This is a genomic window from Erwinia mallotivora (assembly GCF_000590885.1).
In the GTDB taxonomy this organism is placed as follows: domain Bacteria; phylum Pseudomonadota; class Gammaproteobacteria; order Enterobacterales; family Enterobacteriaceae; genus Erwinia; species Erwinia mallotivora.
The window spans coordinates 1-57671 of sequence record NZ_JFHN01000022.1; the positions used below are offsets into that span (position 1 = coordinate 1).

Below are 57671 nucleotides of genomic sequence, written 5' to 3' on the forward strand. Positions count from 1 at the left end.
GCGGCCGCTGCCAGCTGAAGCCCCCCGCCTGGCAGCGGATGATTTTCGTTAGCGGCTGGCAACCTCCGCTGCGCGACTGGGTCACACAGCTGAAATTTTATGGCACGACCGCACTCTCGGTGATGCTTGCGCGGCTGCTTCTGCTAACCTGGTTAGCTGCACGCCGTGATTTTATGCTGGAGAAGCCCGATCTGTTGCTCTGCGTACCGCTGCATCGCCAACGTGCCTGGCAGCGTGGCTACAATCAGATGGACGATATTACCCGGCATCTTTCGCGCTGGATCGGCTGCCGTTATGCCGCCGCCGGCTTAACCCGTCAGCGGCAGACCCGTATTCAGCACAGCCTGCCAGCCAGTGCGAGAAGAAGGAACCTGCGCGGCGCGTTCAGGGTTGAAACCGGGGTCAACGGACGGCATATCGCACTGACCGATGATGTGATTACCACCGGCAGTACCGTGGGAGAAATCAGCCGCATTTTGCTGGCCGCAGGCGCCGCCAGCGTGCAGGTATGGAGCCTTTGCCGAACCTTGTAGAGCGTCGGTGATGGGCGTATTATAACCAGGTAAATTAGTCAACTATTGAGCAATCGCCATGATCCGAATTACAGACTCTGCGCAAGAGCACTTCGCAAAACTGCTGTCGAAACAGGAAGAGGGCACCCAGATCCGCGTATTCGTTATCAATCCGGGTACGCCAACTGCCGAGTGCGGCGTCTCCTACTGCCCACCCGATGCGGTAGAAGCTACCGATACCGAACTGAAGTTCGATAAGCTGTCTGCCTTTGTTGACGAATTGAGCGCGCCTTATCTGGAAGAGGCTGAAATTGATTTCGTCACCGACAATCTCGGCTCTCAGCTGACGTTGAAAGCCCCTAACGCCAAGATGCGTAAGGTCAGTGATGACGCGCCGCTGATCGAGCGCGTTGAATACCAGTTACAGGCGCAGATCAACCCCCAGCTCGCCAGCCACGGCGGCAAAGTATCGCTGATGGAAATTACCGATGACGGTTTCGCCATTCTGCAATTTGGCGGCGGCTGTAACGGTTGTTCGATGGTCGATGTGACGCTGAAAGAAGGCATCGAAAAAGAGCTGCTGGCCGCTTTTCCGGAGCTGAAAGGCGTGCGCGATCTGACCGAGCATCAGCGCGGCGAGCACTCTTTCTACTGAATCCTGCCAGAAAGCGCCCGGCGGGATCATTTCCACCGGGTATCGCTGACTCCTCTGCCTGTCCCGCCGTTTATTTCCGCTGTGGTTTACGTCGTCGGTTAAGATCTTTAATCAACCGGTTGATGCGCCGATCGGCGAACATCTCCTCCAGAGTAGTACTCAGTTTTCGCCGCCAGTTGGGATACTCATTGGTGGTGCCAGGCACGTTAACCGGCTGTGCCATATCCAGCCAGTCCTCCGGTTGCAGGCCGAGCAGCGCGCTGTTGCTGTCGGCAATAAACCGCTGCATGGCGCGATTCAGTTCCGGCGTCATCTTCATCAGCCCGGCGTTTTTACCGCTGCTTTTTGGCAGACAGTGATACTGATGCAGCGCGTTGAGCAGCGCCTGCTTTTGCCTTGCCCTGTCCTGATACAGCGAGGCGAGGATCGCCCGGTCGGGATAAACGCCCAGCGTCTCTCCCAGCGATAAATCGCCCGCACTCCAGAAGCCGCGTAGCGTGGGCAGATCGTGGGTGGTGGCGCTGGCCATTGACTGGCGCGGCCAGGCAGAAGGGGAACGGTAACGATCCATATTTTCCTGTTCAAAATAGAGCACCTTCCATGAATAGATCCCGCTGTCACGCAGCTTCGCCACGATCTCTGTCGGCACGGTTCCCAGGTCCTCGCCAATCACCATGCAGTGGTTGCGCTGACTCTCCAGCGCGAGGATGGCCAGCAGATCGTCCACCGGATAGTAGACGTAGGCTCCGTAGTTGGCGGTTTCCCCTCTGGGTATCCACGACAGGCGCAGCATCGACATAACGTGGTCGATGCGCAGCGCGCCGCAACTGGCCATATTGGCCCGCAGCAGATCGATAAATGGCTGCCATCCCCGTGCCGCCATTACGTGCGGATCGGCAGGCGGCAGTCCCCAGTTCTGTCCCTGCGGCCCCAGAATATCCGGCGGCGCGCCGACCGATGCCTGCATACAATACAGCTCGCGGTCACACCAGGTTTCCGCGCCACCTTCCGCCACGCCGACGGCGAGATCGCGATAGAGGCCCAGCGGCATCGCCAGCTGTTGGCTGAGTTGCCAACACTGATCAAACTGCCGACTGGCGAGCCATTGCAGCCACAGCCAGAAATGCACTTCCTCTTCATGCTGCTGGCAGAACTGCTGCACCTGCTGACTGTGCACATCCTGCAACGCCTGCGGCCACACCGGCCAGCCCCAGCGATTCGCATCCTCGCTCAGCATCTTACCGTGCAGGGCATCAAAGGCTCCCTGCCAGAACAGACTGGCACCGCCCCGGCTGATAAAAGCATCAAAACTGGCACGATCCGCATCGTCACTCTCCCGCAGGCTGAACTGCTGCCAGGCAAAACGCAGCCCCTGCATCTTCAGTCCGGCAACCCGCGAGTAATCGATCCACTCGCTCTCTCGGGCCTGTTGCAGTCGCCGCTGCGTGTTTTTTTGCTGCCACCAGCGCTGGGCCGCTTTACTCAGCTGAAAATCCGCCACGGCCGCCACGTCGATATAAAGCACGTTCAGCCAGCGGCGCGAAGAGGGGCTGTAGGGGCTGGCATTCTCCGGGCTGGCCGGATAGAGCGAATGCAAAGGGTTCAGACCAATAAAGGATCCCCCGCGTGCGGCAACTTCTTTGACCAGTTGCCTGAGATCGCTGAAGTCGCCCATCCCCCAGTTCGTGTCGGAACGGACGGTATAGAGCTGTACGCAGCTGCCCCACAATTTTTCTCCCTGCAACAGCGGTGCTGGCTCATAGCAGCGCACCGGGGCCACAATAATCCGGCACGGCCAGCGTTTACTGGCCTGAGACAGATGCAGTTGATGGTAGCCCAGCGGTAGCCTGGCAGGCAGCGCGATAGCCTCACCTGCGCTGACCACGCCGCTGTATTCCCGCCCGTTTTCGGTCACCAGTTGCCACTGATAGTCGCCCTTGCCTGCCACCTTCAGCTGTAACGAGCGCTTCTGCAAAAAGACTTTACAGGGTGGTAGCGGTGCGGCCTTTCCTTTTGGCGCTGGCGACATCGCCGCCAGCAGACGCTGGCGGATTGCACTGTCGATCTCTTCGGTTTCTCCCCGCGCGTTGATGTACTTAGCGGCAATGCCCGCTGCGGCCGCGGCCTGTTCGAACTTTTTACTCTCCATATGCCCCCTCCTCAGCGCCGTGCCTGCCAGATCCGCTGCTGGTAGTCACGAATGGAGCGGTCAGAACTGAACATGCCGCTGCGGGCGGTATTGAGGATCGCCGCCCGTGTCCAGGCCTCTTTATCGCGCCAGAGCGCCTCAACGCGTTTTTGCGCTGCCAGATAGCTGGCAAAATCCGCCAGCACCAGCCAGGGATCGCCGCCTTTACCAAAGCTGTTCAGCATCATCTCAAAAGCCTGTTTATCGCCACCGCTGAAGAATCCTTTTTCCAGCTCTTTCAGAATGGCATCCAGATGCTTATCTTTTTTCCGCACTTTCAGCGGGTCATAGCCTTTGGCCTTCAGCGCTTTCACTTCATCCACGGTGTGACCAAAGATAAAAATATTCTCCTCACCCACCTGTTCAGCGATCTCGACGTTGGCGCCATCAAGGGTGCCGATGGTCAGCGCGCCGTTCAGCGCCAGCTTCATATTTCCGGTGCCAGAGGCTTCATAACCTGCCGTGGAAATCTGCTCGGACAAATCAGCCGCAGGGATCATCAGTTCCGCCGCCGTAATGCGGTAATCCGGAATAAACACCACCTTAAGTTTGCCGCCGATAGTGGCGTCGTTATTGATTTTCTCGGCCACCTTATTGATGGCGTAGATAATGTTTTTTGCCAGGTAATAGCCGGGGGCGGCTTTAGCGCCAAACAGGAAGACGCGCGGCACCATCTCCATCTGTGGGTTATCGCGCAGTTGTTTGTAGCAGGAGAGAATATGCAGCAGGCCAAGATGCTGACGCTTATATTCATGCAGGCGCTTAATCTGCACGTCAAAAATGGCATCCGGATTAACTTCGATACCGGTCAGATGGTCGATGTAGTCTGCCAGCCGTGCCTTGTTATCATGCTTAATCTGCCGGAAACGCTGACGAAACGCCGCATCCTCCGCATAAGGCTCCAGCCCTTTCAACGCATCCAGATGGTTTACCCACTCCACCTTCAGCGTGTCGTCAATCAGCCCGGAGAGCGCAGGATTGCACTGCCTGAGCCAGCGGCGCGGCGTGATGCCATTGGTCACGTTATGGAACTTGCCGGGCCACAGCTGGTGATATTCCGGGAACAGATCCTTCACCACCAGATCGGAATGCAGCGCAGCCACGCCGTTGACCGCAAAGCCGCTGACCACGCACAGGTTAGCCATGCGCAGCTGATGGTCATAAAGCACCGCCAGCTTTTCCCACTTCGCCTCATCGCCCGGCCAGTGTTTATCAACCACCTTTTTAAAGCGCTTGTTGATCTCTTTGACAATCATGTAGTGGCGCGGCAGCAGTGAACGCACCAGCTTCTGGTCCCAGCGCTCCAGCGCTTCCGGCATCAGGGTGTGGTTGGTGTAGGCGAAGGTTTTACTGGTGATGGCCCAGGCCGCATCCCAGCCCAACTGGTGCTCGTCCAGCAGAACGCGCAGCATCTCCGGGATAGCGATAGTCGGATGGGTGTCGTTAAGTTGGATCACCTCATAGTCCGGCAACTCACTGATTTTTCGTCCGGCAAGATGATGCCGTCGCAGAATATCGGCAACGGAACAGGCACACTGAAAGTATTGCTGCATCAGCCGCAGCTGCTTGCCCTGCTGATGGTTATCATTGGGATAAAGCACCTTAGTCAGTTTTGCCGCGTCAATTCCCTGCTGCTCAGACTGAAGGAATTTACCGTCATTAAACAGGGTCAGATTAAAAGGCTCGGTATGGGTGGCCTGCCACAGCCGCAAAGGCTGAGCGACACCATTCTGGTAACCGGTGACCGGCAAATCCCAGGCCTCACCTCGCAGGGTGAATGCGGGCTGCCAGACAAATCCCCCCGCATCGTTTTTGACCACCTTACCGCCGAACCCTACTGTCACATCCAGCGCGGCGTTGTGGCGAAACCACGGATAGCGCTCACGATGCCAGTCATCCGGTGCTTCGCGCTGCTGGCCGTGGTCGAATGACTGACGAAACAGGCCGTACTGGTAGTTCAGTCCATAGCCGATAGCGGACTGCCCTACCGTTGCCATCGAATCGAGGAAGCAGGCCGCCAGCCGTCCCAGACCTCCGTTACCCAACGCCGGATCCACCTCTTCTTCCAGCAGCTCACTCAGATCCACCTGATGCTCAGCCAGCGCGGCTTTGACGTCGTTGAACCAGCCCAGATTCATCAGGTTGTTGCCGGTCAGCCTGCCGATCAGAAACTCCATTGAGATATAATTTACGTGCCGCTGCTTCTTTGCCGGTTTTGCTACCGGCATGGCTGCCAGCAGTTCGGCCAGCGCACCGCTCAGCGACTGCCACCATTGATGGCGGGTCATTTCACTGGCGTCAGACAAACCAAGATGCTGCCACTGGCGCGTCAGCGCCGCCTCAAAACGTGCCAGATTAAATTTCTGCTGCGACATACCACTTCCTTCTGCAAGGGGAAAAGGGAATTGCAAACGGGCCGGAACTTACAGTTAAGACCCGAACAGAAAAAAATGCTCATATTGCAGGGAGATAAAATTCAGCCCACCCGGCCCGGGCTGAATTTACGTCGGAGAAAGTCGCGGGGAGAGGTTCTGCGGATAAACAATGGATAAGAAGGCGGAATCAGCCCCCTCAGCACAGCTCCAGGTGGACCTCATGTTGTTCGATGGTTTTCAGTACGCCCGGCGGCGGCATTCCGTCGGTGAACAGATAATCTATCAGGCTCATATTGCCCAGGTTGACCATCGCGTTGCGGCCAAACTTTGAGTGGTCGGCCACCAGCATCACACAGCGGGAATTCTCAATAATCGCCCGTTTGGTGCGAACTTCATGGTAATCAAAGTCCAGCAGCGAACCGTCCATATCGATACCGCTGATGCCAAGAATGCCGTAATCAAGGCGGAACTGAGAGATGTAGTCGAGCGTCGCCTCGCCCATAATGCCCCCGTCACGGGTACGCACCTCACCTCCGGCAACAATCAGGCTGAAATCGGGTTTGGACATCAGCAACATCGCCACGTTGAGATTGTTGGTGACGATCCGGAGGTTATTGTGATTAAGCAGCGCATGGGCGACGGCTTCCGGGGTGGTGCCGATATCTATAAACAGCGAGGCACCATCGGGGATCTGACTGGCAACACGCTGCGCTATGCGGGCCTTTTCCGCCGACCACATCATCTTGCGATCCTGCCAGGCCGTATTTTCTGAAGTGGATGGCAGCGCAGCACCGCCGTGATGCCGCTGTATTTTATTCTGATCGGCCAGATCGTTGAGGTCACGGCGAATAGTTTGCGGGCTGACGGTAAAATGGTCCACCAGCTCTTCGGTACTGACATATCCCTGACGACGCACTAAATCGATAATGGCGTCATGACGTTGCGTTTGCTTCACAAAACTCTCCTGTTTGCCCTGTCCCTGCCAGTTTTACGGTCAGGATTTTCTCTGCCGGGTATCAACAAAAGCCATCGCCAGCCCCACCAAAAGACCGGTGACATGCGCCGCGTTGGCAATGGACAAACCAAACCAGCCCATATAACCGATGATCAGCCAGATGATGGCAAAGGCCATTAACCCGCGCTCCAGGTAGACACCGCTGGCCGGATCGCGCTCGCCGCGCAGCCAGGCATAGCCCATCAGCGCATAGACCGCGCCAGACAGACCACCAAACATGACGCCGCTGAATTTTGCCTGCATCCAGCCGCTTAGCAGGGCAGAGATCAGCATGATCACAAACAGCTTACCGCTGCCGAGACGCTTTTCGATGGCGCCACCAAGATACCACCACCACAGCAAATTAAAGACCAGATGCAGCAGTGAAAAGTGCAGCAGCGCGTGGGAGAACCAGCGCCACAGCTGAAAATGCTGCGAGGCGTCCGGCCACGCCAGCCAGCTCATCACCGTCTGATAGCCGGTGAGTTGCATCAGGATAAAGACCACAATGCAGGCAACCATCACCGTCAGCGTCAACGGCCCTGCCCGCTCACGGATGTTGCTCATCAGCGAGGTGCGTTGATACTGAATACCGCTACGGGTAGTGCCAGAGTGCCAGCTCGCCGCCTGATAACGGGGATGGTTTGGTTCACGGATAAACTGATTAAGTTCGTTTTCGACCAGATTCACTTTCGAATCATCATCCAGCCATAACGTGTAAGGATTTTCACCTTCAATCCGTAGCTTAACGGCCTTAGTCAGCATGTAATCAACAAAGGCCTGCGCCATGCGGGGATTAGAAAACTCAGTAATGCGCATCATCGCTTTCGGAAGTCCCTGGAAATAAAAGCTGTCAGTATATACCGCAAATGAGTTATGCCGACGTAAAGTTAAACTGAGCCGTGACGGCCGCAAGCGCTTCGGCACAGGGCTAATACCCAAAATGATTCGCGTTGCAGCAAGGCGGCCAGCGCGTCACTCCCCGCAAGCTCACTCAGATAAGTGACCGGGGGCGCGCTCGTGCGGCCAGTGCGCCTGAAGCGTATAAATGGCGGCTTATGGCATCCCTGACTCAACCTGCTGCGGAAACTGCGCTCGCCAGGCCTCAAAACCGCCGTCAACGCTGTAAACCTGCTCAAAACCCTGCGTCAGCAAATACTGTGCGGCGCTTTTGCTGCTGTTGCCGTGATAACACATCACCAGCACGGGCGTGCCCGGGTCAGCCTCGCTGATAAACCGGCCCAGCGAGTCATTGCTCAGATGAAAAGCGCTGCTGGCATGCGCCATACTAAAGCTTTGCGCATCACGAATATCTACCAGCACCGCCTCGTCGTCTGCCAGCCTGGCCTGCGCCTGTTCCACGCTGATGCACTCAAATTGTTCCATGCTCAGTACTCTTTAAGAAAGGGAGACCATTGTATCGCGAACCTGGCTGACAATAACCAGACAAACCATAAGGTTAACAGCCTTTTCTGCCTGATGGCAGCGAAGTTACATGGCGTTAATCATGTCAGGTTTTTACAAAGGAAAGCTGACGACCCAGCTTTGATGGGTATGCTCTGAGCTGATGATGCTATCGCCGCCCGAAAATGGTTATGTAAAGTTGTAGACAACCTGCACAATGACGGTTTTTTCACCATGCAAAGTGCCAACATAAACAGATTCCCGGGGATCGGTTCTGCGCCAACATACAGATTCAAAGTCACATTCAGCACGCCGGTATCCGGTGGACGCCAGATAATCTTCTATTTTACGGATATCCTGCGTATCGTAGAATTTCACGGCGTACACATGCGCCGCAGGTCCTGTTATATTTGTAAAATCAAAGGAATAGCGAGTTGAAATTCGCGGCATTTTTCTCAGGATGTCGGGAGTATAAAAATCATACTCGCGTTTATCCTGCTCGGTATAGTGAGCGCTACCGGACAATACCATTTTAATCCACGGCCAGGCACAAGTGAGAGCAACAGCAATAACCGCGCCACCAAATACCGTCAGTGACTTACGCATAGGGTAATGCCCCTCCTTTAGCTTTGTCTGCGTATGAACCATCAGCGCTGGCAATACCAACTATTCCCGAATGGAAGTCATTCCAGGGTTTGACTGTCGTCATAAATTTCGGCAGGACACCTTTTCGAGGCCTGGCATCAGGAAATCTTTCAGGATCCGGGAATAAAAGCGGCAAAAAAGAATCGTTTTTCCAGGAACCGATCTTTTCGTAATAATCCCATCTTTTTAGCGCCTCTGTTTTGCTGACCGGACGCAGTAGTTCAAAAGGATTAGACATGCCGACAACACGGTAAAACCCCAGTAGATCTGAAACCAGATCCTCTCCGCTAAAGCCACTATCTGTCACACAATTGATGGGGAATGATCCCTGCAACCCTTCAAACTTCCGGGCCAGCGACATCATCATTCCAAGTGCAATTCTTCTGCGGTCAAAATACGAACGACCACGTTTGACACGCCAGGTGATAAATTTACCCATTTTCATGGTCCTGGTCGGATCAATCATAGATTGAGAATAAGTAACGTCGTAACGCTCCCTGCCTGAAGATTCTCCAGAATCAATATTCCTCAACAGCGTTCTTATATCATTACCCTGAGCATGACCGAGATCAATCCATCCGAGGACTTCAGTATAGATAAGGCCATATTTAAGATGACTCTGACGACCATCAACAATATCATTTCTTTTACTCATCCTTAATTTCCTCTCCTTTTTAATTTATTTAAAAAATAACTACCTTGCCCTCATAAGATTTCATATCCAGGTCGAAACATCCGTGCATACTTTATAACGTCAAAGATTGTACACAATGTTATTAATTTGATGTGATGCCTGACTTTTCTCTAGAATAATCTGTCATATAGCATTGAACTCACGGGTAACAACACTCACAGTCAGATCGAATAATCCGATTTGGTCAGCAAGACAGCGCACCATACCTGAAGATAGTTCGTTAATTTACTCAGAGTAATTTCCCCCCATCTGCCTGAATTTCTGTTGAATGACAAATCCGCAACGATCCCTCAGTCATCCCGGGTTGCGGGGAAAGCGCGTCGGCCAACCCATCCCACTCGTCGCGGTCACCAAGGCCCGATTTCCGAACTCCCCTGCATCATCAGCAGGTTACAGCCAGACTAACCCTTACACAGGCCAGGGTTTTTACCCCGATACAGGTCAAAAAAATCAGCTGTCGCATTGAGCAACTTCGTTGCTGGCGGGCCTGTTATGCCTGCGGATATGTTATCTGGATCACGCATAAATGTTTTTATTTGGTTAACGCTAGCATCGCTCCCGGTTTCCGATTATCATTATGCTCGAAAACGAACATTTAAGAACTATTCCGAACATCGGAGGAGATGACGTGGAAACCAAAGATCTGATCGTAATCGGCGGCGGTATCAACGGCGCAGGTATTGCGGCTGATGCCGCAGGACGCGGCCTGTCTGTGCTGATGCTGGAAGCGCAGGATTTGGCCTGCGCGACTTCTTCTGCCAGCTCTAAGCTTATCCACGGTGGCTTACGTTACCTGGAACATTACGAATTCCGGCTGGTCAGCGAGGCGCTGGCCGAACGCGAAGTGCTGTTGAAGATGGCACCCCATATTGCTTTCCCGATGCGCTTTCGCCTGCCACACCGCCCGCATCTGCGTCCGGCATGGATGATCCGCATTGGGCTGTTTATGTACGACCATCTGGGGAAACGCACCAGCCTGCCGGGGAGTAAAGGTTTGCGTTTTGGCGCAGATTCAGTGCTTAAACCTGAGATTGTGCGCGGATTCGAATATTCTGACTGCTGGGTGGATGATGCGCGTCTGGTGGTGCTTAATGCCCAGGAAGTGGAAAAGCGCGGCGGCGAAGTGCGCACCCGTACCAGAGTGACCCGCGCACGGCGTGAAAACGGTCTGTGGACGGTGGAAGCTGAAGATATTGACAGTGGCAAAACCTTCACCTGGCAGGCCAGAGGTCTGGTTAACGCAGCAGGTCCATGGGTTAAGCAGCTGTTTGACGACGGCCTGCAACTGAAGTCTCCTTACGGCATCCGCCTGATCAAAGGCAGCCACATTGTGGTGCCGCGTGTGCATCATCAGAAGCAGGCTTACATTCTGCAAAACGAAGACAACCGTATTGTGTTTGTTATCCCGTGGATGGATGAGTTTTCGATTATCGGCACCACCGATGTGGAGTACAAAGGCGATCCGAAAAACGTCCATATTGATGAGAAAGAAACGGCCTATCTGCTGAAGGTTTACAATAACCACTTTAAAAAGACGCTCAGCGAGCAGGACATCGTCTGGTCTTACTCCGGCGTGCGCCCGCTGTGTGATGATGAGTCAGATTCACCGCAGGCAATCACCCGCGATTACACGCTGGACGTTCGCGATGATAACGGTCAGGCTCCGCTGCTTTCCGTCTTCGGCGGCAAGCTGACCACCTACCGTAAGCTGGCTGAACATGCGCTGGAAAAGCTGGCGAAGTACTATCCCAAAGCCGGTCCGGCCTGGACGAAAACCTGCGTGTTGCCGGGCGGAGATATTGCCGGTAGCAGTGAAGACTATGCCGCCAGCCTGCGTCGTCGCCACCCTTTTATCACTGAAGCGATGGCGCGACACTATGCCCGCACTTACGGCAGCAACAGCGAGCTGATTCTTAAAGAGGCGAAAAGCCTGGAAGATCTGGGCGAACTCTTTGGTCATCATTTCTATGAGGCCGAGCTGCGCTATCTGGTGGAAAATGAGTGGGTACGCGAAACGGACGATGCGATATGGCGTCGCACCAAAGAAGGTATGTGGCTGAATGAGGCCCAGCGAGCACGCGTGGGTGAGTGGCTGGCTGAGCACGGTAAGAAACCGTCACTGTCACTGGCTTCGTAAGCCGTTGATCAGATTCATTATCTGACTGTAAGAAATGTTTAAAGTGATAAGAAAAAAGCGGGAACATTAACGTTCCCGCTTTTTATTGCCGACCGAAATCCGCCTGATTAACTCCTCTTCCTTAAAGGACAGGCGAAAACCTGTTACAAACGCACCGGTTTAATGGCCCAGATATCGTCGGCGTACTCCTGAATGGTGCGGTCAGAGGAGAAATACCCCATATTGGCAATATTCAGCAGCGCACGCCGCGTCCACTCTTCCGGCTGGCGATAGAGTTCATCCACTTTGTCCTGGGTATCCACGTAGCTACGGTAGTCAGCCAGCAGCTGATAGTGGTCACCCAGATTCACCAGGGAATCAAAGATATTACGGTAACGGCCTGGTTCCTGTGGACTGAAGGCACCCGTGGCGATCTGCGTCAACGCCTGATGCAGTTCCGCATCCTGTTCGTAGAACGTATGCGCGCTGTAACCGTCGCGGCGCAGCGCCTCGACCTCTGGCGTGGTGTTGCCGAAAATAAAGATATTCTCTTCTCCGACATGCTCACGCATCTCCACGTTCGCTCCATCCAGCGTGCCGATGGTCAGCGCACCGTTTAGGGCAAACTTCATGTTGCTGGTCCCGGAAGCTTCCGTGCCCGCCAGCGAGATCTGTTCAGAGAGATCCGCCGCCGGAATAATGATCTGTGCCAGGCTTACGCTGTAGTTCGGAATAAACACCACCTTCAGCTTATTCTTCACCTGCGGATCGCTGTTGATCACCGTAGCCACATCATTGATCAGATGAATAATATGTTTGGCCATGTAATAGGCCGAGGCCGCCTTACCGGCAAAAATATTCACCCTTGGCACCCAGTTCGCCTGCGGATCGGCTTTGATGCGGTTGTAACGGGTGATCACATGCAGCACGTTCAGCAACTGACGTTTGTATTCATGGATGCGTTTGATCTGCACGTCGAACAGCGCATGGGGGTCGATAACGATATCCATCTTCTGGCCGATATACTCCGCCAGCCGCTTCTTATTGCGTAACTTGGAATCACTGATTCTGGTCAGAAAACTGGGGTAGTCGATATGCTGTTTCAGTTCATCCAGCTGACTGAGCTCGGTACGCCAGGTACGACCAATAGTGTTGTCGAGCACCTCTGACAGCGACGGGTTGGCCAGCGCCAGCCAGCGGCGCGGGGTAACACCATTGGTCTTATTACTGAACCGCCCCGGAAACAGTGCGGCAAAATCGGCAAACAGCGACTGCACCATCAGATTGGAGTGCAGTTCAGAAACGCCGTTCACCTTGTGGCTGACCACCACCGCCAGCCACGCCATGCGCACCTGCCGCCCATTGTTCTCATCGATGATCGAAATCCGGGATAACAGTTCCCAGTCATCCGGGTGGTAATCCTGAATCGTTTTCAGGAAGTAGTCATTGATATCGAAAATAATTTGCAGGTGACGAGGCAGGATCTTGCCGATCATATCCACCGGCCAGGTTTCCAGCGCCTCCTGCATCAGCGTGTGGTTAGTGTAGGAGAAGACCTGGCAGGTGACTTCGAAAGCGTCATCCCAGGTGTATTTGTGCTCGTCAATCAGCAAGCGCATCAGCTCCGGAATGGCCAGCACCGGATGCGTATCGTTGAGATGGATCGCTATTTTTTCGGCCAGATTTTCGAAGGTGTGATGCATAATCCAGTGGCGGTTGAGGATATCCTGCACCGTCGCCGATACGAGAAAATACTCCTGGCGCAGACGCAACTCTCGCCCCGAATAGGTTGAGTCATCCGGATAAAGTACCCTTGAGACGTTTTCCGAATGGTTTTTATCCTCCACCGCCGCGAAATAATCCCCCTGGTTAAACTTGCCGAGGTTTATTTCATTACTGGCCTGTGCTCCCCACAGCCGCAGTGTATTGGTGGCGTCGGTATCGAAACCGGGGATAATCTGATCATAGGCCGTCGCCAGCACCTCCTCCGTTTCCAGCCAGCGCGAACGCACGCCCTCCTGCTGGATACGTCCACCGAAACGGACCTTGTAACGGGTGGTAAAGCGCTGGAATTCCCAGGGGTTACCGTATTCCAGCCAGTAATCCGGTGACTCCGCCTGTTGTCCGTCGATAATATTCTGTTTGAACATGCCGTAATCGTAGCGGATTCCGTAGCCGCGTCCCGGTAGCCCCAGTGTGGCAAGCGAGTCGAGAAAACAGGCCGCCAGACGCCCCAGGCCACCGTTACCCAGGCCAGGATCGCACTCTTCTTCAATCAGCTCTTCCAGATCGAAGCCCATTTCGTCCAGTGCGGCACTGGCATCCTCATAAAGGCCGATGGCCAGCAGGGCATTAGATAACGTCCGCCCGACCAGAAACTCCATCGACAGATAGTAAACCTGGCGCACATCCTGCGACAATTGCGCCCGATTAGAACGCAGCCAGCGCTCCACCACCCGGTCACGTACTGCCAGCAGGGTGGCGTTCAGCCATTCATGTTTGTTGGCAATGGAAGGATCTTTACCAAGGGTAAACATCAGTTTATAGGCAATCGAGTTCTTCAGCGCGTCCACACTCAACGTGGGCGCGTTATAGGAGAAAGGTGCGTTCATATCAAATTTCCCATTTCCTGATTACAACAGACGTTGATAGAGATCGCGGTAGGCCACAGCGGCCACCTGCCAGCTAAAATCCATCGCCATTGCCTGACGCTGAACGTAGCGCCACAATGACGGACGGGACCAGAGAACAAAGGTACGACGGATGGCGCGCAGCAACGACCAGGCATTGCTGTCCTCGAAGACAAAACCACTGGCAATGCCATCTGCCAGATTTTCCAGCGAGCTGTCGCTGACCGTATCGGCCAGACCACCGGTGCGGCGGACCAGCGGCAGGGTGCCGTATTTCAGGCCATAGAGCTGAGTCAGCCCACATGGCTCAAAGCGGCTGGGAACCATAATCACATCCGCGCCACCCATAATGCGGTGGGAGAATGCTTCGTGATAACCAATCTGCACCCCCACCTGGCCCGGATATTCGGCGGCAGCAGCCAGAAAACCCTGCTGCAATACCGCATCCCCGGCGCCAAGTAGTACCAGCTGCCCGCCCTGTTCCAGCAGGCCGGGCAGCGCTTCGAGGACCAGATCCAGGCCTTTCTGTCGGGTCAGACGACTGACCACCGCAAACACCGGCACCTTTTCATCAATTTTCAGGCCCATCGCGATTTGCAGCTGGCGCTTGTTGTCCTGTTTCGCTTCCAGTACGTCGCGGTTGTAGCGCGACGTCAGCAGCAGGTCATTCTCCGGATCCCAGATGGCCGGATCGACGCCGTTGAGCACCCCTGTCAGCCTGCCTTCCAGCTGGCGCTGCTTTAACAGGTCTTCCATGCCGTAGCCGTACTCCGGCAGGGTAATTTCACGCGCATAGGTCGGGCTGACTGCCGTGATGTGATCGGCATAAAACAACCCGGCCTTCAGGTAGGAGATCTGGTTATAGAACTCCAGGCCGTACATATTGAAAAACGACCACGGCAGCTGGATCTGCTCCATGTGATGGGCAGAGAACAGTCCCTGGTACGCCAGATTGTGCACGGTAAACACCGACTTTGCCGGACGTCCTCTGGCCGCCAGATAGGCACAGGTCAGGCCGGCATGCCAGTCATGCGCATGGACCACTTCCGGTCGCCAGAAGGTATCCAGTCCGCAGGCTATTTCACATCCCATCCATCCCAACAACGCAAAACGCAGGTAGTTATCGGTGTAGGCAAACTGTGATTCATCGTGGTACGGGCTGCCGGGTCGGTCATACAGCCCCGGCGCATCAATCAGGTAAATCCCCACGCCATCGTATTGCCCGTAGTGCAGCTCGACATAACCTGCAAACGTTTGCAGTCTCGCCACTACCTGTACATCAGGAATGCCTTTTTTCAGGTCGGGAAACGCCGGGATCAGCACCCGGGTATCCACACCTTCTGCAATCTGTGCAGCCGGTAATGCTCCAACAACATCAGCAAGCCCGCCCGTTTTAAGCAGCGGGAAAATTTCTGAACAGACATGTAACACCTGCATTATCGGCTCCTTCATTACGTTCTGACACGTTCCTCAGCATCAAACAGTTGTGTCTCTCTCTGACCGTGCTAACAGTTAAGCGATCAGCTGTGCCAGCCCAGCTTCGCCAGCATGGTGCGCGTGACCAACACAATCCCCTCCTCCGAACGGTAAAACCGGCGCGCATCGTCTTCGGGATTTTCTCCGATTACCGTCCCTTCAGGCAGCTCACAGGCACGGTCAATCACGCAGCGGCGCAGGCGACATGAGCGCCCCACCACCACATCCGGCGAGAGAACAGAGGATTCGATATTGCAAAAGGAGTTGATCCGTACTCGTGAAAACAGCACAGAGTTCACCACCACCGAGCCGGAAATAATGCAACCTCCCGACACCAGCGAGTTCATGGTCATACCGTGACTACCCGATCGATCCTGGACGAATTTTGCCGGTGGCAGTGGCTCCATGTAGGTCCGAATCGGCCAGTTACGATCGTACATATCCAGCTCTGGCGTGACCGACGCCAGGTCGAGATTCGTTTTCCAGTAGGCTTCCAGCGTACCCACATCGCGCCAGTAAGGTGGTGAGCTGTTATCGCCCTGCACACAGGAGAGGCTGAACGAATGGGCCAGCGCCTCGCCGGTCGCTACCACCTTTGGCAGAATGTCCTGGCCGAAATCGTGTTTCGACTGCGTAACGGAAAGATCCTCTTCCAACAGCTGATAGAGATAGTCAGCGTTGAAAACGTAAATTCCCATACTGGCGAGGGCCTGAGTTTCATCACCGGGCATGTGCGGCGGGCTGGCCGGTTTTTCGAGGAAATCCACCACCCGGTTCTGCTCATTCACCGCCATCACGCCAAAAGCGCTGGCTTCGGCAATGGGCACCGGCAGACAGGCAATCGTACAGCTCGCGCCGTTTTCCACGTGGTCCAGCAACATGCGCGAATAGTCCATTTTGTAGATATGGTCGCCCGCCAGGATGACGATGTATTTCGCCCGGTAGCGTCGGATGATATCCAGATTCTGCGTCACTGCATCCGCCGTACCGCGATACCAGTGCTCGCCGGACAGGCGCTGCTGAGCGGGCAACAAATCGACAAATTCGTTCATCTCTTCATTCAGAAAGGACCAGCCGCGCTGAATATGTTGTACCAGCGTATGCGACTGGTACTGAGTGATCACCGCTATCCTGCGGATGCCAGAGTTGAGGCAGTTCGACAGGGCAAAATCGATGATGCGAAACTTGCCGCCAAAATGAACCGCGGGCTTGGCACGTTTGGCGGTTAAGTCTTTCAGCCGGGTTCCGCGCCCACCGGCCAGAATCAGGGCCACGGTTTGCGTCGGCAATTGTCTTGCCAGCATCAGTGCATCGTTCTTATCTGCAACCATCTCTGACTCCCGTTATTATTGTTCGCGAAACACGCACACGCCGTGTGCGGGTCCATGCCAGACAGTGACTGAAATCGGGTTGTCGTCCCCGGCAAAGGGCGGAACGGCGTACCACTGGCCTGCGGGCAGGACCAGGTCGCTCACTTCTTCGGTGGCGTTGAGGGTGATAAGCCAGCGACCGGACAGCCGGATCTGTAAACGATGAGCACCCTGTTGCCACGCCGCCGGGTCGAGAGGCTGTCCGCTGGCGTCAAGCCATTCAACGTTACCATCACCTGGCTGCCACCAGCGGTCTGAGGTTAACGCCGGGATAGTCTGGCGCAGGTGGATCAGCGCAGCAGTAAAGGCAAACAGTCCGCTGTCATTGTGCTGCCAGTCCAGCCAGCTCAGTTCGTTATCCTGGCAGTAAGCATTGTTGTTGCCATGCTGGCTGTGCCCGTGCTCATCACCGGCCAGTAACATCGGCGTCCCCTGCGCCAGCAGCAGAGTGGTAAGCAGCGCATGAACGCTGCGGCGGCGGTGCTCTACGATCAGCAGCGAGGCCTGCAATCCTTCGACACCGTGGTTGTGACTGAAATTGCTGTTGTGACCATCGCGGTTGTCCTCGCCGTTGGCCTCGTTATGCTTGCGGTTAAAACTGACCAGATCGCGCAGTGTGAAGCCATCATGCGCGGTAATCAGGTTAATGCTGGCAGAAGGCAGGCGATCCTGCTGCCGGAACAGATCGCTGGAGGCGGCAAAACGTCTGGCAAATTCACCGTTGGTGATGTCACCATGCAGCCACCAGCGCCGCGTCACATCACGAAAGTGATCGTTCCATTCCGCAAACCCCGCCGGGAAGTTACCCACCTGATACCCATCCGGCCCGATATCCCACGGCTCGGCGATCATTTTGCATTGTGACAACAGCGGGTCGGCCTCAATGGCCCGAAAAAGCGCAGAATCACGCTGATACTCCGGCGTGCGGCCCATCACGGTTGCCAGGTCAAAGCGGAAGCCGTCAACGTGGCACTCCTCAACCCAGTAGCGCAGGCAGTCCAGCGTCCAGCGCATCGCCACCGGATGACTGAGATTCAGGGTGTTGCCGCAGCCGGTCCAGTTCTCGTTACTCCCGCTGCTATCCAGCCAGTAGTAACTTTTGTTGTCCACGCCACGGTTAGCCAGCGTCGGACCGGTTTCCTCCAGTTCCGCGGTGTGATTGAACACCACGTCGAGGATCACCTCGATTCCCGCCGCGTGCAGGGCTTTAACCGCCTGCTGGAACTCATTACGCGGATGGACGCCGTCAACGCCGGAGGCATAGCGGCTGTGCAGCGCAAAAGGCGCAAGCGGGTTGTAACCCCAGTAGTTGGTCAGCCCCAGCCGCAGCAGACGTGGCTCGTCAGCGAAGCAGGCCACCGGCAGCAGCTCCAGACTGGTAATGCCTAACCGTTTGAAGTAGTCGATCATCACCGGGTGACCCAGCGCCGCATAGGTTCCGCGGATTTCCGGCGGAATCGCGGGATGACGTCGGGTCAGGCCACGGACATGGGCTTCATAAATAACCGTTTTCCCCCAGGGTACGCGGGGCGGCTGGTCATCTTCCCAGTCAAAGTCATCGGCCAGCACCACACTTTTTGGTGCAACCGCCGCACTGTCGGTGGTATCCGGCTCCGTATCGCCACACTGAAAACGGGGATCGTCAGTGACCTCACCGTCCACCTCGCGGGCACAGGGGTCCACCAGCAATTTACAGGGATTGAAGCGGTGCCCGGCCTGCGGCTGCCACGGACCATGCACCCGATAACCGTAGCGCTGGCCTGGTTTTATCGCCGCCAGCCAGCCGTGCCAGACGCCCTCCGTGCAGGCGGGCAAATCGAGTCGGGTTTCCTGCCCCTGATGATCAAACAGGCACAGCTCCACCCGCTCCGCATGGGGCGAAAACAGGGTAAAGTTGACGCCTTTGCCATCATAAAGCGCACCTGCCGGGGTGGGTTTACCTGCCTGGACCGGGCTCATTTTGCCTCCCTGACCAGCCACACCGTTGCCAGCGGCGGCAGGGTAACGGTAAGAGAGTGCTCGCGGTTGTGACTGGGTTGCGCCTGGGTCTGGATTGCAGCGAGATTACCCGCGTTGCTGCCGTGATAATGACCGGAGTCAGTATTCAGCACTTCCTGCCAGCGGCCTGGCTGGCTGACGCCAAAGCGGTAATCCGGACGAGGAACCGGGGTAAAGTTACTGGCGACAATCACCTCATTGCCTTCACGGTCACGGCGCACAAAGACAAATACCGAATTATCAAAATCGTCCACCACCAGCCATTCAAAGCCAGACTGATCGAAATCGAGCTGCCAGAGCGGGGCGTGCTGACGATAAGTGTGGTTAAGGTCTCGCACCAGGCGTTGTACGCCGTGATGCCAGTTGTCTTCCCCTTCCAGCAAATGCCAGTCGAGACTGATGTCGTGGTTCCACTCTTTGCCCTGAGCAAATTCATTGCCCATAAACAGCAATTTTTTGCCGGGGAAGCCAAACATCCAGCCGTAGTAAGCGCGCAGGTTGGCAAACTTCTGCCAGGCATCACCGGGCATCCGATCAAGGATTGATCGCTTGCCATACACCACCTCATCGTGCGACAGCGGCAGGACAAAATTTTCTGTTGAGTTGTACAACATGCCGAAGGTCAGCTTGTTGTGATGGTGTTTGCGGTAGACCGGGTCCAGCTTCATGTAGTCCAGGGTGTCGTGCATCCAGCCCAGATTCCATTTGTACCAGAAGCCCAGCCCACCGGTTTCAGGTGGTCGCGACACGCCAGGAAAGTCCGTTGACTCTTCGGCAATGGTCACCGAACCCGGTGCCATGTGGCCCAGCGTACGATTGGTATAGCGCAGGAAAGCAATGGCTTCGAGATTCTCCCGTCCACCGAAGTGATTCGGGATCCACTCCCCCTGCTTGCGGCTGTAGTCGCGATAGATCATCGAGGCCACCGCGTCCACGCGCAGGCCATCAATACCGAAGCGCTCAATCCAGTAGAGCGCGTTGCCTGCCAGATAGTTGCTGACTTCACGGCGGCCAAAATTATAAATCAGCGTGTTCCAGTCCTGGTGATACCCTTCGCGCGGGTCGCCGTGCTCATAGAGTTCAGTGCCATCGAATTTCTCCAGACCAAAATCATCGGCCGGGAAATGACCAGGAACCCAGTCCAGCAGCACGTTCAGACCGGCCTGATGGGCAACGGCAATAAAATTGCGAAACTCATCGCGGGTGCCAAAACGCCGGGTTGGGGCATACATGCCGGTGGGCTGATAGCCCCAACTGCCATCAAAGGGATGTTCATTAATCGGCATCAGTTCCAGATGGGTGAAGCCCATCTCTTTGGCATAGGGCACCAGCTGTTCCGCCAGTTCCTTATAGCTGAGCCAGAAATTGTTATCGGTATGACGCCGCCATGAGCCCAGATGCACCTCATAAATGGAGATGGGCGCATCAAAATCATTGGCACGCTGGCGCTGTTCAGACATGGGCGTTTTTGGCGGCAGGCCACAAATCATCGAGGCACTTTCCGGTCGCATCTGCGCCTCAAAGGCGTAGGGATCGGATTTCAGCCGCAGCTGGCCGTGAGCATCAATAATTTCAAATTTGTACAGCTGGCCCTGAACCGCACCGGGAACAAACAGTTCCCACACGCCAATTTCCTGGCGAAAGCGCATCGGATGACGGCGGCCATCCCAGAAGTTGAAGTCCCCCACCACCGATACCCGGCGAGCATTGGGAGCCCATACGGCAAAACGGGTGCCGATAACGCCATCGATGACATCAGCATGGGCACCCATCGTCTCCCATGGGCGTTGGTGGGTGCCTTCAGCCAGCAGCCAGCTATCCATTTCTGCCAGTAGCGGACCGAAACGGTAAGCATCATCAATCAGATTCTGCTGGCCGTGCCAGGTGACGGCCAGCTGATAGCGAAACATTTTTTTACGGCGCGGCACCACACCCTGGAAAAAACCGCGAGAATCGAGGCATTCGAGCTGTGCGCATTTGCGCCCGGTGTTAGTTTCAATCACCCAGACTTCGGTGGCGTCGGGCAGCAGCGCCCGCACTTCCAGACCGTTTTCAGTCTGATGCATACCGAGGAGTGAAAATGGATCTGCAAAATAGCCGGAAATTAAAGTATCGATCAGCCGGCGATCAGTAAGCTCTGACATGTCTGTCTTCCCGTGATGGTTGGCAGGCGATTCGCTCAGGCCGGAGTGGCGAGGAATGAACTGCTCTTCATTGAGCCAAAAAAATTACGCTGTTTTAAGCATAGCCAGGGTGCAACTAAAGCCAGCAAAGAATGGTGAAAAATAGCGTTTAACAGCGAAATTTTTTTGTCTTCAGAGACAAATAGCGGGAAACAGGGCAAACGGGGCTTGTTATTGATATGTAAAATCAATGTAACTGAAAGGAAGGGTTAACAGATGGTTAATTTTAACGCAGAGAGTGTAGCCTGTGGTATTACCGGCGGGATAATGATTTGCAGTAACGATCGCTTCATCAGTTTTTTTGCCGGGTGATTCGCGACAGAGAACACAGAAAAAATGTCCGAAAATCTCCGTGTATTAAGAACAGCCTGACCAGGCTGAGCGCTCTTAATTACAGGGAAGATTTTTTGATCGCCAAAAAATTTTTAGCTATGGAATGTCAGATTCGACAAGATAATTCCGGGAAAATTTTTTGGTGCCTTCTGTTGATGAAGGCACCATTAATTTTAGTCCACCAACAGACGCAGCATCCGACGCAGCGGCTCCGCAGCACCCCACAACAGCTGGTCACCCACGGTGAAAGCGGAGAGATATTCCGGCCCCATATTCAGCTTACGCAGACGACCTACCGGCGTTTTCAACGTGCCGGTCACCGCTGCCGGTGTCAGCTCACGCATGGTCAGCTCACGATCGTTTGGCACTACGTTAACCCACTCATTGTGCGTAGCCAGCAACTGTTCGATGTCAGCCAGCGGAACGTCTTTTTTCAGCTTCAGAGTAAAGGCCTGACTGTGGCAACGCAGGGCACCGACGCGCACACACAAACCATCTACCGGGATCAGTGCAGCAGGTTGCAGAATTTTGTTGGTTTCTGCCTGCCCTTTCCACTCTTCACGGCTCTGTCCGTTTTCCAGCTGCTTGTCGATCCACGGGATCAGACTGCCTGCCAGCGGAACGCCAAAGTTATCAACAGGCAGAACGCCTTCACGGCTCATCGAGGTCACTTTGCGTTCAATATCCAGGATGGCGGAGGCCGGATTTTGCAGCTCCTGGGCAACATGGTCATGCAGCATACCCATCTGGCTGAGCAGTTCGCGCATATGACGTGCGCCGCCACCGGATGCCGCCTGATAGGTGGCAACCGAAACCCACTCGATCAGATCGCTGGCGAACAGCCCGCCCAATGACATCAGCATCAGACTGACGGTACAGTTGCCCCCGGCGAAGGTTTTAATGCCCTTCTCCAGCCCCTGACGAATAACCTGATGATTGACCGGATCGAGAATGATCAGCGCATCCTCTTTCATACGCAGCGTGGACGCCGCATCGATCCAGTATCCCTGCCAGCCGGCTGCCCGCAGTTTTGGATAAATTTCAGTGGTATAGTCACCGCCCTGACAGGTGATGATAATATCCAGTGCCTTCAGGGCATCAAGATTATACGCATCCTGCAACGTACCCGCAGACTTACCGGCAAATGCCGGAGCAGCCTGGCCGTGTTGAGATGTGGAGAAGAACACCGGGCGGATAACGTCAAAATCACGCTCTTCCACCATACGCTGCATCAGCACGGAACCCACCATGCCGCGCCAACCGATAAGCCCTACAGTTTTCATGTTGTACCTGCTCCAGATTCCCTTCAGGGCCACGCTGTCTTGCGACACTGTTCGCACTCCGTATCAGTATCGGGTACGCTGCGGCAAAGCCAACTGGCGGCGTCGGTGATGTCTGGCCTGTTAAAATGAATGTAATGGAGATCTGCCATACCTTACAAAATGCTGAAAAAGTGGCAAGTGAATTAAATCGATGAGCGGTAAATTTTTAGCAATGCTGCTTATACCCAAAATAATTCGGGTTGCAGGAAGGTGCCCAGCGAGTAAATCCCCGGCGCTTACTCTGCCAGGTGACTGGCAGTACGCTCATGCAGCCAGCGCACCTGTAATCGGAAGGGCAGATAACGTGCAACAACTCGGGTTAACAAGAGAAGAATAACGATGACTGAAATGATCTCTGCAACAATATTATTGTTGTTAATTATGGATCCCCTCGGCAATTTGCCGATTTTTATGTCAGTTTTAAAGCATCTGGAGCCGAAACGCCGCCGGGTGGTGCTGATCCGCGAAATGTTGATCGCGTTAGTGATTATGCTGCTGTTTCTGTTCGCCGGTGAAAAAATTCTCGCCTTTCTCAATCTGCGCACGGAGACGGTATCGATTTCCGGCGGGGTGATCCTGTTTCTGATCGCCATCAAAATGATTTTTCCCTCGCACGAAAGCAGTAGTAGCGGTCTTTCTGCCGGTGAGGAGCCATTTCTGGTGCCTCTGGCCATCCCGCTGGTGGCCGGACCTTCGCTGCTTGCGACATTAATGCTGCTGTCGCATCAGTATCCGGACCAGATGTCGCACCTGGTTGGCGCATTGCTGATTGCCTGGGGCACAACGGTGGTGGTGCTGCTGCTGTCAGGATTGTTCCTGCGTCTGCTGGGCGAAAAGGGGGTGAATGCGCTGGAGCGGCTGATGGGTTTAATCCTGATTATGCTGGCAACACAGATGTTCCTCGACGGCGTGCGCGCCTATCTGAAATTCTGACCAGGGCTTGTGTGGTTCAGTGAGTTGAACCACACAAGCCGTCAGAGTAAGGCAGCAGATTTAGCCGGTAAAAACGTGATTTCGCCGTACTGATAATCACGCCATTGCTTTGCCAGTTATGGCCTGAAACCACAGCTTCAGGAAAGCAGCTCGAACGCAATCATGCCGATAATCGCGCCGGTGGTGCCAAGAATCGTTTCCATCATGGTCCAGGTTTTCAGCGTCTCGCCTTCGGTTGCGCCGGTAAAGCGGCCAAACAACCAGAAACCCGCGTCGTTGACATGGCTGAAAATAATCGAGCCACCGGCAATACAGAGTGACAGCGCCGCCATCTGCGCGCCTGAGTAGTGCAACGGCTCAATCACCGGCATGATCAGACCCACCGCCGTCAGACAGGCTACCGTCGCCGATCCCTGAATGATGCGCACCGCTCCCGCCAGAATAAAGCACGACAGCGCTACCGGCAGGCCGGCTCCGGTCAGCGCATTGCCCAGCGCCGGACCCACTCCCGAATCCACCAGCACCTGTTTAAACACGCCGCCTGCGCCGATCACCAACAGGATAATCCCCGCAGGCTGCAACGCACTGCCGCAGATCTTCATTACCCGATCTTTATCCATCCCCTGACGGTATGCCAGGCCATAGATCGCCAGCAGGCAGGCCAGCAGAATGGCGATAAACGGATGACCAATAAACTCCAGCCACGCATACAGCGTGCTGCCCTCGGGGGTAAAGCGCGCACCGATGGTTTTCAGCCCGACCAGCACCAGCGGGAACAGGATTAGCGAAAGACTGAAACCAAATGATGGTAATTTGTGCTCGTCAAACTCCGGATGAGAGGTGTCGGCAGGCAGGGTGAATTTAACGTGGCGGCTGATAAAACTTCCCCACAGCGGGCCGGCAATCAGCATTCCCGGAATAGCGGCACAGGCTCCCAGCAGGATCATCCAGCCGAAATCCACATGCATCTGAGACGCCAGTAACATGGGTGCAGGGCCTGGCAGCAGGAAGGCGGCAGAGGCAGCCACCCCGGCAAACAGCGGGATCACCAGCTTCACCAGGTTGCCTTTGGTGCGCCGCGCCACGGCGAAAGCAATGCTGATCAACAGCACCACCGCGACTTCGAAAAACAGCGGCAGCGCACAAATCAGACCGGCAATGCCCATCGCATAGTGCGCCCGACTTTCACCAAAGGTTTTCAGCATTTTTATCGCTATCTGATCCACCGCGCCGGTTTCATGCAGAATTTTACCGAACATCGCGCCCAGCGCGACAACGATAGCCAGAAAGCCCAACGTGCCTCCCATGCCTTTCTGCATGGTATCGGCAATTTTATCCAGCGGCATACCGGAGAACACCCCGGCCCCGACGGAGACTAACATCAGTGCCACAAAGGCGTGCATACGCGCCTTCATAACCAGAAACAGCAGCAGTAATACGGAACCCGCCGCCGTTAACACCAGTGTTGCAGTAGCCATATACCCAACTTATTTTTTTGTTGTCTTTTCGATAGCAGTAATGGTGGCCGCCACGACCTGATCCAGCGTCTGATTAATATCTACCACCAGCACGTCGTTTTCGTCGCTGCCCGGTTCTTCCAGCGTATCAAACTGGGTGACCAGCATTTGCGGCTTAAAGAAGTGTCCTTTGCGCGCGCGAAGGCGGGTCTCGATGGTGGCAAAATCGCCTTTCATATAGATAAAACGGAGGTTTTCATTGCCTTTGCGCAGGCTGTCCCGGTAGCGCTTTCTCAGCGCAGAACAGACGATCAGCGAGACTTCGTTGGTGCGCTGCATGGCAAAAGCCGCATCGTTTATCGCCTGAAGCCAGGGCTTACGATCGTCATCGTTCAACGGGTGCCCTTCCGACATTTTTTCAATATTGGCGCGAGGATGCAGAAAATCGCCATCGATAAATGCCGCTTTAAGCTGGTGTGCCACCGCGCTGGCTACGGCAGATTTACCACTGCCCGAGACACCCATCAGCACAAACACATGATGAGACGAAGAGGATGCTTTCATATTGTTGCTCCAGTCTGGCGGTCAGCGACCTTGCCTTTCAGTGTTAGCGGAATGTTATCGGTAACATTGTCTGGAGGCCTGACCGCTATGGCAACAGCTGGCCGGAAAAAAGCTGCTAAATGTGAGAGGGTTCAAAAAAATGACTGTTTCAGAACATGAGAGCACGGAGAGTTAAAGCCGCCAAATGGTACGGATACGAAAAATCAGATGCTGCCCCCCTCCGAGATGCTGAAACCCACATCAATTTGCTGTGAACCACTCTGCTCGCCCCGGATCCTCGCCAGCAACAGCGCCGCAGCCTCACGGCCCATTCTCTCACGCGGGGTCAGTACCGTTGCCAGCCGTGGGGTCACCACCTGAGTAATATCATGACCATGAAATCCGGCTATCGCCATCTCTTCAGGTATGCGCAGCCCCTGGCGCTGACATTCAAACATGGCACCGACAGCAAGGTCATCATTGGTACAAAACAGGCTGTCGGTGTCCGGATAACGACGCTGCGCTGCCAACAGCAGGGTGATGCCAAGGCTGAATGACGAAGCATCTTCCATCATCACGCTGCGAGGCTCCAGCCCGGCTTCGCGCATGGCCATTTCATAGCCCTGATATTTCAGCAGGGTGCGCTCATCCAGCCTGGCACCAAGATAAACTGTCCGACGGTGTCCTTTCTGCACAATGGCGCGGGTCATCTGACGCGCCGCTTCGACATTATCAAAGCCAACGGCCAGATCGAGACAGGGAGAAACGCAGTCCATCATCTCCAGTACCGGGATCCCGGCGGTCTCAATCATGCGTAAGCTGGCAGGCGTATGGGTGCGCTCAGTGAGGATCAGTCCGTCAATGTTCCATCCCAGCAACGAGCGCATTTGCAGCTCCTCTTTTTCCGCGCTGTAACCAAAATGGCCCAGCATGGTCTGATAGCCCGCCGCATCGGTGATGCTTTCAATACCGCGCAGTACGTCAGCAAACACCTGGTTAGTCAGCGACGGTAACAGCACGCCAATCGCACGGCTGGTGGCATTAGAGAGGATATCGGGCGCACGATTAGGGATGTAGCCCAGTTCATCCAATGCCGCAGCAATGCGGCTTTGCAGGGCAACAGACACCTGGCCGGGATTGCGCAGATAGCGGCTGACGGTCATCTTGGTGATGCCGACACGATCGGCAACGTCCTGTAGCACCGGTCTTTTTTTCTTCATTATTTTATGAAAGTCAGGGGGAGATGGCAGGAGTGTAACAAAAATGGTGTGGAAACGGTGAAGGGTGCAGCAAACTGCACCCAACGACCTCAGACAGGGGGCAAATCGAACAACAGAATTTCCGCATCGCTCTCAGCAACGATGGCAAGACCTGGCTGGTCCCAGACCGCGAAGGCATCGCTACGTGACGCCTGCTCGCCGTTAAGGCTGATGTTTCCCTTTACCACCTGGATCCAGACCCGGCGGCCGGCTTCAACCTGCACATCCCCTTTCTCGCCCTGCTTCAGCGCCCAGCGCGATAAGGTCATATCCTGAAAGACCTGAAGCGACCCGTCACGGGCATCCGGCGACAGCACCAGCTGACGTCCCTGCACCTGGTCGAAGCGGCGCTGTGCATAACGTGGTGCCAGACCGGTTTTTTCCGGGATAATCCAGATTTGATACAGATGCAGCGGCACATCCTTGCTGGCATTGTACTCAGAGTGACGCACGCCGGTTCCCGCGCTCATAATCTGAAATTCACCGGCCGGGATCTGCTCTTTGTTGCCCATGCTGTCCTGGTGCTCCACCGTACCGGAGAGCACATAAGTGAGGATCTCCATATCTTTGTGCGGATGGGTGCCAAAGCCCTGCCCTGCATCAATCACATCTTCGTTAATCACCCGCAGCGCTGAAAAGCCCATAAAGTTAGCATCATAATAATCGGCAAAGGAAAAGGTATGCCAACTGTCCAGCCAGCCGTGGTTAGCATGACCGCGCTCTTCTGCTTTACGTAAATAAATCATCTGCAATCCTCCTCAACATGTGTGTCCAGTCTGAACCGCTTGAGATCCGGATGATAGCGGAGAAAATTGTCTCCTCTGTTCAAATTATTCGATGAGAAAAGCGAGGAATAATCAATGTGGCAGAGGCCGGTAAACGCAGGGCAAAAAAAAAGCCAGCATTTATGCTGGCTAAATAATACTGGAAGCAATGTGAGCAATGTCGTGCTTTCCTGACAGGCCCGTGAAGTCCTCGCCGGGAAAGCACGACAATAATAATCATTATCATTCGCACTTGTAAAGTTTTTCCGGGGAATTTTTTTCTTGAATTAAAACTGAAAACCCCTGATCTTGAAGAGGATTATTAACCATATGGAGAGAGAAGATGAGTGAGATCGTAATCCGTCACGCTGCCCCGGAAGATGCCAGCGACCTGCATCGCATCCTCAGCCAGCCGGAGACTTATGCCAATACGCTACAGATCCCTCACCCCTCTCTGTCACTTACTCATTCACGTCTGGCGGAGCTACAACCGGGTAAACAACGGCTGGTGGCCTGTATTGACGAGGTGGTGGTCGGCGATCTGGCCCTGGAGGTTAACAGCCGCGCCCGTCGTCGCCATACCGCCTCTTTTGGCATCTGCGTGGACAGCAACTATCGTCAGCGCGGCGTGGCCAGTGCCCTGATGCAGGAGATGGTCAGCCTGTGCGATAACTGGCTTTCCGTCACGCGTATCGAACTGACGGTGTTTGCCGATAATCAACCGGCCATCCGGCTTTATCAGCGTTTTGGTTTTGAAAGCGAAGGGCTGGCTCGCCGCCATGCGATGCGTGACGGCCAGCTGGTGGATACGCTGTATATGGCAAGACTGAAAGAATAATCAGCTAAAATATTGCCCGTGTTAAAACCGGCAATATTATCACTGCTGACAGACGGGATGATTCGCCAGAATAAACCCAGAATTTTTTGTACAGATGCAACGACAATGCACCCTTTTTAACTAAGGGTGCATTTTTTTAGCAAAAGAGCATTAATAACCGGCGGTCAGATCGTCAATCGTTCTGGGATCGGATGCGCCGTAAAGGGTACCATCCGGACCGATCATAATGCTCTGCGAACTGCCCATCGCAGGCAGCACTTTTACATGCTGACCTTTCGCTTCCAGCAGCTTCAGGGTATCCGGGCTGAACCCTTTTTCCACCCGCAGCTGATCCGGCAACCACTGATGATGGAAACGCGGCGCGGCGGTAGCTTCCGCAATGTTCATACCATAATCAATGCTGTTCACTACCATTTGCAGCACGGTGGTGATAATCCGGCTACCGCCGGGGCTACCCGTCACCAGCCAGGTTTTGCCATCTTTCGCCACAATCGTCGGTGACATGGAAGAGAGCGGACGTTTGTAAGGCTGTACCGCATTGGCTTCGCCTCCCACCAGACCATAGACGTTTGGCGTGCCCGGCTTGGCGGAGAAGTCATCCATCTCGTTATTCATCAGAATACCGCTGTTCCCCGCCACGATGCCGCTGCCAAAGTTGGTGTTCAGCGTGTAGGTGACCGCAACCGCATTACCCTGCTTATCCACCACCGAGAAATGGGTGGTCTGATTACTTTCGTAAGGCGCAAGCTTGCCTGGCTTGATCTCCGCAGAAGGACGTGCCTTATTGATATCAATCTGCTGTGCCAGAGATTTCGCGTAAGCTTTGCTGGTCAGCGCCTGTACCGGCACCTTCACAAAATCGGGATCGCCCAGATATTCGGAACGGTCGGCATAGGCATATTTTTCTGCTTCCGCTGTCACCTGCATCGCATCGGCGCTACCAAAGCCCATTTTTGCCAGATCGAAGTTCTCAAGAATATTGAGGATCTGCACAATGTGGATCCCGCCGGAAGACGGAGGCGGCATGGAGTAAACCTCATAGCCACGGTAGCTGCCGCTAACCGGTTTGCGCTCTACGGCTTTGTAGTTAGCCATATCCGCTTTATCAATCAACCCGCCGTTGGCCGCCATCTCTTTGGCAATCTGCTCAGCAATCGCCCCTTTGTAGAAAGCATCCGGTCCCTGCTTCGCAATCAGCTTCAGGCTGTGCGCCAGATTACGCTGCACCAGCTTTTCACCGCGCAGGTAAGGCGTACCATCCGGCTTAAAGAAAATGGCTTTGCTGTTGTCATGGCTGAGCAGGACTTCCTTACCGTAGACCTTCAGATCGTCGGCCAGCGACTCGTTGACCACAATCCCTTTGTCAGCCAGCCTGATCGCCGGTGCAATCAGCTTACTGAGCGGTAAGGTGCCATATTCTTTGTTTGCCAGTGCAAAGCCTGCCACCGTGCCGGGTACGCCGGAAGCCAGGTGAGAGGTGAGAGATTTTTTGCTGTCGGCGTTGCCCTGAGCATCGAGGAACATATCGCGGCTGGCTCGGGTTGGGGCCATTTCGCGGAAATCAATTGAGGTGGTATGGCCTGACGCGGTGCGGATCATCATAAAGCCGCCACCGCCAAGGTTTCCGGCCTGCGGATGCGTTACCGCCAGCGCGTAACCGACCGCCACTGCGGCATCCACCGCGTTGCCACCCTGTTTCAGGATCTCCACGCCGACCTGCGTGGCGGTAGCATCGACCGATGCCACCATGCCGTGCTGCTCCTTCACCGGATGAAAGGTATCGGCACCGACGCCATATGATACCGGTGGTGCCGTCTGGGCCGCCACTGCGCCCTGCCAGCACAACAATCCGGCCATTACGGGTCCGGCAATCCGCGCTATCTGTCCTGTCATTTTCACCTCTTGTTATATCCTGAATCCCTCTGATTACAGGAAGTCGATCACAGTCAGTAAGCCCCATCGGAAAAATTGTGATATGGGTGTGAAGCCTGTGCGCTCAATATGGAACAGGATGAATCGCTTAGGTTTATTTACCATTTGTCAGTGTGTATGAAATGTTAAAAATAGAAAAGCCCCCAGTCAGAACAAATTCAGATAGGTTGACCTGTGGCGATTATTGTTAATTCTTAGTGTAATTATCTGCCACAACAATTGCAGGCTGGCTGAGCTAACGCGTGGCTGAAAGCGTCAGCGAGAGGAAAACATGTCCTCTGCCAGTGAAGTTGCGACGCCAGTCAGCTACAGGGCTTCAGTCACGCGGTCATCGCAACGCGGTCACCATGATAAGTTTGTGTGATACAGCATAAATCAGTCTCCAACGTAGCGAACACACAGCAGGTCGGGATTCAAAATGGTCAGTGAGGCGACTGGTGGGGGAAAGAAAATATCAGCAACAGCCTTAAGCAGAAAAAATCATGATGATGGGCATACCCACCATCATCATGACAGGCGACAAAAAATATATCTGCAAAGCAGGAAGCAGAGTAGTTGCCATTATCAAAGGGGAGTGCAGTGAGAAAATGCTAATCTCAGACTATTTTAACCGGCACTTTTTCCCCTTCCGGCAAGGTCACCAGCAAAGCATTGGTAGTATCACCGTTCCCTGCCACCGCCGAGTAATCGGTGTAAACTTTTCCACCCCTGTTAAGGAAGTCACCCAGTTTCATTTTGGTAGTCACATGATCATCCTGAGCATAACGTTTTACTGAGCCGAGTGCTCCAGCCCCTACCATAACATTTAAAGACGGAACACCCAGATTATGTGCACTCTCTTTCCGAGGCACGTAGGCACGGGCTTCATCCGGACGGAAGCCATTACTGCGAGCAAATGGATTAGGTGCCAGCTCTTCGTGCATCTCAATTAATGCACCTGAATGTGGGTTACCTGCCATCATACCATCTTCATCAACATAGCTTTTGTGCGTCGTTCTGTAGACCGGTGTGCTGGAACTCAGCCCAAATCTCTTCATTGGGTCATGATTGTTAAGAAATTTTTTTCTCTCTTTGCTGGAAAGCTGATAAACAGAAGTCAGCCTTTCACCACTAGGGCTGCTTGCGGCACTGGAATGAGCAGGAGAGTGCCGAACCGGCGTTGAATTCGCCGAAGATTGTGCTGAACCATATCTGGGCGTTGATGAAGGACTGTAAACATGATGAGACCCGGAGGAACCACATACGTTACCCATAAACTTACTCCTTATTCTGAAAGTTAAACTGTTTTTTTATACCGCTGGCTGTTTTCACTGTTTCTTCGAATATCCTCCTCATCTCAACATTATCAACTTCGATTAATGGCACTCTGGTGTGAAGCACGCCGATGTTGTCCTCGTCGATTCCCAGCGTCAGAAAAGGTTTTCTGAGGCTGAACTGATTAAGAGAAAGTAACTCTTTTAATACTTCTTTTTTTAAATCAGGGCAGCTTCCAAGCTCCGCAACGAAATAAATCCACCGAGTGTCATCCTGGTAAACTTTAATCGATATGTTGCTTTCAAATGTGAAGCAATAAACCTCATCATCGTGACTTTTTTCATCAAATGGCGCTACGCCATAGTCCTTAACCAGCCCGTCAATCAGGCGATCAAATGCGTTTTTCATTGATTCTCTCCGGTTTTATATTCAGTGTGAGTGGGCTTTATTTGCTGTCTGGTTCCAGTGAAAAATGCTGTGATAGCGCATTGAGTTGAGCAAACATAAATCAGAGCCGATGACTGATTGATAAATGGCATGCTGTCGCGCAACCATCCTCGTCTAAAATAACTATTAATTACATGAAGTTAAAATAAACCCATAAAGAAAAATAATGTTTAACTTGCAGTAGGAAAAATGTTCTTTTTTGGCAGGATTTTTTATTTGAGATCGCTTGCATTAATAACGATATCAATGATTATCGCTGTTGTATGCTTAGATGTTTTGCTACTGATTATTATTTGCATTTATGTTGTTATATAAATACCAGACAACTAATACATCAGGCAAAAAATTCAGATAAAAGGAAGATTTAAAAATCTGTCACTGGCATAAACTATCTGAAATGCGGAAGGAGATCAGATGATGAAATGGCTACTTATTTTTACCGTGCTGGCGCCACTGAGTGGCATGGCTAATATGCTGGATAACAGTAATGAGCCGAATCAACCGGGCTACAATCCCAGTACTCAACGTCTGCAACAGCGGATGCTGAGCCAGCAGTCACAGCAAAAACTGAAGTTGCAACAGGATCAGCAGCGGCAGAGCCAGGATCTTCAGCGAAAAGTGCAGGAACAGCGCGACAGCGCCGCTCAGCAGGTCCTTAAATCACAGCCGGGTAACCAGCCACCGGTGGTGCAACAAAACAGTACCAAACAATAAACGAAGTGGCAGTGCCAATACGTAAAGGTAGTGAGTTGCTCCCGGTTACGGCAGCGCTATAACCATGTGGCCCAGGGAAGGGCCAGAAACAGTATCAGGCCTGTTTAACCTGGCTGGCGGCAAAATCCGGCCCCAGCAGGTCGATGCGATCGGTACAGATGGCATCAACGCCCCAGTCGAGCAATTGTTTCGCCCTCTCCGGCGTATTCACCGTATAAACCAGAATCCGCAGTCCTGCCGCCTTAACCTCGGCCACCCGTGCCCGGGTCAGAATTTTATGGTTGAAGTGAACCGAGACGCACGCCAGCTTTTCCGTAATTTCCCGCCAGTCGTCATGCCATTCATGCAATAACATGCCGCGAGGTAATTCAGGTGCCGCCTTCATCGCCGCATCCAGCGCGGTGAAAGAGAAGGATGAGAGCAGCGGAGCCGTTTCACCCTGCCACAGCTGCCGTGCGGCCAGCGCCACCGTCCGACCGGTTTCCGCTTCCAGTCCGGTGGTGGGCTTGATCTCAATGTTGACCATCATCTGATAGCCTGCACAACGCGCGGCCACCTGGGAAAGCAGCGGCAATGGCTCTCCGCTAAATGCATTGCTGTACCAACTACCGGCATCCAGTTGCAGCAGTTTTTCCCACGGCAGTTCACCGGCAATCCCCCAGCCGTTACTGGTTCTGTCGAGGGTGTCGTCGTGTAGCAGGAAGATTTCACCGTCCAGCGACAGCTTGACGTCAAATTCAACCATTTTGTGCCCCAGTTTCGCCCCGGTATCGATACCGGCCAGCGTGTTTTCCGGGGCCAGTTTGCCACCACCGCGATGGGCGACAATGGCGGGATAAGGCCAGCTTTTTTCAGTCATTCAAGACGATGTCCATTTTGAGTATCAAAAAAGTGTAGTGCGTCTGCCGGAAGATGCAGCCACAGCGTGCTGCCGGGCGCGGGTCGCTCAACGTGCGGTAGCCGCACCACCACACTGCTGCCGCCCCATTTTCCATGAGCCAGATTATCCGCGCCCAGCAGTTCCAGCGTTTCCACCACCAGGGGTAGACCGCCCGACTGTCGGTCAGAAAGCTTAATATGCTCCGGACGGATCCCCAGGGTCAACGACCGGCCAGCCCATTCAGCTTTAACCTGCGGCAGCGGAACTGCGAAATCACCGCTCAGCGTCAGCAGCTGGCCCGCATCGTTCAGCCTGCCATCCAGCAGGTTCATCGACGGCGCGCCAATAAAGCTGGCGACAAAACGGGTGGCCGGTCGCTCATAGATCTCAACCGGCGTCCCTGATTGCTCCAGCACACCATTGTTCATCACCATCACCCGCTGCGCCAGGGTCATGGCCTCCACCTGATCATGGGTGACGTACAGACTGGTGGTCTTCAGGCGGCGATGCAACTGCTGAAGCTCAAGACGCATCTGTACGCGCAGACGGGCATCAAGGTTAGAGAGTGGCTCATCAAACAGAAAGACCGCAGGTTCACGCACAATGGCACGCCCCATTGCCACGCGCTGTCGCTGTCCACCGGACAGCTCTCGCGGGCGGCGGTGCAGCAACGCTTCCAGTTCGAGGCTTCTGGCCACCTCCTGTACGCGCTGGCGAATATACTCCCTGCCCATACCGCGAATCTTCAGCCCCCAGGCCATGTTCTGTTCCACACTCATATGCGGATAGAGCGCGTAATTCTGAAACACCATAGCGATGCCGCGATCTTTCGGCTCCAGCGTGGTGACCCGCTGACGATCAATCCAGATATCACCGCTGCTGACCTGCTCCAGTCCTGCCACCATGCGCAGCAGGGTGGATTTTCCGCAGCCGGACGGCCCGACGATCACCATAAATTCCCCATCAGCCACGCTAATGTTAAGCGGTTGAATAATATTATTTTTTCCGTCATACGACTTGGTGACTGCCTGAAATTTTATCCCTGCCATATCTTATTTCTCGCTCTCTACCAGTCCGCGCACAAAAGCGCGCTGCATCACTAAAACAATCACCACCGGCGGCAACAGGGTCAGCAGCATAGCCGCCATCACCAGATTCCATTGCGTCGATCCGTCACCGCTGCCGATCATGCTGCGAATGCCTGCCACCGCCGTGCCCAGTGACGCATCATTGATAATCAGCAGCGGCCACATGTACTGGTTCCAGCCATAGATAAATGTAATGACGAACAGCGCGGCCAGGTTGGTCTTTGACAGCGGCAGGACGATTTCGCAAAAGAAACGCATCGGGCTGGCCCCGTCGATACGTGCCGCTTCAACCAGTTCGTCTGGCAGGGTCATAAAAAACTGGCGAAACAGAAACGTCGCCGTGGCGGAGGCCATCAACGGCAGGGTCAACCCGCTGCAGCTGTCCAGCATGTTGAGCCGGGAAACCACTTCCACCGTGGGGAAAATACGTACTTCCACCGGCAGCATCAGGGTGATAAAAATCATCCAGAAAAACAGTCCACGCAGCGGGAAGCGAAACCACACCAGCGCGAAAGCGGAAAGGATGGACACCACTATTTTCCCGCTGGTGATGCTCAGCGCCATGATGGCACTGTTGAGCAGCATCAGGCCAAAGGGCGCGCCATTTTGCGCCACGCCGTGTTGCCAGATGGCGGTGATGTTGCTCCACAAATAGCGGCCAGGGATCAACGTCATGGGCACCTGAAACACCTCGCTATTACTCAGCGTGGCCGCGACAAAGGCAACCCACAACGGGAACAGCACCGTCAATATCCCCAGCACCAGCATGATATGACTGAAAATATCCAGCCCGCGTCGGTTTTCAATCATTGGTAACGCACCCTTTTTTCAACGTAGCGGAACTGGACAACCGTCAGAATAATCACCAGTACCATCAGCACCACTGACTGCGCCGAGGATGAGGAGAGATCCAGACCCGCGAAGCCCTCGCGATAAATTTTATAAATCAGGGTGGTGGTCGACTGCACCGGGCCGCCGCCGGTTGCCGCATCAATCACCGGGAAGGTGTCAAAGAAGGCGTAAACCACATTCACCACCATCAGAAAGAAGCCAACTGGCGTTATCAGCGGCAGTGACAGCTGGAAAAAGCGGCGTACCGGACCGGCACCATCAATGGCAGCCGCTTCGATAAGTGATTTTGGGATCGACTGGAGTGCGGCAAAGAAAAACAGAAAGTTGTAGCTCATCTGTTGCCAGACCGAAGCCAACACCACCAACAGCATCGCCTGCCCGCTGTTCTGGGCGTGATTCCAGCTGTAGCCCGCCTGTGCCAGGAAATGGGTAATCAATCCCTGGCCGGGGCTGAACAGAAACATCCACAGTACGGCGGCGACGGCAGGAGCAACCGCATAAGGCAGTAAAAACAGCGTTTGATAGAGGCGTTTCAGGCGCAGGACATAGTCGACCAGCGCGGCAAAAAACAGCGAAATCACCAGTCCCACCACCGTCACCAGCCCGCTGAATACCAGGGTTGTGCGAAAGGAGTCGAGATAGTATCGATCGTCGGTCAGGCGCAGGAAGTTTTCCAGACCCACAAAGCTGCTCGACAGGCCAAAAGGATCGACACTTTGCACCGAATACCACAAGGCTTCTCCGGCGGGCCAGAGAAAAAAGACCAGGGTAATCAGCAGCTGCGGCAACATCAGCAGGTAAGGCAGCCAGCGTGAACGAAAAACGGGGCGGGAAGAAGACATAACGGGCACTCTTAACGGCCGGCGGCATCCCCTGCCCCGGCGCACAGGTCGCAGGGGCAGGGGATCCGGGCTTACTGTTTCACCGATTGTTGAAAACGACGCAGCAGCAGATTGCCACGGCTCACCGCGTTATCCAGCGCGACCTGAGGCGTCAGCGATCCCGTCCAGACCCCTTCCAGCTCCTCATCTATTACCGCGCGAATCTGCGGCATGTTGCCCAGGCGCATTCCTTTGGTGAACGGCAACGGCGGCTTGTTCAGCATCTGGCGGGTGGCGGTATCCGCACCAGGATTCTTGTCGTAGAAGCCCTGTTGACGGGTCAGCTGATATGCCGCCGTCGTGACGGGCAGATAGCCGGTTTTCTGGTGCCATTCTGCGGCAATCTCAGGCCGGGCGAGGAACTGCATAAATTCAGCCACCCCTTTGTAGGTCGCCGCATCTTTACCCTTAAATACCCACAGACTGGCACCGCCAATCAGCGCATTTTGCGGCGCATCTGGCACGCTGGCATCGTAAGGCATCATTCCCACGCCATAGTTGAATCTGGCGTAGTGACGGATATCTGCCAGCGAACCGGAAGAGGCGGTGGTGATGCCGCAGTCGCCGTTGTAGAACTTGGCTGTGGACTCATCCTTGCGGCCAAAGTAGGTGAAATCCCCTTTTTTATTCATATCGGCCAGCATCTGGATATGGCGGATCTGAACCGGCTGATTGAATTCCAGCACTGCATCGGTGCCGTCAAAGCCATTGTTCCTGGTCGCCACCGGCAGACCATGCCAGGCGCTGAAGTTTTCGATCTGGATCCAGCCCTGCCAGCCGCTGGCATAGCCGCATTTCATACCGGCTTTGCGCAAGGCTGCGGCATCGCTCTGAAGTTCCTGCCAGGTTTTGGGAGGCTGGTCAGGATTCAGTCCGGCCTTTTTGAAGGCGTCTTTGTTGTAATACAGCACCGGCGTAGAGCTGTTAAACGGCTGTGAAATCAAATGACCGCTGGCATCGCTGTAATAACCTGCGACGGTCGGGACAAACTGAGATTCATCCAGGCTGATGCCCGCGTTTTTGAATACCTCATGCACCGGCACAATCGCTTTCGAAGCCATCATGGTGGCGGTGCCGACTTCATAAACCTGAAGAATAGCGGGCGCTTTACCGGCACGCACTGCGGCGATGCCACCGGCCAGGCTTTGCTCGTAGTTGCCTTTGTAGGTCGGCACCACTTTGTAATCCGGGTGGGCGTCGTTAAAGCGTTTCGCCAGGGAATCGACTTCCACGCCCAGCTCGCCCTCCATAGAGTGCCAGAATGGGATCTCGGTGACCGCCAGCGCGTGGCTGCTGAAAGTCAGCCCTAACAAGGCAGCGAGTGTGGTTTTGCGCAGTAAGAAGGATGTCATGTCGGTTTCCTGTACCCGGTGTTGTTCGCGCGCAAGGGCGCAATATTGTCCGGCAAGCAACATGACATGTAAAAATGACGGAAAAATAGCAGGTCTGTGACAGTGATATGACATGCGGATGACGGCGCGCATCGCCGTCATTAAGCGGGTGGGTGGATGCGCCGGTGTACCGCTGTCGCTAAACGCGCCTTTTCGCCTTAATTATTCGAAATCATACGTTTTGTAGAAATCAATTCTTTGCCGGTAAAAATTAATCATGCACTGGCTGTAAATTCCCTGATAAGCGGGCGAGTCTTTAATCAGCTGGCTTGCAAAGGCAAAACATTCATTTCTGATATAACCGTCATAGAATTCTTTCGCTTTACTGATTCCATTTATAACGTCGTCATAATTTATAAAATCTTTTTTATTTAAGTTGATGTTTTTAATAAAAGCAGTGTATGCATTGTTATATTCTCTTTTCTTTTCCATTTCTGAAGAGTGTAAACAGGCAGACACTTCTTTAACAGGTGAAATATTCAGACAGCGCTTACTGTCATCGTTTTGCATGATAATATCTGAGGATAATACCGGGAAAGATATTAAGGGTATGAGACATAACGACACTGAATATTTCATTTATTTTCTCTGCCTGATATTTTTTCATCCATAACCAGACCACAAGGCTCACTGACTGATACATCCTGACGACAAATGGCAACACTGGGTCCGTCAACAGGTGGCATGGCTGTCTGATGGCTGGCCTGGCCACTGGAAATCACCAGGTAATTTCTCCGGTATCGCGGAAAAAAAGAATGAAATGTCCTCTTTCGTTTTCCACTTCTACTAACAGCGTCCATTGATCAAAATTGATATCCTTATCTGATTCTGCCTCTGGCTGTCTCAGTATAAATTTATATTTTCCGGAAGAGAGCTCATAGCCACGGAGATTACGCCCAACACCAGTGGTAATGGTCATACCTGTCGCTGTAAGCTTTTTATTATCCTTTTTATCAACAATGATGGCTGTGATATTTTCGCAATCAACCGGCATGGTACATTTGTCATCATAAATATAAATATCATACCGTTGGCTGATAAAGGTTCTGGAATTGTGCAACACATCACCATCTGATAATACTGAAAATGAAACTGATAAGAAAATAAACATTAATAAAAAAAATCTAAGTAGCATTATGATTTATCCTTTAAATATCCCAGACGGCCTCTACTACTTTCATAGCTCATCAAATATTTATCATTTTCTATTAAATAAATAACATCAAATCTGTTATTTTTTTCGAAAAATTTTACCATGTTTTTTGACAAAACACCTTGATACTTCATATCAACAAAAACATCTTTTACTTTCTTATCAAGTTTATTCCAGGATTCAGATCCTGAATTTTTATATTTATTATAAAATCTTATAGCATCGTACAAATAGTTCCTGTAGACATTTTCAAACAACCGCAGCTGTTGAGATTCTGTTATTTCTCCTATTGAATCTTTATTAACTTTGACAAACTCATCAGCACGACAGTGAGTTAGTTTGCTACCAGCTGAAATTTTAATTGCTTTTTCTGTGGGTATTCCTGCCAAAATCAGATAGCTAAGGGCCTCCTTCTCTGATCTTCCTCCCAGATCAAAACCCCTACCAATAGTCACACCCGAAGCATTTTTTCCACAAGCCGGAGAATTACCTGGCCAGTGAATCTTACGTGAATAGTATCTGCTACCACGAAAATTATTACCTTCTGCTCTGAACGTTAACAATCCTTCTTTTGGCTCCAGCATAGCCTGTCTTCCTTGTCATCTAATGCCATTCATTGGCAACCCTGGGATATTACAGTCTGTTTTTAATTTTTTATTTGAAGTCAGTCAACTTATTGCATTCAGGATGACGTCATTTTTGGTGTCTGATTTACAGATAATCATTCTCATCATCAATAGATGAGTTATCAACTTTAATTCACTAAAATTGACAGACATACATTCAAAAAGTTCTGAAATTATTATTAATTAAAACCTGTCAGAAAGATAGAAAACAATCCTCCCTTTATAAAAGTCGATCATACACTTGTTATATGCAGACAGAAAATCCGCAGAGTATTTTTCCTGCAACAGTGAGCTGGCTGAACATTCTCTGACTATATATTTTTCCCAGTAGTGGCGACTCTCTTTCTTTTTCAATGCAAAAGATTAAATTAAAATCATGATGACAGTCATGGATTGCCTGATGGATACATCAGGTGAATTGAAAATTGAATATAATCATTCATTCGACTAATTTATAAAAAAGATAAATGCTCCGGATAAAAAACCTTATGACCGGGCGCAATTAACACAAAAAGTGCGAAAAGCAAAAAATGGATGGGATCTTTATCTGAAAAACGAATGTGAGGCTGAAGCCCTTGTTTATGAAAAGGACAGCGTGGGCTACATCACCACTTACCATGAGTGTTTAAGTGTAAAACTAAGAGACAGAATTTCTTATTACAGAAACAATCAGTATTAACAGAGCATTCAGCCAGCAACAGACTGATTGACCTGCAATCCGACAGGGTATCACTGAGCAATGTTCTCACTACATTAATGTGGGTTAGCCAGCTACAGCTGTTCGATGGTGATATATGGTGAGCACCAGCAGCCAGGGAAACTCCGGAGCCAGAAAAACCGGCCCCGGACGTGAAGGACTATCCCCCCAGATAAGCGCTGCGCACCGCTTCATTCGCCAGCAGCGCATCACCGGTATCTTCCAGCACCACATGACCGTTTTCCAGCACGTAGCCACGGTCAGCCAGTTTCAGTGCCTGGTTGGCGTTCTGCTCAACCAGGAAAATGGTCATCCCCTCCTGGCGCAGCTGCTCAATGGTGTCAAAAATCTGCTGGATAATAATCGGCGCAAGCCCCAGCGATGGCTCATCCAGCAGTAATAAACGCGGTTGACTCATCAGCGCACGGCCTATTGCCAGCATCTGTTGTTCGCCACCGGACATGGTGCCGGCACGCTGCACCCGACGCTCGTAAAGACGTGGAAACAGCTCGTAAACACCTTTGATGCGCGTCTGATACTGCTGACGATCGGCAAAGAAACCGCCCATCGCCAGGTTCTCTTCCACCGTCATGCGGGAAAATACCCGCCGACCTTCCGGAACAATGGCGATCGCCTCGCGCATGATACGCGCCGTTTGCCAGTCGGTTATCACTTTGCCGTCAAAGCTGATGGTGCCTTCGCTGGCGCGTGGCTCACCACAAAGCGTACCAAGAATGGTGGTTTTTCCGGCACCGTTGGCACCAATCAGCGTCACTATTTCACCCTGATTGATATGCAGGCTGACGTTATGCAGCGCCTGAATCTTGCCGTAATGCGCGCTGACATTTTGCAGAGAGAGCATGGTCATCTTATGCCTCCCCTAAATAGGCGCGGATCACATCCGGATTGTTACGGATAGCCTCCGGTGTGCCCTGAGCCAGCGGCGTTCCCTGATTAACCACATAAATGCGGTCTGAAATACCCATAACCAGTTTCATATCGTGTTCAATTAGCAATACCGAGACGTTATGTTCGCCTCTCAGTTCAGCGATCAACTCATCCAGTTCGTGCGTCTCTTTCGGGTTAAGCCCCGCCGCCGGTTCGTCCAGCATCAGGATCTCCGGCTGGGTTACCATGCACCGGGCAATCTCCAGACGACGCTGCTGGCCGTAGGCCAGATTACCCGCCTGGCGATTGGCAAGCTCCAACAGGCCCACACGCTGTAACCAGCTGGCAGCCCTGTCAAGCGCTTCACTTTCTGCTTTACGGAACCCCGGTGTTTTCAGCAATCCGGCGAACACGCCACTTTTCAGATGCTGATGCTGTGCCACTAACAGGTTTTCAATCACCGTCATTTCACGGAACAGACGGACATGCTGGAAGGTGCGCACAATGCCCATGCGGGCAATTTTCTGGCCTGGCAATCCTGCCAGCTGCCGATCGCGCAGTGTGATGCTGCCACCCGTCGGGCGATAGAAACCGGTCAGACAGTTAAACACCGTCGTTTTACCTGCACCGTTTGGTCCGATCAGCGAAACAATTTCCCGCTCTCTTAATTCCAGCTCAACGTTGTTAACGGCGAGCAGGCCACCAAAGCGCATCATCAGGCCATTTACGGCCAGTAAAGGCTGGGTCATGGCTGCTCTCCTTTTTCCACATTTTTCAGCTTCAGATGCGGACGTTTCATCGGCAACAGTCCCTGTGGCCGCCAGATCATCATCAGCACCATCAGGGCACCTAGCACTAACATGCTGTATTCATTCAGATCGCGCATTAGCTCGCGGGAAACCACCAGCAGAATGGCGGCAAGGATCACCGCAAACTGCGATCCCATGCCGCCCAGGACAACAATCGCCAGCACAAATGCCGACTCTGCAAAGGTGAAGGATTCCGGGCTGACGAAGCCCTGACGCGCGGCAAAGAGAGATCCGGCAAAACCGGCAAAGGCCGCACTGATGGTGGATGCTGTCAGCTTGATGCGGGTAGGGCTGAGGCCAAGCGAACGGCAGGCAATCTCATCTTCACGCAGTGCTTCCCAGGCCCGACCCAACGGCATACGCAGCAGACGATTGATCACAAACAGGGTGACCACCACCAGCAACAACGCCACCATATAGAGGAATATGATGCGATCGCTGGGGTTATAGGCCAGACCAAAGAAGTTACTGAAGGTATCCCAGCCGCCGTCACGCACGCTGCGGTTAAATTCCAGGCCAAACAGCGACGGTTTCGGGATCTGGCTGATGCCGTTCGGACCGCCAGTGATATCCGTGTTATTCAGCAACAGAATTCGGACAATCTCACCAAAGCCCAGGGTCACAATCGCCAGGTAGTCTCCGCGCAGTCGCAGCACCGGAAAGCCCAACAGCAAACCAAACAGCGCCGCTACCAGACCGGCCAGCGGCAAACACTGCCAGAAGCCCAGACCGTAATAGTGATTCAGCAAGGCAAAGGTATAAGCGCCAATGGCATAGAATCCGCCGTAGCCCAGCACCAGAAGACCGGAAAGCCCGACCACCACATTCAGCCCCAGGCCCAGCATCACGTAGATGAGCGTCAGCGTGGCAATATCCACCGTGCCGCGAGAAACCAGGAAGGGCCAGATGACAGCAGCAATAACCAGCGCCAATAGCAGCATTTTTTGCTTTAAGGTCGAGCCATCAATTCCCGGCAAAACCATTGCCGGACCAGAGATCCCCTTCAGACCGCGCTGTAACAGAGGCCGTAACAGCTGGAAAATAAATACCACCGCGCAGCCGCCCGCAATCCAGTTCCAGCGAACACTGCCTGCGTTGTGAACCACCAGCTGCGTTCCGTCCAGATTCAGACGCATTCCCATAAAGAACGCCGCCAGCACCAGCAGCATCAGTGCTGAGGCGACGGCGTTGAGCAGGTTGAGATGTTTCATACTTTCTCAACCTCCGGACGACCAAGAATACCGGTAGGCATTACCAGCAACACCACGATCAGCAACGCAAAAGAAACCACATCTTTGTATTCAGTGCTTAAGTATGCCGACGTCAGCGCTTCGGCAATGCCAAGGATCAGACCGCCCAGCATCGCCCCCGGAATGCTGCCGATGCCGCCCAGAACCGCAGCGGTAAAGGCTTTCATTCCGGCCATAAAACCGATATAGGGATTAATGACACCGTAGAACTGACCCAGCAGTACGCCCGCCACCGCTGCCATCGCCGCGCCAATCACAAAGGTCAGCGAGATAACGCGATCGGTATTGATGCCCAGCAGGCTGGCCATTTTCAAATCTTCAGCACAGGCACGACAGGCGCGGCCCATACGGGAATAACGAATAAACAGCGTCAGTGCCAGCATGGCAAGGAATGTTACCGACCAGATAACAATCTGCATGGTGGAAATTGTGGCAGCAAAACCATTACTGACGGCCAGCGTCCAGCGCCCGGTAATCAGTCCTGGCAGGGCTAAATCACGCGATCCCTGCGTCAGGCTGACGTAGTTTTGCAGAAAAATTGACATACCGATGGCGGAGATGAGCGCAATCAGGCGTTTGGACGAACGCACCGGCTTATAGGCCACACGCTCAATACTCCAGCCGTATGCGCTGGCAATGACGATCGCAGCGATAAAACCAGCACCCACCAGCATCCAGCTGACGTCGATACCGATCATCATCAGCCCGGCGATCACCATAAAGGAAACATAGCTGCCGATCATATATACCTCGCCGTGAGCGAAGTTGATCATGCCAATAATGCCGTAAACCATCGTGTAGCCAATGGCGATCAACGCGTAGGTGCTACCCAACGTCACGCCATTGAACATTTGTTGCAGAAAATAGAGAAACTGCTCGGACATACCTGATACCTTACTTCTTGCCACCCTGGCGGTGAGTAACATGTTGTTTATCCTGAAAACTGCCTCAGAGAATAACCACATAGGAAACGGTGAACATCGTGTAAAACGGGCGACATTGACGTCGCCCGGGCTGATTTTATTATTTCACTGCGGAAGACGACCCATCGGCATGCCATTTGAAAATGCCGAACTCAAACCCTTTCAGATCACCTTTATTGTCCCAGCTCAGGTCGCCCATCACCGTCGGGACAGGCGCGCCCTCTTTCAGGTTTTTAGCGATATCTGCTGGCTCGGCGCTTTTACTGCGCTCCATTCCGGTGGTCAGCGCCTGTAATGCCGCATAGGTGGTCCAGACAAACGGCCCGGTTGAATCAAGCTTCTTCGCCTTCAGTGCATCAACAACGGGTTTATTGGCAGGAACCTGGTCATAGCGCTTCGGCAGGGTGACCAGCATCCCTTCAGAGGCCGCTCCGGCGATATTAGACAGTGAGGAGTTGCCCACGCCTTCCGGGCCCATAAACTGGGTTTTCAGGCCCGCAGCACGAGACTGACGCAGGATCTGGCCCATCTCCGGGTAGTAGCCGCCAAAATAAACGAAGTCGATATTTTCTTTTTTCAGACGTGCGACCAGCGTAGAAAAATCTTTATCGCCCGCGGTGATACCTTCAAACATCACCACATTGCCGCCAGATTTTTTCAGGCTGTCCTGCACAGAACGCGCCAGGCCTTCACCGTACTGCTGTTTGTCATGAATGACCGCAATGCGCTGCGGTTTGATTTCGCTGAGAATGTATTTCGCGGCAGTCGGGCCCTGATCGGAGTCCAGCCCGGTGGTACGCATGATCATTTTGTAGCCACGGGTAGTCAGATTGGCATTGGTGGCCGCAGGGGTGATCATCAGCACGCCTTCGTCTTCGTAGATATCAGAAGCAGGCTGGGTGGAAGATGAACAAAGATGACCAATTACGTAGCGAATACCATCGTTAATGACTTTGTTAGCAACGGCAACCGCCTGTTTTGGATCGCAGGCATCATCGTATTCCACGCCGACCAGTTTGTCGCCGTTAACACCGCCTTTAGCATTGATATCTGCAATTGCCTGCTTCGCACCGGTAAATTCCATATCACCATATTGTGCAACCGGACCAGACATCGCGCCCACAATGGCAACTTTGATGTCTTTCGCGATGGCTGCATGGCTCAGCGCCATCGCCACGCAACCAGCCAGCAATGCGCTACCTTTACTGATTTTCATCCTGAGTACCCCATCTGTTGTGTTTGTACTTATCTTCAGCCGTGTCCCGCAGAAAACGCTTTCGATAGAAAGGGTTAGCGGGGTTTATTATGAGTTTTAGCAATAAGGCTTTAAAATTCAGGTTATTAAACAGGAATTTTCTTCTGTAAATCAACTGACATATTGATAAATAGTCGTTTGTGGCAGGATAATTATCTGATATTAACGCAGCATTACGGAGCGATTTTACAGCGAAATATGCTGGTTATTAGCCAGGCAATTAGTGTTTATCTTCAGGTTTAATCATTCAGAAGACAGATTGCTTTGTTTTCGTACAAAAAAGTTCCGCGTCTGTACAGGGCTAAATTCGCTACAATATGCCTTTCGCTTTTCTCCGGTATCAAACATGAAACTGACCATCATCAGACTGCAACATTTTTCCGCCCAGGATCGTCTCGATCTGGCTAAAATCTGGCCCGATGCCGATCTGCTGAAAACAGAAGAGGCGCTGAATGAACAGCATCGACTGTACGCTGCAAAATTCAATGAGCGTCTGCTTGCTGCGGTGATCGTGATGATAAAAGGCAATTCAGCAGAAATGCAGGATTTTATGGTGCGTGAGGTAACACGTCGCAGGGGGGTAGGAAAATATCTGCTGGAGGAGGTTATGGCACAGAATGGAGAGATCCACCGCTGGTGGATTGCTGATACCAACTGCAACGAAAGCGATGCAGCAACCGCTTTTATGCAGGCGGCGGGATTTAAAACCGAGGCAGGTGGCTGGGCCTGGCAGCAAAACTGAATAACGCGCTGCTTTAAGGCGGATCCTGCTCACTGGCGGCTGTGACTTCGCCACGCTACAGACATGCCAGAACGTCAGAAACAGAAAGGGCGACCTCTGGTCGCCCCGTTTTTTACTACCGCCGCTTATGCTTCTATAGCAACACGCAGTTTCTTCATCGCGTTCTTTTCAAGCTGTCGCACACGCTCAGCAGAAACGCCATATTTATCAGCAAGTTCCTGCAAGGTGGTTTTGTTCTCTTCATCAAGCCAGCGGGCGCGAATAATATCCTGGCTACGTTCGTCAAGCCCCTGCATTGCATCGCTCAGCTTATCTGCTGCGTGACTGTCCCAGTTGTCATCTTCAATACCACCGGCAAAATCAGAGGACTTATCCTGCAAATAGAGCATCGGAGCCATGGAGCGGCCTTCGCCTTCATCGTCAGGCGTCGGATCAAAGGTCATATCCTGAGCCGCCATCCGCGATTCCATCTCCAACACGTCTTTACTGGTTACTCCCAGTTCACGGGCCACCATTTCCACTTCATCCTGGTTGAACCAGCCCAGACGCTGTTTGGCTTTACGCAGGTTGAAGAACAGCTTGCGCTGAGCTTTGGTGGTCGCCACCTTAACAATACGCCAGTTACGTAAAACGTATTCATGGATCTCGGCTTTGATCCAGTGGACGGCGAAGGAAACCAGACGCACACCCACTTCCGGATTAAAACGGCGCACCGCTTTCATCAGGCCAATGTTACCTTCCTGAATCAGATCGGCCTGCGGGAGTCCGTAGCCGGAGTAGTTACGAGCGACATGAACAACAAAGCGCAGGTGAGACAGAATCAGCGTTTTGGCTGCTTCCAGATCGCCCTGGTAATGCAGCCGTTCAGCCAGCGCTTTTTCCTCTTCTGCCGTCAGCACAGGCCGGGCATTGGCGGCCCGGATATAAGAATCCAGGTTACCTAAAGGAGCAATAGCTAAAGTTTGCATTTCTTTGGTCATTCAAACCCTCTCTGTATTAAGCAATGTTGCCACGCATTTCCCTGCACGACCGGTAAGACTACGCGAATGGCAGGAAGAAGTGAAAGCAATCTGTGCTGAATTCGACTACAAAGTTATCCACAAGTTCATTATTACGGGTGGATATTTTACACACAATCTGAGGCAGGGAAAATATCTGAAGACATAATGAAAAGATGGCATTCCTCTGCGACACAGTGCTGTGTAACAGAGGAATAGTATATCAAAAGATATGAATAAAGGATTACTGCGGCGTAAATCGACGTAAATGTTGCACCGTGGCCAGCCACGCGGCAATCCAGCCTATCATTGCGGAGATTAACAGCAGCAGCAGGCTTTCGTCCCGGGCAAGGCCTTGCAAACGGAAAGTGGTGCCAAATACCGCCGCAACCTGGGTGACGACCGACTCCAGGCGGAATACCAGCACCTCAGACAAGACCAGTGAGAGCAGCGCCCCGGCGAAGCCCAGCAGTGCGCCGCCATAGAGGAAGGGACGCAGGATAAAACCATCCGTTGCCCCAATCAGTTTCTGCACGTTGATGGTATCGCGGCGGGCAAAAATGCTGAGGCGCACGCTGTTGCCAATAACCAGAAACACCGCAACAATCATCAACACGCCAATCATTGCTGCCACCTGCCCCACCAATCCGGTCAGCGCAGCCAGACGGGCAAACCAGCTGTCGTCCATCTTCACTTCATCCACACCCTGAGTTTTCGCCACCCGCTCACGCAGGTTATTCATGGTGTCAGAATTCTGAAAATTCAGTTTGGGTGTAATGATCGCCACCGCAGGCAGTGGGTTCTGCTCCAGCATATCCATTGCACCGCCAAAACCCGACCAGTTACGGAATTCACCCATCGCTTCTTCACGCGAGAGGTAATTCACTTTTTCCACGCCCTCTTCTTTCTTAAGCTGCGCCACGACGTTTTCTGCTGCATCATCGTCCAGCGTTTTGCTCAGATAAACCGTCAACTGCGGGGCTGGATACCACTGCTCCGCTGCCTGACTGACGTTTTTCCAGACCATAAAGCAGACGCTGGGCAGCGTCAGGGAAATGGCAATGACCATCACCGTCAGCAGGGTTGCCAGTGGCTGACGCCACATGTCAGAAAGCGCACCTCGCAGCGCATAGCGCCACTGCTCCTGCCAGCCCCCTTTCAACGCTTTGCTTTTAGAAGGCTGCTTTTGTCTGGCCGCTTTCGGTGCCGCCGGCCGTTTATTACGTTTATTTACCACCCAGGCCTCCATGCAGATGTCCCTGATTAAGCGTCATCAGACGATAGTTGCGCCGGGCGATCAACGCCTGATCATGGGTCGCCATCAGTACCGTAACGCCAACGCGGTTAAACTCTTCAAACAGACGCAGGATCTCTTCGGACAGCGCGTCATCCAGGTTGCCAGTGGGTTCATCTGCCAGCAATACCGTAGGTTTATTCACTACCGCACGAGCGATTCCCACCCGCTGCTGTTCACCCCCGGAAAGCTGAATGGGAAAACTTTTCGCTTTATCCAGCAGCCCTACTTTATCCAGCGCCGCCGAGACACGACGACGTATATCCTCACCGCTGGCACCGGCAATAATCAGTGGGATAGCGACGTTGTCGTACACTGAGCGATCCATCAGCAGATGATGGTCCTGAAAAATCATCCCTATCTGTCGGCGCAGGAAGGGCACCTCACTGTTTTTCAGGCGGCTGATGTCATGGCCGCTGAACCAGATACGCCCGGCGCTGGGGCGTTCAATGCCACAAATTAGCTTCAGCAGGGTGCTTTTTCCGGCCCCGGAATGGCCGGTCAGAAACGCCATTTCTCCAGGTTGCAAATGAAACTCCACCCCCTGAAGCGCTTGCCGACCGCCAAGATAAGCCTTACTGACCTGTTCAAAGCGAATCATGCGCATTATCCTCTCGGGCAAAAAGTGCCTCTATAAAATCGTCAGCCTTAAACGAACGCAGATCGTCAATACCTTCACCCACGCCGATATAGCGAATGGGGATGCCGAACTGATCGGCAACCGAGAAGATTACGCCACCTTTCGCGGTGCCATCCAGTTTGGTCAGGGTGATACCGGTCAGGCCCACCGCCTCATGGAACAACTTCGTCTGGCTGATAGCATTCTGTCCGGTGCTGGCGTCGATGGTCAGCATCACTTCGTGGGGAGCCTGATCATCCAGCTTTTTCATCACACGGGTGATTTTTTTCAGCTCTTCCATCAGATGCGATTTGTTTTGCAGGCGGCCAGCGGTGTCGGCAATCAACACATCCACCTGACGCGCTTTTGCTGCCTGTATGGCGTCAAAAATGACCGAAGCTGAATCCGCGCCGGTATGCTGAGCAACCACCGGAATGTTGTTGCGTTGTCCCCAAACCTGCAATTGCTCGACGGCAGCGGCACGGAAAGTGTCTCCGGCCGCCAGCATCACTGATTTACCTTCTGCCTGATACTGTCTGGCGAGCTTGCCGATGGTGGTGGTTTTACCCACCCCATTAACCCCCACCATCAGGATGACGAACGGCGTTTTGCCGCTCACCTCCAGGGGAGCCTCTACCTTAGCCAGAATTTCTGACATCTCCTGCTTCAGCAGGCCATAAAGGGCTTCGGCATCACGCAGCTGTTTGCGGCTTGCCTGCTGGGTAAGATGAGTAATGATACGCCGGGTGGTTTCCACCCCAACATCAGCTATCAGCAGCTGTTCTTCCAGTTCGTCGAAGAGGTCGTCGTCGATTTTTTTACCACGAAACAGCCCGATAAATCCGGAACCGAGGTTCTGACGGGTTTTAACCAGGCTACGTTTGAGGCGGGCGAAGAAGCCCTCTTTGGTCGGACGCTGCTGCTCTGCTGTTTCGCTAACCAGTACTGCTGCCGGTTCATCGATATCAATCTGCTCCCCGGAAGTCAGAACCGTAGTTTGCTGTTCTGTCGGCAGGTATAAGCTGTCAGGCTCAGTGACAGCCTCCTCATCCGGTATTAACTGCGGGGTGGGCTGGCTCACCTCCACCGCAGCTTCAGAAGGATGTTCCTCTGACGCTTTTTCGGTTGCAGTGGCTTCCTCTGACAGTGTTGCGGCAGGCGTTGTCTGAACGTCATCGGTCTGCGCAGGCAACGGTGTGACCGCTTTTAATTGCGCAGGCGGCGTTTCCACCCGCTCCTCGACCTGTTCGGAAACGCTATTCGGTTGGTCAGCGTCAGCATCGACATGCGGCTGTCTGAGTGGTTCACGATTAGCGATCTCTTCAGTCGGTGCTGACTCATCGGTGCGCCGTTCGGTTTCAGCGCTGGCGGGCGTGGTGGCGTCAGTGAGTTGTGCCGCATCGGACTGTTGCTGCTCTGACGTCTCTTTCTTTTCTTCCTGCGACGTTGCTTCATCACGCCCTAATCCCAGCCAGGAAAAAAAGCCACGTTTTTTATTTTTTGCCATGGTACAACCACACTCCTCGCGGGGAAAAAATCGTCAGGTCTCTGAAAATCATCTCAATCGCTAAGTCTAACACTTTACGGCTGGCGCAACACAGCACCCTTTTTACGTTTCCTCCGCACGGAGCGCGCGTTAAACTATGCAACAAATTATTAAGAGCTCAGCAGCATGACGAAAAAAAACCGCAATGGTGGCCCAGGTCAAATCCGCATTATTGGTGGCCTGTGGCGCGGCAGAAAACTCCCGGTTCCTGACAGCGCCGGACTAAGACCCACCACCGATCGCGTTCGTGAGACGCTGTTTAACTGGCTGGCGGCAGATATTCAGGGCGCACGTTGCCTCGATTGTTTTGCCGGTAGCGGCGCGCTGGGACTGGAAGCGCTGTCGCGTCACGCGGCTTCAGCCACCCTGCTGGAGCTGGAAAGACCGGTCGCGCAACAACTGGAAAAAAATCTGACAACCCTGGGTGCCACCACCGGCAAGGTTATTAATACCAACGCGCTGCAATATCTGGCTCAGCCGGGTGAACCTTACGATTTGGTGTTTATCGATCCCCCGTTTCGTAAAGGTCTGCTGGAACAAACCCTGTCACAGCTTGAGTCTGGTGGATGGCTGTCGGATCAGGCGCTTATCTACGTAGAAAGCGAAGTGGAAAACGGTATACCGACGGTGCCTGGCCGCTGGCAGCTGCACCGTGAAAAGGTTGCCGGACAGGTCGCGTATCGTTTGTACGTTCGCCACACCTCAGAAAAGGAACAACACCATGCTGATTAATCTGGGAAGGCTGTTAATGGTCTTCGTCTGGGCTTTTTTGCTGCTCAATCTGGTTCATCCGTTTCCCAAACCCCTGAAATATTTTGTTGATGTTGCGTTGTTTTTTATGGTGGTTATGCACGGACTGCAACTGGTGCTGATGCGCGCCACGCAACCTAAAACAGGGCCAAAATTAAGCCCTTTAACGCAAACCAAAATCTTCTTTTTTGGCGTCTTTGAACTGCTGGCCTGGCAGAAAAAAAACCTGCCGAAACAGTAGCTGCTGAGAAAAACCTGCCGAAAAAAGGGGAAATGTGGCGCTCTTTTTTCGGCAGACTTCCTTACTGGTTAACAGGGCTGAACGAGATAAACCGCGTTCCCTGGAGCTGTAATTTGCCCCTTGCCCCTTCATCAATCTGCTGATAATCACGCTTTGTTAAAACCAGCCTGAAATCTCCAGCGCCATTCAGCGGGTGAAACCAGGCTTCATAGCGCATCTCCTCGACGGGGATTACATCCCGCTGGCGGGAGCGGCGATTCGACACCGGTGTTTCCCTTCTTGCCTTGACTTCCACCGGCAGTGAACGAACCGGGGATGCATCGTTGACCGCCACTTCCCGGCGCTGCCTGATAAACTGGCGCGTTGCCAGGATGGCAATAACCGCCAGGATGGCTAAGAACAAAAATGGTGGTTTCATACAGTCTCTCTTTGGTCTTATCGGATAAAAAATGTCGGTTTGACCGATTGGCAACAGCCAGCTTACCGGGAAAATTTCTGGTTTTCAGCCCGCAATCGCCGTGAGTTGCCAGGCTCACACTTTGTATAACGAAGGTATTTGCTGCTTTCAGAAGCCCCCCACTGTCACTTCCCTGCGGCCTGACCTAGACTTAGCCGGGAATTGTGCATCGAAAACAAAGGGACAGATTATGATTTGGTCATTTCTGGCAGTATTTTTTTCCGGCTGGCTGTATGTGGACGCTTCCTATCGCGGACCACAGTGGCAACGCTGGGTTTTTAAACCAGTTACCTTACTGCTGCTGCTGGCCTGGGCATGGCAGGCACCGGTTCTGAACACCTCCGATTACCTGATTCTGTTTGGCCTGCTGGCTACCCTGGTGGGGGATGCCCTGACGCTGCTACCAAACCGGCGGATGCTTTACGCGGTGGGCGCATTTTTCCTCTCACATCTGCTGTACACCCTCTATTTTGCCAGTCATATGACCCTGACCTTTTTCTGGCCGATTCCACTGGCGCTGCTGGTCATTGGGATACTGTTAATCGGCGCGCTCTGGAATAAGCTGGAGGAATTACGCTGGCCGGTTTGTACTTTTATCGGTATGACGTTGCTGATGACCTGGCTGGCAACCGAGCAATATTTTTTCCGTCCAAACGCTTACAGCTTTTCGCTGATGGCAGGCACTTCATTGCTGCTGTTAGCTAATATCATCTGGTATCTCACCCACTACCGCCGCCGCTTTACTTCTGACAGCGCCATTATTGCCGCCTGCTACTTCGCCGGTCATTTTATGATTGTGCGGGCACTTTATCTCTGAGCAGCATTCAGGCCTTGACTCTGGAGTTGACTCCAGAGTGTAAGATAACGCCGTGGCAGGCTCTCGTCCTGCCCGGATTTATCAGGAGGCCTAATGCACCAGCACTCTTCGTCATGTTCCTGTGGTATTCACCACGCCAGCCGTCAGCCAGACTGCCACGGTAAACCGCGGCCGGTTATCCGCACCTTAACCGCAATCAACACCGCCGTTCCTGAAAGCAGCTGCTGTGGCGATGCCACTTGTGGTTCTCCAGAGCGTCCCACAGAAGAGAGCGACCAGGCTTCAGCGCTGCCCACATGGCGCTGGCAAATCAGCGGAATGGACTGCCCGTCCTGTGCCAGAAAGATTGAAAATGCCGTCAGTCAGGTAACTTCTGTGGTGTCGGTAAAGGTGTTGTTTACCACCGAAAACTGGTCGTGAACGCAACGCAGGATGTCTCCCGGCAGGTCGAGCTGGCTGTGCAGGGCGCAGGATTCAGCCTGAGACGCAGTCACGCCCGACCATCAGTCGGACAGAAAAACACTTTCTGGCAGGACAACGGTTTCCTGCTGGCAACCGTTATCCTGATGTCTGCCAGCTGGCTGATTGAGCAATTCAGTCCGCAGGCCGGAAAAGTTGCTTTTATTCTCACCACATTGACCGGTGTCTGGCCCGTTGCCCGCAGCGCTTTTCGCCTGATCAAAAGCGGAACTCCCTTTGCTATCGAAACGCTGATGACTGTGGCAGCCATCGGTGCACTGTTTATTGGCGCTACCGCAGAAGCTGCTATGGTGCTGTTACTGTTTATGCTGGGTGAGCGCCTGGAGTCTTATGCCGCCCGGCGTGCACGTCGGGGCATTACCGCCCTGATGGCACTGCAACCCGAGGAGGCGGTGCGAATTAAAGATGGCAGGCGCGAAACCCTTGCTTTAAGCGCACTGCAACCCGGCGATATTATTGAGGTTGCCGCTGGCGCTCGTTTACCAGCCGATGCCAGTCTGATGGCCGCGTGGGCCAGCTTTGATGAAAGTGCCCTGACTGGCGAATCAGTGCCGGTTGAACGCCGGCAGGGAGAGGTGATTGCCGCAGGCAGTCTGAGCGTTGACCAGCAGGTCAGGCTTAAAGTGGTTTCCCGACCGGGTGAGAGCGCAATCGATCGCATTCTGCATCTGATCGAAGAAGCAGAATCACACCGTGCTCCGGTTGAGCGATTCCTCGATCGGTTCAGCCGCATTTATACCCCCGTTATCATGTTTATCGCGCTGTTGGTTGCCGTGATCCCCCCGCTTATTTTCGCTGGCGAGTGGCAAATATGGATTTACAAAGGGCTGACGTTGCTGCTGATTGGTTGCCCTTGTGCGCTGGTTATCTCCACACCGGCAGCAATCACCTCCGGACTGGCTGCCGCCTCGCGGCGCGGCGTGCTGATTAAAGGCGGGGCCGCGCTGGAAAGTCTGAATGCAATCCGCACACTGGCATTTGATAAAACCGGCACGCTAACCGAAGGCAGACCCGAGGTCACGACCATTATCAGTCTGAACGAAGAAACTGAAGATGAATTGCTGGTGAAGGCGGCCGCCACGGAGCAGGGTTCTTCGCATCCGCTGGCAAAAGCCATTGTTGCACTTGCCACCCGCCGACAGCTCACTATTCCGGAAGCAGAATCCCAGATAACACAGCCTGGCAAAGGAGTTGAAGCAACAGTAAATGGTTACTCACTTTTGATCAGCTCCCCCAAAAATGTGGCAAAAAATTGCCTGACAATTTCACTCTCTGCTCAGATTGCCAGTCTGGAAGATGCCGGAAATACCGTCGTGGTGATGCTGGAAAATGGTCGCCCGATTGCCCTGATCGGTCTGCGCGATACGCTCAGAAAAGAAGCGGCGGCGGCATTGCAGGCGTTGCGTAAACTGAGGATAAAGTCGGTGATGCTGACCGGGGACAATCCCCGGGCTGCCGCCGCTATCGCCAACGAGCTGGAGACAGACTATCGTGCTGGTTTACTGCCTGCGGATAAGGTCGCGGCCATTGCTGAACTCCGCCAGCAGGGTTCGGTTGCCATGGTCGGTGATGGAATTAACGACGCGCCCGCGATGAAGGCCGCCACCATCGGCATCGCGATGGGCAGCGGCAGCGACGTGGCGCTGGAAACAGCAGATGCTGCACTGACCCACAATAACCTGATGGGTCTGGCGACGATGATCCGCCTGTCCCGTGCAACCCACGCCAACATCCGGCAAAACATTGCCCTGGCACTGACTCTGAAAGGCGTGTTTCTGGTAACCACGCTTCTGGGATTCACTGGCCTGTGGCTGGCCGTACTGGCCGACTCTGGCGCAACGGCACTGGTGACAGCTAATGCACTCCGCTTGTTAAGTAAGCGCTAACTATAGTGACTTACAGGCAGAATTTTCTTGTAGATTGAACACAGGAATCGCTGGCGATCGGCCGCAGTATTAAGACGATCGCCTTGAATGTGAAGACAACCAGGCAGAATCACTTACTGAATTTCTCTTCTGCAAGTGCGTCAAGTCTGTCAAAGAATCGGAAGCAGATCTTAAAAACTTCCTTTCTGGCCGTATGCAGATTTTTATCCTGTTCGACTTCCTCAAACATATCGTCAAGCTTATCAACTATCCTGCGCATGCTTTCTTCGAAGTAATAATGTTTATTATCTTTTGGATTTATATAATCATTATTTTTTTAGCATATGCCTCTAACTCACACCCCAGATCCACTGCTTTTTTCTTTAAAGCATCAACTTTAAGATAATTATCTGTTATCAGCGAAAAAGAAGATTTTTGATTTTTTTCAATGCCCGACTCAGATCGGATAGCAGATATTTCTTCACTGAATATTTCTTTTTTTTCTGATGGCTTAACCAGCTCATTTATTATCTGACTTTTTTCTGGTTTGGCTGGAAGGACTGGCTTATTTTCCTTTACAGTATTGCTCATATTTATTTCAGGAAGAGCAGGATGACTGCTTTTATTACTTATAATGTAATTTTTCAGTCGTTTACCATTAACACTGAGAAGCTGCGAGAAGCTGCCTGCATAAATTTTACGCTGCCCTTTGGATTTTGGCTGCAAATTCACTTCGTTATGACTCAGAGACACTTGCTCAAATTTAGCAACTAAATTTTTGACAACGCCTTTTGCTGGCAAGTGAGCTGATTCAGTAACATTAATTACACTTACTGTCCCTGCACATACATCAACATTATTTGAAATCATGATTTTCTCCCGTTTTTTATTTTTTTATTCTATTGAGATAAAAAATTCATGATATAAAAAAACGCTTACCGCTATCGAGTCAGAATGTAATACGGGAAAGGTTCAGGAATTTATTTGGTCTTTACAGCATGGTTCTGTTAAATCTTACTTCAGAGAAACCTCGTTAATCACAATCAAATTGATAAGCTGGCTGAAGCGATAAGTAAATAAGAAACTCAATGCAGCCAACTTATTTTTACAGCCCTTTCTTAAGCAAATATCGGTAGGGTACTTCATCTGTGGCCTGTGCCAGCAGCCTGTGTTCCATAAAACGACAGAAACCGGGAATGTCGCGTGTGGTGGCAGGATCATCGGCAATGACCAGTAAGGTTTCGCCATCCTGCATGTGGCGCACCGCTTTACGTACCATCATAACCGGCTCCGGGCACCGTAAGCCAAGCGTATCCAGCGTTTGGTCGGGATTAGCGAACATCTCGCTCATAGAATTCTCACCTGAAGAAACAACGCGGGTCATTTTACCCGGCGTGGGGGGATGTGCAAGCAGACTGGCTGTTGTTTTAAATGCCACACAAATGTCAGTTAATAAGGTTTATCGGGAAGCGCGATGGCGGTAACGTTTGCGCTAAAATTAACCATTGCATTGGCAGACTGTTTCGGTAATATGCCGCGCAATCGCCCGGGCGAGATAATTATTTTTGGGTTCCCTCACCCCATTATTCAAAAAGGTCACATGATGATTTCTTTCTCTTCACGCCAGCGCATGCAAGCGTTGGTCTGGCTGTCGTTATTTCATGTGCTGGTGATCACCTCCAGCAACTATCTGGTACAGCTGCCCGTCTCCATTTTTGGCCTGCACACTACCTGGGGCGCGTTCAGCTTTCCGTTTATTTTTCTCGCTACCGATTTAACCGTGCGGATTTTTGGTGCGCCGTTGGCCCGTCGCATTATACTGCTGGTGATGGTTCCGGCACTGTTTATCTCCTACGTTATCTCTGCGCTGTTTTATCAGGGCCAGTGGCAGGGTTTTGCTGCTCTGAACGTGGTTAACCTGTTTGTCGCCCGTATCGCCTGTGCCAGTTTTATGGCTTATGCGCTGGGTCAGATTCTGGATGTGCATGTATTTAATCGCCTGCGCAAGCTGCCGCAGTGGTGGATAGCACCCGCCTCAGCCATGTTTCTGGGGAATATCAGTGATACGCTGGCCTTCTTCTTTATCGCCTTTTACAAAAGCACCGATCTGTTTATGGCACAGAACTGGGTGGA

General features: G+C 53.1%; 51 protein-coding genes and 1 pseudogene (1 of these 52 running past the window's edge). 12 read left to right on the plus strand and 40 right to left on the minus strand.

The genetic code is table 11. The annotated features are described in order from the left end of the window. Together BG55_RS03000 and nfuA are read left to right on the plus strand one after the other, a co-directional pair. Window positions 1-533, plus strand: a 533-nt coding sequence (locus tag BG55_RS03000) for a phosphoribosyltransferase (protein WP_034934227.1), incomplete at its 5' end; no start/stop codon positions are given. A 58-nt stretch (window positions 534-591) separates the two neighbouring features. Further along, window positions 592-1167, plus strand: a complete 576-nt coding sequence (gene nfuA, locus BG55_RS03005) for a Fe-S biogenesis protein NfuA (RefSeq protein WP_034934228.1) — start codon at window positions 592-594, stop codon at window positions 1165-1167. 70 nt (window positions 1168-1237) lie between these two features. On the opposite strand, the gene malQ is transcribed toward nfuA, so the two are convergent. The 7 genes from malQ to BG55_RS03040 all read right to left on the minus strand — a co-directional run bounded on the left by malQ (window position 1238) and on the right by BG55_RS03040 (window position 9428). Continuing rightward, window positions 1238-3316, minus strand: a complete 2079-nt coding sequence (gene malQ, locus BG55_RS03010; protein WP_034934230.1) for a 4-alpha-glucanotransferase — start codon at window positions 3314-3316, stop codon at window positions 1238-1240. Window positions 3317-3327: 11 nt separating this feature from the next. Then, window positions 3328-5730, minus strand: coding sequence for a maltodextrin phosphorylase (malP, locus tag BG55_RS03015; RefSeq protein ID WP_034934232.1), 2403 nt, complete (start codon window positions 5728-5730; stop codon window positions 3328-3330). A 196-nt stretch (window positions 5731-5926) separates the two neighbouring features. Next, the gene (locus BG55_RS03020; protein WP_034934233.1) at window positions 5927-6685 is read right to left on the minus strand and encodes a DeoR/GlpR family transcriptional regulator; all 759 of its coding nucleotides are present in this window, start codon (window positions 6683-6685) and stop codon (window positions 5927-5929) included. A 39-nt stretch (window positions 6686-6724) separates the two neighbouring features. Beyond that, on the minus strand, window positions 6725-7543 hold the full coding sequence (gene glpG, locus BG55_RS03025; RefSeq protein WP_034934345.1) for a rhomboid family intramembrane serine protease GlpG: 819 nt from the start codon (window positions 7541-7543) through the stop codon (window positions 6725-6727). A gap of 237 nt (window positions 7544-7780) precedes the next feature. Next, on the minus strand, window positions 7781-8110 hold the full coding sequence (glpE, locus tag BG55_RS03030; RefSeq protein WP_034934235.1) for a thiosulfate sulfurtransferase GlpE: 330 nt from the start codon (window positions 8108-8110) through the stop codon (window positions 7781-7783). 207 nt (window positions 8111-8317) lie between these two features. Continuing rightward, the gene (locus BG55_RS03035) at window positions 8318-8734 is read right to left on the minus strand and encodes a hypothetical protein (protein ID WP_034934236.1); all 417 of its coding nucleotides are present in this window, start codon (window positions 8732-8734) and stop codon (window positions 8318-8320) included. Beyond that, a complete protein-coding gene (locus tag BG55_RS03040) occupies window positions 8727-9428 on the minus strand; it encodes a hypothetical protein (RefSeq protein ID WP_034934238.1) in 702 nt (233 codons plus the stop codon). Before BG55_RS03040 ends, BG55_RS03035 begins: the two co-directional genes overlap by 8 nt. Window positions 9429-10095: 667 nt before the next feature. Here BG55_RS03040 and glpD point away from each other — a divergent pair. Continuing rightward, a complete protein-coding gene (gene glpD / locus BG55_RS03045) occupies window positions 10096-11604 on the plus strand; it encodes a glycerol-3-phosphate dehydrogenase (RefSeq protein ID WP_034934240.1) in 1509 nt (502 codons plus the stop codon). A gap of 143 nt (window positions 11605-11747) precedes the next feature. On the opposite strand, the gene glgP is transcribed toward glpD, so the two are convergent. The 6 genes from glgP to asd all read right to left on the minus strand — a co-directional run bounded on the left by glgP (window position 11748) and on the right by asd (window position 22856). Continuing rightward, window positions 11748-14195 carry a glycogen phosphorylase gene (gene glgP / locus BG55_RS03050; protein ID WP_034934241.1) on the minus strand — a complete coding sequence of 816 codons (2448 nt, stop codon included), beginning with the start codon at window positions 14193-14195 and terminating at the stop codon, window positions 11748-11750. A 21-nt stretch (window positions 14196-14216) separates the two neighbouring features. Then, on the minus strand, window positions 14217-15650 hold the full coding sequence (glgA, locus tag BG55_RS03055) for a glycogen synthase GlgA (protein ID WP_034934243.1): 1434 nt from the start codon (window positions 15648-15650) through the stop codon (window positions 14217-14219). Window positions 15651-15733: 83 nt separating this feature from the next. Next, window positions 15734-17020, minus strand: a complete 1287-nt coding sequence (gene glgC / locus BG55_RS03060; protein ID WP_034934244.1) for a glucose-1-phosphate adenylyltransferase — start codon at window positions 17018-17020, stop codon at window positions 15734-15736. 15 nt (window positions 17021-17035) lie between these two features. Continuing rightward, window positions 17036-19018, minus strand: coding sequence for a glycogen debranching protein GlgX (glgX, locus tag BG55_RS03065; RefSeq protein WP_034934246.1), 1983 nt, complete (start codon window positions 19016-19018; stop codon window positions 17036-17038). Further along, entirely contained in the window at window positions 19015-21201 is a 2187-nt protein-coding gene (glgB, locus tag BG55_RS03070) for a 1,4-alpha-glucan branching enzyme (protein WP_034934247.1), read from the minus strand. The genes glgX and glgB overlap by 4 nt, the downstream gene beginning before the upstream one ends. Window positions 21202-21746: 545 nt before the next feature. After that, window positions 21747-22856: an aspartate-semialdehyde dehydrogenase gene (gene asd / locus BG55_RS03075; RefSeq protein WP_034934249.1), complete on the minus strand. Its 1110-nt coding sequence runs from the start codon at window positions 22854-22856 to the stop codon at window positions 21747-21749. A gap of 378 nt (window positions 22857-23234) precedes the next feature. On the opposite strand from asd, the gene BG55_RS03080 reads away from it, so the two are divergent. Beyond that, a complete protein-coding gene (locus tag BG55_RS03080) occupies window positions 23235-23828 on the plus strand; it encodes a YhgN family NAAT transporter (RefSeq protein WP_034934250.1) in 594 nt (197 codons plus the stop codon). A 137-nt stretch (window positions 23829-23965) separates the two neighbouring features. Here BG55_RS03080 and gntU read toward each other — a convergent pair whose 3' ends face one another. From gntU to BG55_RS03100, 4 genes are all read right to left on the minus strand, one after another. Beyond that, window positions 23966-25306: a gluconate transporter gene (gntU, locus tag BG55_RS03085; protein ID WP_034934252.1), complete on the minus strand. Its 1341-nt coding sequence runs from the start codon at window positions 25304-25306 to the stop codon at window positions 23966-23968. A gap of 9 nt (window positions 25307-25315) precedes the next feature. Beyond that, window positions 25316-25849, minus strand: coding sequence for a gluconokinase (gene gntK / locus BG55_RS03090; RefSeq protein WP_034934253.1), 534 nt, complete (start codon window positions 25847-25849; stop codon window positions 25316-25318). Window positions 25850-26052: 203 nt separating this feature from the next. Beyond that, a complete protein-coding gene (gntR, locus tag BG55_RS03095; RefSeq protein WP_034934255.1) occupies window positions 26053-27048 on the minus strand; it encodes a gluconate operon transcriptional repressor GntR in 996 nt (331 codons plus the stop codon). Between the two features lie 89 nt (window positions 27049-27137). Beyond that, window positions 27138-27833, minus strand: a complete 696-nt coding sequence (locus BG55_RS03100) for a pirin family protein (RefSeq protein WP_034934257.1) — start codon at window positions 27831-27833, stop codon at window positions 27138-27140. Between the two features lie 361 nt (window positions 27834-28194). Here BG55_RS03100 and BG55_RS03105 point away from each other — a divergent pair, with 361 nt between their 5' ends. After that, the gene (locus BG55_RS03105; protein WP_034934258.1) at window positions 28195-28689 is read left to right on the plus strand and encodes a GNAT family N-acetyltransferase; all 495 of its coding nucleotides are present in this window, start codon (window positions 28195-28197) and stop codon (window positions 28687-28689) included. Window positions 28690-28839: 150 nt separating this feature from the next. On the opposite strand, the gene ggt is transcribed toward BG55_RS03105, so the two are convergent. The 3 genes from ggt to BG55_RS03120 all read right to left on the minus strand — a co-directional run bounded on the left by ggt (window position 28840) and on the right by BG55_RS03120 (window position 32283). Then, window positions 28840-30582, minus strand: coding sequence for a gamma-glutamyltransferase (ggt, locus tag BG55_RS03110; protein ID WP_034934260.1), 1743 nt, complete (start codon window positions 30580-30582; stop codon window positions 28840-28842). Between the two features lie 635 nt (window positions 30583-31217). Next, window positions 31218-31874: an AvrPphF family type III effector gene (locus BG55_RS03115; protein WP_034934261.1), complete on the minus strand. Its 657-nt coding sequence runs from the start codon at window positions 31872-31874 to the stop codon at window positions 31218-31220. 4 nt (window positions 31875-31878) lie between these two features. Then, window positions 31879-32283 (minus strand): CesT family type III secretion system chaperone, encoded by a 405-nt coding sequence (locus tag BG55_RS03120; RefSeq protein WP_034934263.1) that lies wholly within the window; start codon window positions 32281-32283, stop codon window positions 31879-31881. A gap of 453 nt (window positions 32284-32736) precedes the next feature. Here BG55_RS03120 and BG55_RS03125 point away from each other — a divergent pair, with 453 nt between their 5' ends. Next, the gene (locus BG55_RS03125) at window positions 32737-33036 is read left to right on the plus strand and encodes a DUF2756 domain-containing protein (RefSeq protein WP_034934264.1); all 300 of its coding nucleotides are present in this window, start codon (window positions 32737-32739) and stop codon (window positions 33034-33036) included. A 94-nt stretch (window positions 33037-33130) separates the two neighbouring features. Here BG55_RS03125 and ugpQ read toward each other — a convergent pair whose 3' ends face one another. The 13 genes from ugpQ to BG55_RS03190 all read right to left on the minus strand — a co-directional run bounded on the left by ugpQ (window position 33131) and on the right by BG55_RS03190 (window position 45690). Then, window positions 33131-33895, minus strand: a complete 765-nt coding sequence (gene ugpQ / locus BG55_RS03130; protein ID WP_034934266.1) for a glycerophosphodiester phosphodiesterase — start codon at window positions 33893-33895, stop codon at window positions 33131-33133. Further along, window positions 33892-34965, minus strand: coding sequence for a sn-glycerol-3-phosphate import ATP-binding protein UgpC (locus BG55_RS03135; protein ID WP_034934268.1), 1074 nt, complete (start codon window positions 34963-34965; stop codon window positions 33892-33894). The genes ugpQ and BG55_RS03135 overlap by 4 nt, the downstream gene beginning before the upstream one ends. 3 nt (window positions 34966-34968) lie before the next feature. Beyond that, window positions 34969-35814, minus strand: a complete 846-nt coding sequence (gene ugpE, locus BG55_RS03140) for a sn-glycerol-3-phosphate ABC transporter permease UgpE (protein ID WP_034934270.1) — start codon at window positions 35812-35814, stop codon at window positions 34969-34971. Further along, a complete protein-coding gene (gene ugpA / locus BG55_RS03145) occupies window positions 35811-36698 on the minus strand; it encodes a sn-glycerol-3-phosphate ABC transporter permease UgpA (RefSeq protein WP_034934272.1) in 888 nt (295 codons plus the stop codon). Before ugpA ends, ugpE begins: the two co-directional genes overlap by 4 nt. A 71-nt stretch (window positions 36699-36769) precedes the next feature. After that, on the minus strand, window positions 36770-38089 hold the full coding sequence (gene ugpB / locus BG55_RS03150; RefSeq protein WP_034934274.1) for a sn-glycerol-3-phosphate ABC transporter substrate-binding protein UgpB: 1320 nt from the start codon (window positions 38087-38089) through the stop codon (window positions 36770-36772). Between the two features lie 201 nt (window positions 38090-38290). Further along, window positions 38291-38638: a hypothetical protein gene (locus BG55_RS03155; protein ID WP_052018661.1), complete on the minus strand. Its 348-nt coding sequence runs from the start codon at window positions 38636-38638 to the stop codon at window positions 38291-38293. A 208-nt stretch (window positions 38639-38846) separates the two neighbouring features. Next, window positions 38847-39263 (minus strand): hypothetical protein, encoded by a 417-nt coding sequence (locus BG55_RS03160; protein WP_152542601.1) that lies wholly within the window; start codon window positions 39261-39263, stop codon window positions 38847-38849. After that, window positions 39263-39865 (minus strand): pesticin C-terminus-like muramidase, encoded by a 603-nt coding sequence (locus BG55_RS03165; RefSeq protein WP_034934278.1) that lies wholly within the window; start codon window positions 39863-39865, stop codon window positions 39263-39265. Before BG55_RS03165 ends, BG55_RS03160 begins: the two co-directional genes overlap by 1 nt. Window positions 39866-40764: 899 nt before the next feature. Beyond that, window positions 40765-41472, minus strand: coding sequence for a high-affinity branched-chain amino acid ABC transporter ATP-binding protein LivF (gene livF, locus BG55_RS03170; RefSeq protein ID WP_034934280.1), 708 nt, complete (start codon window positions 41470-41472; stop codon window positions 40765-40767). A gap of 1 nt (window position 41473) precedes the next feature. Then, entirely contained in the window at window positions 41474-42241 is a 768-nt protein-coding gene (gene livG, locus BG55_RS03175) for a high-affinity branched-chain amino acid ABC transporter ATP-binding protein LivG (RefSeq protein ID WP_034934282.1), read from the minus strand. Beyond that, complete coding sequence (locus BG55_RS03180) at window positions 42238-43512, minus strand: high-affinity branched-chain amino acid ABC transporter permease LivM (RefSeq protein ID WP_034934284.1); 1275 nt, start codon at window positions 43510-43512, stop codon at window positions 42238-42240. Before BG55_RS03180 ends, livG begins: the two co-directional genes overlap by 4 nt. After that, window positions 43509-44435 (minus strand): high-affinity branched-chain amino acid ABC transporter permease LivH, encoded by a 927-nt coding sequence (gene livH, locus BG55_RS03185; protein WP_034934348.1) that lies wholly within the window; start codon window positions 44433-44435, stop codon window positions 43509-43511. The genes BG55_RS03180 and livH overlap by 4 nt, the downstream gene beginning before the upstream one ends. 139 nt (window positions 44436-44574) lie before the next feature. Then, on the minus strand, window positions 44575-45690 hold the full coding sequence (locus BG55_RS03190) for a branched-chain amino acid ABC transporter substrate-binding protein (RefSeq protein WP_034934287.1): 1116 nt from the start codon (window positions 45688-45690) through the stop codon (window positions 44575-44577). 385 nt (window positions 45691-46075) lie between these two features. Here BG55_RS03190 and panM point away from each other — a divergent pair, with 385 nt between their 5' ends. Then, window positions 46076-46471 (plus strand): aspartate 1-decarboxylase autocleavage activator PanM, encoded by a 396-nt coding sequence (gene panM / locus BG55_RS03195; protein ID WP_034934289.1) that lies wholly within the window; start codon window positions 46076-46078, stop codon window positions 46469-46471. 125 nt (window positions 46472-46596) lie between these two features. Here panM and rpoH read toward each other — a convergent pair whose 3' ends face one another. The 4 genes from rpoH to ftsY form a co-directional block, all read right to left on the minus strand. After that, the gene (rpoH, locus tag BG55_RS03200; protein WP_034934291.1) at window positions 46597-47451 is read right to left on the minus strand and encodes an RNA polymerase sigma factor RpoH; all 855 of its coding nucleotides are present in this window, start codon (window positions 47449-47451) and stop codon (window positions 46597-46599) included. 262 nt (window positions 47452-47713) lie between these two features. Continuing rightward, a complete protein-coding gene (gene ftsX / locus BG55_RS03205; RefSeq protein ID WP_034934350.1) occupies window positions 47714-48706 on the minus strand; it encodes a permease-like cell division protein FtsX in 993 nt (330 codons plus the stop codon). Continuing rightward, entirely contained in the window at window positions 48696-49364 is a 669-nt protein-coding gene (gene ftsE / locus BG55_RS03210) for a cell division ATP-binding protein FtsE (RefSeq protein WP_034934294.1), read from the minus strand. Before ftsE ends, ftsX begins: the two co-directional genes overlap by 11 nt. Then, window positions 49351-50889, minus strand: a complete 1539-nt coding sequence (ftsY, locus tag BG55_RS03215) for a signal recognition particle-docking protein FtsY (RefSeq protein WP_034934296.1) — start codon at window positions 50887-50889, stop codon at window positions 49351-49353. Before ftsY ends, ftsE begins: the two co-directional genes overlap by 14 nt. 165 nt (window positions 50890-51054) lie before the next feature. Between ftsY and rsmD the strand changes: the two genes are divergently transcribed. Together rsmD and BG55_RS03225 are read left to right on the plus strand one after the other, a co-directional pair. Continuing rightward, window positions 51055-51660, plus strand: coding sequence for a 16S rRNA (guanine(966)-N(2))-methyltransferase (gene rsmD, locus BG55_RS03220; protein ID WP_034934298.1), 606 nt, complete (start codon window positions 51055-51057; stop codon window positions 51658-51660). Beyond that, complete coding sequence (locus BG55_RS03225) at window positions 51650-51919, plus strand: DUF1145 family protein (protein ID WP_034934299.1); 270 nt, start codon at window positions 51650-51652, stop codon at window positions 51917-51919. The genes rsmD and BG55_RS03225 overlap by 11 nt, the downstream gene beginning before the upstream one ends. 61 nt (window positions 51920-51980) lie before the next feature. Here the strand turns inward: BG55_RS03225 and BG55_RS03230 are convergent, their stop codons facing one another. Beyond that, on the minus strand, window positions 51981-52337 hold the full coding sequence (locus BG55_RS03230; protein ID WP_034934300.1) for a DUF2500 domain-containing protein: 357 nt from the start codon (window positions 52335-52337) through the stop codon (window positions 51981-51983). Between the two features lie 229 nt (window positions 52338-52566). Between BG55_RS03230 and BG55_RS03235 the strand changes: the two genes are divergently transcribed. Together BG55_RS03235 and BG55_RS03240 are read left to right on the plus strand one after the other, a co-directional pair. Then, the gene (locus BG55_RS03235) at window positions 52567-53193 is read left to right on the plus strand and encodes a lysoplasmalogenase (RefSeq protein WP_034934302.1); all 627 of its coding nucleotides are present in this window, start codon (window positions 52567-52569) and stop codon (window positions 53191-53193) included. A 93-nt stretch (window positions 53194-53286) separates the two neighbouring features. After that, window positions 53287-55559, plus strand: a pseudogene (locus tag BG55_RS03240) (zinc/cadmium/mercury/lead-transporting ATPase). A 297-nt stretch (window positions 55560-55856) separates the two neighbouring features. On the opposite strand, the gene BG55_RS03245 reads toward BG55_RS03240, so the two are convergent. Both BG55_RS03245 and tusA read right to left on the minus strand, forming a co-directional pair. Then, on the minus strand, window positions 55857-56408 hold the full coding sequence (locus BG55_RS03245; protein ID WP_152542603.1) for a hypothetical protein: 552 nt from the start codon (window positions 56406-56408) through the stop codon (window positions 55857-55859). Between the two features lie 235 nt (window positions 56409-56643). Further along, complete coding sequence (gene tusA / locus BG55_RS03250) at window positions 56644-56889, minus strand: sulfurtransferase TusA (RefSeq protein WP_034934308.1); 246 nt, start codon at window positions 56887-56889, stop codon at window positions 56644-56646. A 252-nt stretch (window positions 56890-57141) separates the two neighbouring features. Here tusA and BG55_RS03255 point away from each other — a divergent pair, with 252 nt between their 5' ends. Further along, window positions 57142-57671, plus strand: the 5' portion of a protein-coding gene (locus tag BG55_RS03255) for a 7-cyano-7-deazaguanine/7-aminomethyl-7-deazaguanine transporter (protein ID WP_034934352.1). 136 nt of this gene lie beyond the right edge of the window; 530 of the gene's 666 nt are visible here — the first part of the coding sequence; its start codon is at window positions 57142-57144; the stop codon falls past the right edge of the window.

Bases quoted from the DNA above. Each gene is read 5' to 3' on its own strand.
- nfuA (WP_034934228.1), top strand. From the start codon at position 592: ATGATCCGAATTACAGACTCTGCGCAAGAGCACTTCGCAAAACTGCTG.
- malQ (WP_034934230.1), bottom strand. From the start codon at position 3,316: ATGGAGAGTAAAAAGTTCGAACAGGCCGCGGCCGCAGCGGGCATTGCC.
- malP (WP_034934232.1), bottom strand. From the start codon at position 5,730: ATGTCGCAGCAGAAATTTAATCTGGCACGTTTTGAGGCGGCGCTGACG.
- glpG (WP_034934345.1), bottom strand. From the start codon at position 7,543: ATGCGCATTACTGAGTTTTCTAATCCCCGCATGGCGCAGGCCTTTGTT.
- glpE (WP_034934235.1), bottom strand. From the start codon at position 8,110: ATGGAACAATTTGAGTGCATCAGCGTGGAACAGGCGCAGGCCAGGCTG.
- BG55_RS03035 (WP_034934236.1), bottom strand. From the start codon at position 8,734: ATGCGTAAGTCACTGACGGTATTTGGTGGCGCGGTTATTGCTGTTGCT.
- BG55_RS03040 (WP_034934238.1), bottom strand. From the start codon at position 9,428: ATGAGTAAAAGAAATGATATTGTTGATGGTCGTCAGAGTCATCTTAAA.
- glgP (WP_034934241.1), bottom strand. From the start codon at position 14,195: ATGAACGCACCTTTCTCCTATAACGCGCCCACGTTGAGTGTGGACGCG.
- glgA (WP_034934243.1), bottom strand. From the start codon at position 15,650: ATGCAGGTGTTACATGTCTGTTCAGAAATTTTCCCGCTGCTTAAAACG.
- glgC (WP_034934244.1), bottom strand. From the start codon at position 17,020: ATGGTTGCAGATAAGAACGATGCACTGATGCTGGCAAGACAATTGCCG.
- glgX (WP_034934246.1), bottom strand. From the start codon at position 19,018: ATGAGCCCGGTCCAGGCAGGTAAACCCACCCCGGCAGGTGCGCTTTAT.
- glgB (WP_034934247.1), bottom strand. From the start codon at position 21,201: ATGTCAGAGCTTACTGATCGCCGGCTGATCGATACTTTAATTTCCGGC.
- asd (WP_034934249.1), bottom strand. From the start codon at position 22,856: ATGAAAACTGTAGGGCTTATCGGTTGGCGCGGCATGGTGGGTTCCGTG.
- BG55_RS03080 (WP_034934250.1), top strand. From the start codon at position 23,235: ATGACTGAAATGATCTCTGCAACAATATTATTGTTGTTAATTATGGAT.
- gntU (WP_034934252.1), bottom strand. From the start codon at position 25,306: ATGGCTACTGCAACACTGGTGTTAACGGCGGCGGGTTCCGTATTACTG.
- gntK (WP_034934253.1), bottom strand. From the start codon at position 25,849: ATGAAAGCATCCTCTTCGTCTCATCATGTGTTTGTGCTGATGGGTGTC.
- gntR (WP_034934255.1), bottom strand. From the start codon at position 27,048: ATGAAGAAAAAAAGACCGGTGCTACAGGACGTTGCCGATCGTGTCGGC.
- BG55_RS03100 (WP_034934257.1), bottom strand. From the start codon at position 27,833: ATGATTTATTTACGTAAAGCAGAAGAGCGCGGTCATGCTAACCACGGC.
- BG55_RS03105 (WP_034934258.1), top strand. From the start codon at position 28,195: ATGAGTGAGATCGTAATCCGTCACGCTGCCCCGGAAGATGCCAGCGAC.
- ggt (WP_034934260.1), bottom strand. From the start codon at position 30,582: ATGACAGGACAGATAGCGCGGATTGCCGGACCCGTAATGGCCGGATTG.
- BG55_RS03115 (WP_034934261.1), bottom strand. From the start codon at position 31,874: ATGGGTAACGTATGTGGTTCCTCCGGGTCTCATCATGTTTACAGTCCT.
- BG55_RS03120 (WP_034934263.1), bottom strand. From the start codon at position 32,283: ATGAAAAACGCATTTGATCGCCTGATTGACGGGCTGGTTAAGGACTAT.
- BG55_RS03125 (WP_034934264.1), top strand. From the start codon at position 32,737: ATGATGAAATGGCTACTTATTTTTACCGTGCTGGCGCCACTGAGTGGC.
- ugpQ (WP_034934266.1), bottom strand. From the start codon at position 33,895: ATGACTGAAAAAAGCTGGCCTTATCCCGCCATTGTCGCCCATCGCGGT.
- BG55_RS03135 (WP_034934268.1), bottom strand. From the start codon at position 34,965: ATGGCAGGGATAAAATTTCAGGCAGTCACCAAGTCGTATGACGGAAAA.
- ugpE (WP_034934270.1), bottom strand. From the start codon at position 35,814: ATGATTGAAAACCGACGCGGGCTGGATATTTTCAGTCATATCATGCTG.
- ugpA (WP_034934272.1), bottom strand. From the start codon at position 36,698: ATGTCTTCTTCCCGCCCCGTTTTTCGTTCACGCTGGCTGCCTTACCTG.
- ugpB (WP_034934274.1), bottom strand. From the start codon at position 38,089: ATGACATCCTTCTTACTGCGCAAAACCACACTCGCTGCCTTGTTAGGG.
- BG55_RS03155 (WP_052018661.1), bottom strand. From the start codon at position 38,638: ATGCAAAACGATGACAGTAAGCGCTGTCTGAATATTTCACCTGTTAAA.
- BG55_RS03160 (WP_152542601.1), bottom strand. From the start codon at position 39,263: ATGCTACTTAGATTTTTTTTATTAATGTTTATTTTCTTATCAGTTTCA.
- BG55_RS03165 (WP_034934278.1), bottom strand. From the start codon at position 39,865: ATGCTGGAGCCAAAAGAAGGATTGTTAACGTTCAGAGCAGAAGGTAAT.
- livF (WP_034934280.1), bottom strand. From the start codon at position 41,472: ATGACCATGCTCTCTCTGCAAAATGTCAGCGCGCATTACGGCAAGATT.
- livG (WP_034934282.1), bottom strand. From the start codon at position 42,241: ATGACCCAGCCTTTACTGGCCGTAAATGGCCTGATGATGCGCTTTGGT.
- BG55_RS03180 (WP_034934284.1), bottom strand. From the start codon at position 43,512: ATGAAACATCTCAACCTGCTCAACGCCGTCGCCTCAGCACTGATGCTG.
- livH (WP_034934348.1), bottom strand. From the start codon at position 44,435: ATGTCCGAGCAGTTTCTCTATTTTCTGCAACAAATGTTCAATGGCGTG.
- BG55_RS03190 (WP_034934287.1), bottom strand. From the start codon at position 45,690: ATGAAAATCAGTAAAGGTAGCGCATTGCTGGCTGGTTGCGTGGCGATG.
- panM (WP_034934289.1), top strand. From the start codon at position 46,076: ATGAAACTGACCATCATCAGACTGCAACATTTTTCCGCCCAGGATCGT.
- rpoH (WP_034934291.1), bottom strand. From the start codon at position 47,451: ATGACCAAAGAAATGCAAACTTTAGCTATTGCTCCTTTAGGTAACCTG.
- ftsE (WP_034934294.1), bottom strand. From the start codon at position 49,364: ATGATTCGCTTTGAACAGGTCAGTAAGGCTTATCTTGGCGGTCGGCAA.
- ftsY (WP_034934296.1), bottom strand. From the start codon at position 50,889: ATGGCAAAAAATAAAAAACGTGGCTTTTTTTCCTGGCTGGGATTAGGG.
- rsmD (WP_034934298.1), top strand. From the start codon at position 51,055: ATGACGAAAAAAAACCGCAATGGTGGCCCAGGTCAAATCCGCATTATT.
- BG55_RS03225 (WP_034934299.1), top strand. From the start codon at position 51,650: ATGCTGATTAATCTGGGAAGGCTGTTAATGGTCTTCGTCTGGGCTTTT.
- BG55_RS03230 (WP_034934300.1), bottom strand. From the start codon at position 52,337: ATGAAACCACCATTTTTGTTCTTAGCCATCCTGGCGGTTATTGCCATC.
- BG55_RS03235 (WP_034934302.1), top strand. From the start codon at position 52,567: ATGATTTGGTCATTTCTGGCAGTATTTTTTTCCGGCTGGCTGTATGTG.
- BG55_RS03245 (WP_152542603.1), bottom strand. From the start codon at position 56,408: ATGATTTCAAATAATGTTGATGTATGTGCAGGGACAGTAAGTGTAATT.
- tusA (WP_034934308.1), bottom strand. From the start codon at position 56,889: ATGAGCGAGATGTTCGCTAATCCCGACCAAACGCTGGATACGCTTGGC.